Consider the following 56,448-nt stretch of genomic DNA (forward strand, 5'->3'; position numbering starts at 1 on the left):
GTCCACCCGCTTCCAGACGAAAAGCCTTTGCAGCGCCACCCGGGTGCCGAGGCGGCGCCCTTCGGCCAGTGCGGTGATTCGGAAGACGAACGGGTTGTCGGCGTCCGGCGCCTCGGCCGTTCCGAACGGACCGGCAAAGGGCAGCACCTCGATCCAGTACCAGGCCCGCTCGGTCAGCAGTGGATCGTTCGCCGGCGCAGCGCCGCTGAACTGCGCAAACCGCGCCGCGCCTTGCGTGAGGCGGATCAATTCGTCGGACGGTTGCTTCCAGAACCCGTCCGGCAAGGCCCCAGGCAGGCAGATGCCGAGGGTGCATGGCGTGCCGGAAGCGGCGGCCGAAGCCATGATCACCGCGTGCAGCCGCGCATGATCCGCCTTGCCTGCCCTGGGGATCCACGGTTCGCCCAAGGATGGCGCGAGGCCGCGGCAGTTCGGCCCGCCCGGCGCCCCGGCGGCGGAGGCACCCGAGCCGCCGGTGCATGGCGTCCCGTCGGGGCGTTCGCCGCGAATGTCGAACTCAGCGTCGCGCAGCATCGCCTGGGCATTGGCGAAGGCCCGGTGGTGATCGGCCTCGGTCGCACTGAGACGCTGGCTGAACCAGGCAGTCCGGGCCGAGGCCAGCATCAGCAAGGTGGACAGCAGCACCATCACCATGACGACCAGCAGCACCACGCCACGCTGGCGGTTCCGTTCGACGCCGCGCCGGGCTCGCATGTCAGCCGGTCTCCCGGGCGCGCAGGGTGAACAGGCGGCGCACCACCAGATGGCGGCGCGCGGAATCCGAGACGGCGTGGCCGGTGCAATCCACGTAGGGCGCCGATGCGCCGCCGCTGTGCGGCGCGCCGTGCAGGTCGATGCAGACCTCGATCGCGCCGACCTGGTGCCAGCGTCCGGCCTGTTCGACCGCGTCGGCGTCCATTTCGCGTACCTGCGTGCCGTCGCGCAGGCGGTAGCGGGCGCGAAATGCGGCGACGCCGTAGGCCAGCGGCTGGTTCTGTCCGGAACTGCTGCGGCAACTCAGCTTGCCGGAAGTGTCGGCATGGAAGGTGGCGCTGGTGCGGCGGTCGGGCTGGGACGCCTGGCCCAGGCAGTCGACGCGCGCCGTACCCGGCGCCGGCAGCGCCGGCTCCGTGAGGGTGAGGCTGTCATGCCGATCGCCCGAGGTGCCATGGACAACGGCCCCACCGTCTGCGCCGGCCGGCCCGGGCTGTGCGGCATAGCGAAAGCCGCCGGTGTCGCCGACCGACTCCATGTCGAGCGAGCCTGCCGGATGCACTTGCCGTCCGATTGCGCGCATCAGGAAGCCGGCCTGCTGCTGCAACTGGCTCTGGTCCTCGATGGCGCGCTGGGCATCGCGCAGCAGCACCAGCGCGGCAAAGGCGCTCGTGATCACCACGGCGCCGACCGCCAGTCCGACCAGCACCTCGAACAGCATCGCGCCTTGCCTGTGCCGGCGCATGCGGGGCGACGGGCGCGTGCGCATGTCAGGGCTGCACCACGGCGTAGTGACAGGTCCAGCCCTGCGGGCAGTCCGGCCGGCCCGGCTCCTGCATGGGGTTTGGCGCGGCGACCGGCGGTGCGGCGCCAGCGGCACGCCAGCCGATCATCACGCCGAGCCTGGTGCCTGCCTTGCTGCTGTCGCCCTGCAGTCGGTAGACCGCCGCCCCGCCCGAGGGTAACTGCCGGTAGACGGCTTGCCGCCAGCGCGCCAGATCCCAGCGGGCGAGGGCGGTGGCGTCGCACCAACGGGAGGCGCAGTCGACGCTGTCGTCGGCGGTCGTGCCCCAGTCGGAGCGGAAGTTCTCAAGTTGCGCCAGCGGCCCCGGGTTGGCGCGCATGCGCTCGGTCAGGTCGTCGATCAACAGGATGGCCTGGCTTCTGCGCAGGCTGTCGCTGCTGCTCGCCAGCGTCCGCAACTGGCCCCAAAGCATGCCGAGCAGGGCAAGGCCAAGAACGGCGAGGGCGATGAGGGCCTCGAGCAGGGTTGCGCCGCGCAGCGCGTGCCGGCCGGCGGCGGTGTTCAATCGGCGCATCGTGCGGCGTCGGGCCGGGCTCGTATGCGGCCGCCGGCGGATATGCACAGGGCCGCCACGGCCGCGGGAGCGGTCCGCGATTGCAGGCTGAAGCCCAGGGCGCCCAGGCCGTTGAACTGGCCCCAGGCGTTCACGCGGAGCGAGGCCGAGCCGCGGGTCTGAACGATGTCGACGCCGCCCGTCGTGACGACAGCCTGCAGCACTGCTTCGCCCGAGGCTGCGCGTCCGTCCTCGTCGAGATCGGCGACGACTTTCCAGCCGCATCGCCATTGCGCCGCGTTGTCCGAGGTCGCCTGGCAGTCGGCATGCCCGGGGCTGCGCACCACCGCCACGCGGCCGCCGCGCTTGAATGCTTCGGCGCGCGCCAGGTGAAGGCTGCCGCGCAGCGCCTCCGTCGCGGAGCGCACGCGCAAGCGCTCGGTTACTGCTGTGAAACCCGGTGCCGCCAAAGCCGCGAGCAGGCCCAGCAGCGCGACGGCCAGCAGCAGTTCCATGAGCACCAATCCGCCCACCGGTGCACGGCTGCCGCAGGCGCGGCGCGCGCCGGTCCTGGACGCGACCACGTCCTCGCCCCCTGTCGTCGACAACGCCAACTCCCCTCGTTGATTCGCGGCAGATGCTAGGCGTGGCCGGAGTTGGAATGGCAGCCCGCCGCCGTTCGGGCCCGATCAGCGGATGAGCGGCAGAAGCGGTGCCCGTGCAACGAATCGGACCAACTGCTCACCAATGCAGGCAGCCGGGCCGACGCCGGTGCCGCCGCATGCGGGTCAGATGTCGCGCAACAGTTGGCGGAACTCGTCCACGTCTTCGAAGCTGCGGTACACCGACGCGAAGCGGACGTAGGCGACCTTGTCCAGGCGCTTGAGCTCGCGCATGACGATCTCGCCAAGCTTGGTCGACTCGATTTCGCGCAGACCGCTCGACAGGAGTTTCTGCTCGATGCGCAGGATCGCGTTGTCGACCTGCTCGATGCTCACCGGCCGCTTGCGCAGGGCCAGCTGCATCGAGGCGCGCACCTTGCCGGAATCGAATTCGGCACGGCGGCCGTCTTTCTTGACCACGGCAGGGAATGTCACTTCCGGCCGTTCATAGGTGGTGAAGCGCTTGTCGCAGGCGGCGCACTGGCGCCGCCTGCGAACGAATTCGCCATCCTCGGTGACGCGGGTCTCGACGACCTGCGTCTCGGCGTTGCCGCAGAAAGGACACTTCATGCGGCGCGGGCGTCGATCAACGGTAGACCGGGAAGCGCTCGGTCAGCGCGTGTACCTTGGCCCGGACGGCGGCGATGTGGTCGGCGTCGCGCGGGTTGTCGAGCACGTCGGCGATCAGGTGCGCCGTGGCGCGGGCTTCCTCGTCCTTGAAGCCGCGCGTGGTCAGGGCCGGCGTGCCGATGCGCACGCCGCTCGTCACCATCGGCTTTTCCGGGTCGTTCGGGATGGCGTTCTTGTTGATCGTCATGTGGGCCTGGCCCAGCACCGCCTCGGCCTCCTTGCCGGTGATTCCCTTGGCACGCAGGTCCACCAGCATCACGTGGCTTTCGGTGCGCCCGCTGACAATGCGCAGGCCGCGCTCGGTAAGCGTCTCGGCCACGATGCGGGCATTCTTGACCACCTGTTCCTGGTAGGCCTTGAACTCCGGCGCCATGGCTTCCTTGAAGGCGACGGCCTTGGCGGCGATGACGTGCATCAGCGGCCCGCCCTGGAGCCCGGGGAAGACGGCGCTGTTGATCGCCTTCTCGTGCTGCGCCTTCATGAGGATGATGCCACCGCGCGGGCCGCGCAGGCTCTTGTGCGTGGTGGAGGTGACCACGTCGGCATGCGGCACCGGGTTGGGATAGACGCCCGCGGCCACCAGGCCGGCGTAATGGGCGATGTCCACCATGAAGATCGCGCCGACGTCGCGGGCCACCTTGGCGAAGCGCTCGAAGTCGATGCGCAGCGAATACGCCGACGCGCCGGCGATGATCAGCTTGGGCTGGTGCTCGTGGGCCTTGCGCTCCATGGCGTCGTAGTCGATGGCCTCGTTGGCGTCCAGGCCGTAGCTGACCACGTTGAACCACTTGCCGCTCATGTTCAGCGGCATCCCGTGGGTCAGGTGGCCGCCTTCGGCCAGGCTCATGCCCATGATCGTGTCGCCGGGCTTGAGGAAGGCCAGCATGACCGCCTCGTTGGCCGAGGCGCCGCAATGCGGCTGCACGTTGGCGGCATCGGCGCCGAAGATCGTCTTGATGCGCTCTATGGCCAGTTGCTCGACCACGTCGACGTGCTCGCAGCCGCCGTAGTAGCGGCGGCCGGGGTAGCCCTCGGCGTACTTGTTGGTCAGCTGGGTGCCCTGGGCGGCCATGACGGCCGGCGAGGCGTAGTTCTCGCTGGCAATCAGCTCGATGTGGTGTTCCTGGCGGGCATGCTCGGCCTGGATGGCGGCCCACACTTCGGGATCGGTCTGGTCGACCAGAATGCTGCGTTGGTACATGGCAGTCCTTCAATCAAGACGATGAGCCTTGTTCAGTGAAGCAAACAAGGGCTGCCCAGGCGAACGGCAAAACACCCGGCGGCGCGGGCGGTACGCTTCCCAGTGGTGTGCCCCACGTCGGCGCCGGTGCATCCGACGCGGCCCGTGCCGGGCCGGCGGAAACGGGCGCCTATCGCCAGTCGCGTACGCCCCGAGTTTATCCGAGCGCGGCGCCGGCCGGGAGCGCAGTCAGCATGCGCTCAGGGTGCGGGCGAGAGCAGCGCGACCTTGTCTTCGCCCTCCGCGGGGCGCTTCTTGGTCTCGATGGCGTTCGACGGCGAACCGTCGCGCGTCGGGCCGGGCGAGGCGTTGGGGGCCACGGCCTGCCCATGCGCCACCCGGTCCAGGCGGGCACGCTCGGCCATGACCTTGCTGGCGTAGCCGCCATCGCTTTGCAGGTTGGCGGCGCCAACGTAGTAGCGAAGGCCGCCCTCGAGCGAACCGGCGCGGGAAATGCATTCGAGCAGCACCTTCACGCCCACGCGCATGTTGGTCACCGGATCGAAGGCCGTCAGTGTGCCGCCGGCGCTTTCGTATTTGTCGCCATGCACGCGGGTCATGACCTGCATCAGGCCCTGCGCGCCGACGTGGCTTTGCGCGAACGGGTTGAAGCTCGATTCCACGGCCATGATGGCCAGGATGAGCGTCGGCTCGAGCTTGGTACGCTGGCCCAGTTCGTAGGCTTCGGACACCAGCACGCTCAGCGGTTCCGGCGCCACCCTGTACTTGCGGGCGAGCCAGTAGGCAATGGCCGCCTGCTGCTTGGGCAGGTCCAGCGGACTGGCCGCCGTGGTGCGCTCCAGCGCGGTGGGTTCGAGCTCCACCGGGTCGGCGGCAGGCTCGGCCGTGGCCACCTTGAGGGCGTCCCGGCGTGCCTCCAGCCAGCCCATGAGCTGGTCTTCGCCGGATTGGCGCAGGTCGGGGCGCGCCAGCAGGGCCAGCACGGCAAACACCGTGGCCAGGCCCAGGAGGGCAAAGCCATTGTGGGTGATTTCGAAGAAGCCATCCGCCACGTCGGACACGAATGTCCTCAGCCCTTGGGCTGCGGCCGACAACGCCTGTTTCATCGCTCTTTCCTTTCTGTCCTGTCTCGCTCGCCGATGCGGCCCGAAGGCAGCAGGACGAATGGGACAGCGCGTTGGATCGGCATGTATCAGGTTCGCGCAATGGGAGGTGGGCGCGAAACGCCTGACACATAGAAACGCAAAGCAAAGTTCACGTTTCGACGGAATCAGTGGGCCTCGAGGGGTCGGATGTCGAGGCCAGCGGGGGATTCTAGGGAGGTCAAAATACACGGTCAAGCATAAGGGAATCGTTTTTTATTTCCAAATGTCAGCTCAGAGCCGCCGCGAGCGCCTCCGCGAATCGATGTGCCGGGGGCCATTGATATTTCGATTTGCACTTCGCCGGCGCACGGTCTAACCTGCGCTTGCCTGAATGTTTCAGGCGTCCGCCGAGACCCGGCAGACCAAGGGCAGCATCCCCGAGGTCCGACGGTCGAGGCCCCCAACGGTGGCAATCTCTTGCCGCCAGCACCGCCGGAACCATCCTCTTCCGGAGGTGCGAACAGATGGCATGAGCCTTGGGCCCGCCATCGAGCCCGGTGCGAGACTTCACGTCATGCACCGGGCTTTCTCTTTTGTGGGGTGGGAAGGCGTCGGCGAATGCGGCAAACTGCCGCCATGAATGCTGTCTCACTAACTAAGAACAAATGGGTGCGGCGTGCAGCGGGGGCCTTGGGAGCGCTGCTGATCTTGTGGGCCCTTCTGTGGCTGGCCGTGCCGCCCATCCTCAAGAGCCAGTTGCAAAAGCACGCCAGCGAAGCGCTGGGGCGCCAGGTCACGGTCGGCAAGATCGACTTCAAGCCCTGGACGCTGGAGCTTTCCGTCGACGACCTGCGCATTGCCAGCGCCGACGGGGGGCATGCCCAGGTCGAGATCGGGCGCGCGTACGTCGACGCCGAACTGCAATCTCTGGTGCGCCTGGCACCGGTGATCGACGCCGTCGTGATCGAACGACCGGCGGTGCGGGCGGTGCGCAACAAGGACGGCAGCTATGACTTCGACGACATCCTCAAGCGGCTTGCCGCTCCTGGCAAGCCGAAGGAAGAGGGAGCAGAACCCGCGCGGTTCGCCATCTACAACATCGAGCTGACGGGTGGCAGCATCGATTTCGACGACCAGGCGATCGGACCCAAGCACGAGATCCGGGACCTGACGCTGGGTATTCCTTTCCTCAGCAGCCTTCCTTCCCAGCGCGAAGTGAAAGTGCTGCCCAAGCTGGCGTTCACGCTCAACGGCAGCGCCTTCGATTCGACCGCCGAGGCGCTGCCTTTCGCCGAGGCTCGCCAGGCAGGTGCGCGGGTGCATTTCAAGGGGCTGGATCTGCAGCCGTTCCTCGGCTACGCGCCGCGCGACCAGGTCGCCCGGCTGGCGGGGGGGACGCTGGACGCGGACCTGCAGGTGAACTTCCAGCAGGGACCGGAGGAAGGACTGCGCATCGGCGGCACCGTCGAGGTGCACGACGCCAGGCTGCTGGATGCGCATGACAAGGACCTGCTTTCCTTCCAGGGCCTGACGGTGCAACTGGCTGAAGTGCGGCCGCTGGAAGGCAAGGTGCACGTGGCCGAGGTCACGCTGCAAGGCCCGCAGCTGACCGTGTCGCGCAACGCCCAGGGCCGGCTGAACCTGCAGCCACCGCCGGCGCAGGAGCAGGCTGGGCAGCCGCCCGAGGTCTCGCGCCCGATCGCCGAGGCGGCCAAGGGTGCGGCCGAGAAGCTGGTGTGGACGGCGCAGGTCGACAAGATCGGCTTGCACGGGGGAGTCGTGCGCTGGAGCGACGATGCCGTCGCGCCGGCGGGCAAGGTCGAACTGACGGCCCTCGAACTGTTGGCCCAGGATGTGCGGTGGCCGATGGACAAGCCGGCGAAGTTCGAAGGCGGGTTCGGCCTGGGTGGGGGCAGCCTCAAATTTCAGGGCGAGGCGACCGACCGGTCGGCCAAGGTGCAGACCGAGATCGGCAAGCTGCCGCTGTCGATTGCGGCGTCCTACGTGTCTGCCTACCTGGCGCCGACCCTCGACGGCACGCTGGCTGGCCGCATCGGCGTCGAATGGGCGAAGCCAGACCAGCTCCAGGTGCAGGTGCAGGAGCTGTCGGCCGAGGCACTCGCGCTGCGCGAAGGCAAGGACACGCTCGTCGGCGTCGGCAAGCTGGCGCTGGCCGACGCCAGGATCGACCTCGCCCAGCGGAACATTTCGGTGGCCAGCCTGGCGATCGACAAGCCCAAGGCGGATGTCGCCCGGGACGGCCGAGGGCGCTGGATGTACGAGGATTGGCTGAAGGCGCCGCCATCGTCCGGGCCGTCCGCCGACGGGACCGCCGGCAGGGGCGGGGGGGCGCGCAGCGCCGGGACCGAAAAGCCGTGGCAGGTCGGCCTGGCGAAGGTCAGCATTTCCGGCGGGGAAGTGGGTTTTTCGGACAAGTCCGTCAAGGGCAGCAGGCCGGTGGAGGCGAGCTTCAGTTCGCTCGACCTGTCGATGGAGAAGTTCTCGCTGGACGGCAAAGGCGATCTGCCGCTCGAGATCTCGGGGCGTATCGGATCGGGCCGCCGCACCGAGCAAGGGCGCTTTGCCTACAAGGGCACGCTCGCGCTCAAGCCCGTGGCCACGCAGGGGCGCCTGGAGGTGGGCGGCTTTCCGGCGCAGGCGTTCGACGCGTACGTGGCCGATCGGCTGCCCAATCTCGACTTGCGCCGGGCGCTGCTGAACTATCGCGGCACGCTGCGCTTCGCCAGCGAATCCGCCGGCCCCCGCGTGGCGCTGAACGGCGATGCGGCGGTCGACAGCCTGCGCGTGAACAGTTCGGTGCTGGTCGAGGCTGCCGGAGGCGGGTCGCTGAACCGCAATGCCGGCCGGTTGTTGTCCTGGGGGTCGCTCAGCCTGCGCGGCGTCAAGTTCGACATGGTGCCCAACGTACCGTTCAAGCTGGACGTGCGCGAGACCTCGCTGACGGACCTGTTCGCCCGAATCGTCATCGACGAAGGCGGCAAGCTGCATCTGCAGGACCTGGCAAGCAGCAAGCCGGTCGAGGTGGCCACGGCGCCCAAGCCGGGCGCGGCGGCAGCGCCTGCCGGCCAGGCCGGTGCCGGCGCTTCCACGGTGCGCAAGCCGGTCAGCGGCGAAACCGTCACCCGCTCGGATCAGCCGGTGACGCCGCCGGCCGCTGCAGCGCCGACGGCCGCCCCAGCGCGCGCGGCGGCCCCTGTCCCGCCCGCCGAACTCATGGTGGGCGGCGAGGCGCCCGTGGCCACCGCGCCGGCCGCTCCCGCCGCCCCCCCGCAGGACACCGGTCCGCAGCCGGAGATCAACTTCGGCCCGATCTCCCTGGTCAACGGCCGCATCGACTTCACCGACCACTTCGTCAAGCCGAACTACTCGGCCGACCTGAGCGCGCTGACCGGCAAGCTCAGCGCCTTCTCGTCGCAGCCGGTGGACGGCAAGGCAAGGCTGGCGGACCTCGAGTTGCACGGCAAGGCGCAGCAGACCGCCTCGCTGGAGATCGTCGGCAAGCTCAACCCGCTGGCCAAGCCGCTGGAGCTCGACATCGGCGCGAAGGTGCGCGACCTCGAGTTGGCGCCGCTGTCGCCCTACACCACGCGCTACACCGGGCATGGCATCGAGCGCGGCAAGATGAGCGTGGACCTGAACTACAAGGTCGAACCGGATGGGCGGCTGACGGCCACCAACAAGCTGGTGCTCAATCAGCTCGCTTTCGGCGAGGAGGTCCCGGGGGCCGAGCGAACGTTGCCGGTCAAGCTGGCGGTGGCGCTGCTGGCCGACCGCAATGGCGTGATCGACGTCGAGTTGCCGCTGTCCGGCTCCGTCAACGATCCGCAGTTCAGCCTCGCGCCGCTGATCTGGAAGGGCATCGTCAACCTCATCGTGAAGGCCATCACGTCGCCCATCAGCCTGCTCACAGGCGGCGGGGGTGGTGGCGGAAGCGGCGGCCCGTCGGACGTCATCGTCTTCGAGGCCGGCCGCGACACGCTGAACGACGCCGCGCGCCAGAGTCTGGACAAGGTCGCCAAGGCCATGACCGACCGACCCAACCTGCGCATGACGGTGGTGGGCACCGCCAGCCTGGACAAGGAAAAGGACGCCTACCGCAAGGCCCGCCTGCGCGAGATGGCGCAGGCCGAGAAGCGGCGCGCGGCCGTGCGCGCCGGCAAGGACGCCGGCGCCGTCGAGCCGCTGACCGACGCCGAGTATCCGGCGCTGCTCGAGGCGGTCTACAAGCGCGCCGACATCAGCAAGCCGCGCAACCTCATCGGCATGGCCAAGGATCTTCCGCTCGCGGAAATGGAAGACCTTCTCATGAGCAACATGACGGTCGACGAGGAAGCGATCCGGCAGCTGGCGGTACAGCGCGGCGTGGTGGTGCGCGACTACCTTCTGGAGCACAAGGCGCCGGCGGAAAGCCTCTTCCTGGGGGCCGTCCAGACCAAGGCGTCGGGTGCCGACTGGAAGCCCGGCGCCGAGCTCAAAGTGGACGCGCGTTGAGCTTGGCCGGCGTGTCGGTCAAAATGGAGGGCTGCGCCGGGAATTCCGGCGCCTTTGCATTTGACCGACATCTTTCCCCCGATATTCCCCGACAAGCGACCCGACGTGACTTCCACCACCCACAAGCCCCACGACATCCAGGCACTCGACGCTCTCACTGGCGGCGCCTTCACTGCGCCGACGGCGGGCGAACGCGCCCAGCGCGTGCGCGACTGGCTGGCGCGCGGCCCGGCCGCCGAACAGTTGCAGGAAGTGTTCAAGGAGCTCAGCGGCCGTGACAAGGGCGCGGCGCGGCTGGTGCGCGAAAAGCTGGACGAGGCGCGCCGCGCACGCGACCAGGCCGCCATTGCCGCCGAATGGGAGCAGAAGGCGCAGGTCCTGCTCGACCAGCCGCGCATGAACATCGCCGATGCCCTGGCCTGGCAGCGCGACGCCGCCAAGGCCGGCGCGCCGCTGTCGCGCGAGCCGCTGGCCGGCCTGCGCCAGCGCCTGGCCGAGCGGGTCAAGGGCGTCGAAGACCTGCAGCACCGGGTGCAGGTGCACCGCGAGGCGGCCGTGCTCCTGGTGCAGCGCTTCGAAGTGCTGTCCACCAAGGGCTGGCAGGATGCCCAGGCGACCGGCGACGCGCTGGCCGCGGACGTTTCCGCATGGAAGCAGCAGGCTGGCGAGATCGCCGGCGATCCCAACTGGAACAGCCTGGACGTGCGCCTGCCGACGCAGCTCGACGCGTCCCGTGCGCAGTTGCTGGCCGTTTCCGACGCCTTCCAGGCCGCATTGGCCCAGGCGGTTGCCGCGGCCACCGATGCGGCCGCGCCGCTGCCGCCCGTGCCGGTCTGGGCCGACGAACTGCGCGCCGCGCGCGGGCTGCCGCCCGAGGCGGCACCGGCCGCCGCCGCGGAGCGCCCGGCGGCGCCGCGCGGGCCCAAGGTCGATCCGGCGGCACGCAGCGCCGCGATCCAGGCCGTGCAGGCCGCGCTCGACAAGCTCAAGGAAGAAACCGCGCAAGGCCATGGCAAGGGCACTGCCAGCGCCTCGGCCGCCTTGCGCGCCGTCCTCAAGGAACACGGCCGCCTGGTCGAGCAGCCGCTCGAAGGCGAAGTGCATGCCGCCCTGGTGGCCGCTGGCGAGCTCGAGGGCTGGCAGCGCTGGAGCGCGGACAAGGTGCGCGAGGAACTGGTCGCCAAGGCCGAGGCCCTGCTGCACCGTCCCGAGGGACAGGCACTCGGCGGCCGCAAGATGCAGGAAAACCTGCGCGCGCTGCGCGAGCAATGGAAGAAGACCGATCAGGGCGGCATGCCCAACCACGCCTTGTGGAAGCGCTTCGACGAAGCGTGCAACGAGGCGCACAAGGTGGTCGAGGCCTGGCTCGAGAAGGTTCGTGCCGACGCTGCCGAGCACAAGGCCTTGCGCCTGGCGCTGATCGAAGAACTCAAGGCCTGGGGCGCGGCCCACGCTCAGGACACCGACTTCAAGGCCCACAACCGTGCGCTGCACCAGTTCGCTGACCGCTGGCGCGATGGTGGCCATGTGGGCGAAAAGCTTTTCGCCGACCTGCAGGCGCAGTGGAGCGAAGCCTTCGCCGCCGCTCGCGCGCCGCTCGAAGCGGCGCAGAAGGCCAGCATGGAGCGCCGCCAGGCCATGATCGCCGAGGCGGCCGAGTTGGGCGCCGCGCCGCAATTGCGCATCGATGCGGTGCGGGCGCTGCAGCAGCGCTGGCAAGCCGAAGCGCAAGGCGTTCCCATGGACCGCCGCCAGGAACAGAAGTTGTGGGACGCCTTCCGTGCGCCCATCGACGAAGCGTTCAACCGCAAGACTGCCGAACGCGAAAAGGCCGCGGCGGCCACCAGCGGATTCGATCGCCAGGTCCTGATCGCGGCCAAGGCGCTCGAGGCCGCCAACGCCGAGGGCGACGCGCAGAAGATCCGCGCGGCCATGGCGGCGCTCGAAGCCGCCATGCGCGGCGAAGCCCCGGCGGCCGAAGCGCCGGCGGCGCCGCCGGCCGCGGCTGCCGCCGCAGGTGCGCCGGCGGATGCAGCGGCGGCGTCGCCCGCACCGGCCGACGACGCGCCGGCGGCTGACGCGACGCCGGCCGAGGAAGCCCCGGCGACCGAAGGCAGTGAAGAGCCATCGGCCGTTGCGGCCCAACCCGAGACGCCTGCGCCGCCGCCGGCGCCGCGCAAGCCCGTGGTGGCCGTGCGCGGCGACGATCGGCCCGGCGCACGCAAGGCCGACGCTGGCGCGGACGCGCGCGGCGGAAGGGCGGGCGACCGGCGCGACGGCCGTGACAGCCGTGGCGGGCCGCGTGGCGCCGACCGTGGCGGCCGCTCCAACGACCGCTTCGGCGATCGCGAACGTTCGCCACGCCCGGGCGCGGACCGGCCGCGGCTGGGCGACACGGCGTTCCGGGCCCAGCGCGATGCGATCGAGCACGCGCAGGCCGCGCTGCGCAAGCTGGCTTCGCAGGCGCATGGCGAGGCGCTCACCCAACTCATGACGGCCTGGGAAAAGCGCGATGCGGGCCAGTTGCCCAGCGTGCAGGAACTGGGCCGCGCCGTGTCGCCGGCGGTCCGCGGCCAATGGCAGCAGTCGCTCGGCGCGCCGGCCCGGCCGGACGATGCGGCCAGCGAGTCGCTGTTGCGCCTGGAGATGGCGGCCGAAGTCCCGACGCCGGCCGAACAGCTGGAAGCACGCCGTGCCCTGCAGCTGAAGCTGCTGACGCGCCGGGCCGATCCGAGCCCGGCCCAGACCTGGGGCGAGGACGTCGGCAAGGTGCTGGTCTCGCCGCACGACGCAGGCACCGCCCGTCGCCTGCAGGCGGCGCTGAAGGCGCTGCTGCGCCGCTAGGCGCAGCGAGCGGGCGGGCTCGGCGCAAGCCTGGCCCGCCGCTGCCCGCCTTAGCCTGCCTGCACCTGTCCGCCTAGAAAGAACGCGTCGAAAAGGCGCAGCAGCCCAGGATATTCCTGGGCGAAACGGAGCCGGGTCACGAAATACGCTTCGCAGGACACGGCGAAGAACTCGGTGATCGACTGCGCGGCATAGGGGTCGAGCCAGGGCTCCTCGCCGCCGAAGCGTTCGGCCATGATGACCTGTTCGCGCAGGCCGTCGTAGGCCGGCTGCATGGCCTCGTCCCACGCGGCCCTGGCCGCGCGCGCTCCGCGGGTGCCGAGAAAGCCGGGCGGCAGCGGCGGACAACCGTCGGCCAGTCCGTCGCGCATGTCGATCTTGTGGGCGAACTCGTGGATCACCACGTTGTAGCCTTCGTCATGCGTGATGCTGCTGGCCAGAACGTCCTGCCAGCTCAGCATCACGGGACCGTGCTGCATGGCTTCGCCGGCCACGACTTCGTCGTACTCGTGCACCACGCCGGCTTCGTCCGTGACCTGCCGGGTGGCCACGACTTCGGACCGGTGCACGACCACGCCGACGAAATCGTCATACCAGTCCAGACCGCCGGGCAGGTGCAGCACCGGCAGCACGGCCTGCGCCGCGACGGCCAGCGCCACCTCATCGGTAATGGTGAAGCCGTGGGCGCCATGGAAGCGCTTGTCGCGCAGGAACTCGGCCGCCATTCGGCGCAGGCGCTCGAGGTCGGCCGGGGATCGGTCGGCGAGAAAGGGATAGCGGGCCAGCGCTGAGCGCCACGCGCCGTCGGGGATCGCCGGCGCCGCGCGAAGGCCGCGAAGCCAGCGAGTCAGCATGAACGAGTCAGTGGCGCGCCCACGGCCTTCAGCGCAGGTCCACGCGCTTCATGCCGGCGGCCGTCAGGCACAGCACCTGGGCACGCGGCGGGCGGGCGTCCGCATCCCAGTCGCTGAGCACCACGCGACGCAGGCCGTCGCCGAGGTCATGCTCGGCGGGACGATGGGTGTGGCCATGCACGAGCGTGGCCGCACCGGCGCGCACCAACCATTCGTGCGCGGCGGCGGAGTCCACATCGGCCCAGACCATGCCAGGGGCCTGCTGGCGTGCCTCGCTCTGGGCGCGCGCCGAGCGAGCCAGCGTCCGGCGCTGCTCGAGCGGCTGGGCCAGCACGGCCTGTTGCCATTGCGCACTGCGAACCTGCCGGCGCATCTGCTGGTACTCGGTGTCGTCCAGGCACAGGGCGTCGCCGTGGCTGAGCAGCCAGCGCTCGTCCATGAACACGAGCACGGTCGGGTCCTGCAGGAGCGTGAAGCCGGCTTGCGCCGCAAAGCGCTCGCCAAGCAGGAAGTCGCGGTTGCCGTGCATGAAGTAGACGGCGCGCTGCGCGCACGTCTCGCGCAGCCACTGTGCGCACTGCGCCTCGAAGCCGGGCGCGTCGGCCGCGTCGTCACCGACCCACACCTCGAACAGATCGCCCAGGATGAAGATGGCATCGGCCGGCGTGGTCTGCAGATAGCCGCGCCAGGCTTCGACTGTCGCGGGCTGCCCGGGCTGCAGGTGCAGATCCGAGATGATGTCGATCATGCGCCAAGCGGGCGGCGCCAGCAGTTCCGGAAAGGCCTGCGCAGGCGTGTTCATGGCAGCCAGGGCGGGCGCGGGATTGCCTATTCGGCGATGACCACGGCCTTGTCGACCACGACGTCGTCCACCGGCACGTCGTCATGGAAGCCGCGGCGACCGGTCTTGGTGCGCTCGATGCGATCGACGACGTCGGTGCCCGAGACCACCTTGCCGAAGACGGCGTAGCCCCAACCCTGCGCGGTGGGCGCCGTGTGGTTAAGGAAATCGTTGTTGGCAGCGTTGATGAAGAACTGCGCGCTGGCCGAATGCGGCGCGCTGGTACGCGCCATCGCCACCGTGTACTTGTCGTTCTTCAGGCCGTTGTTGGCCTCGTTCTCGATCTGTTCGCCGGTGGGCTTTTGCTGCATGCCGGGCTCAAAGCCGCCGCCTTGCACCATGAAGCCGGGAATGACGCGGTGGAACACGGTGCCGTCGTACTGGCCCTTCTTCACGTAGTCGACGAAGTTGGCCACCGTCTTGGGGGCCTTGGCCGCGTCGAGTTCGAGGACGATGACGCCCAGATCGCGGATGTGCAGTTCGACTTGGGGATTGCTCATGATGTTGACCTCCTGGAAAGATGGATAAGGTTCAGGGTGCCACGAGGGTGGCGGACTGGATGACCACCGGCTGCTGGGGCACGTCCTGCATGCCGCCCTTGCGCCCGGTGGAGACTGCGCGGATCTTGTCGACCACGGCCTGGCCCGAGACCACCTTGCCGAACACGGCGTAGCCGTGCCCGTCGGGCTTCGGCGCATTGAGCATGTCGTTGTTCTTCACGTTGATGAAGAACTGCGAGGTGGCCGAATTGGGGTCGCCGGTGCGGGCCATGGCGATGGTGTAGGCGTCGTTCTTCAAGCCATTGTCGGCCTCGAGGGGGATCGGCGCACGCGTTGCCTTTTCCTTCATGTCGGCGGTGTAGCCGCCGCCCTGGATCATGAAGCCGTCGATCACGCGGTGGAAGATCGTCCCGTCGTAGTGCTTGTCCTTGACGTACTGCAGGAAGTTGGCGACCGTCTTCGGTGCCTTGGCGGGGTCGAGTTCGAGCACGATGTCGCCGGCGGTGGTGGCGAGCTTGACGCGCGGCTGGCCTGCAGCGGCGGTCTGTGCCCAGGCGCTGCTGCCGATCAACAAGGACATGCCGAAGGCGGCAAGAAGGCTGCGGCGCGAGAAAGCAGTGGAATTCAAGGACTTGGCCCTTTGCGAGGAGATGAAGGAAGCCCGGGCCGTCATTTGCGGCCCGGCGTTGGTCAGCGTACGGCGCCGCCGTTGCCGGCCGGGCGGGGCGGCGCCGGTTTCGCAGCCGGCGCCGCCGGTGCGAACACCTGCCGCAGCAGCTCGAGCTTGGGCGCAATGGTGGCGTTGCCCTTTTCCAGTTGCTGGGCCCGCTGATAGGACTGCGCGGCCAGACGCACGTACACGTCGCCCAGGTTCTCGCGCGCCGTGGCGTAGTTGGGGTTGATCTTCAGGGCGGACTGCAGTGCGTCGGCGGCCTTGTCGAACTCTCCCTGGGCGGCATACAGGGCGGCCAGGTTGTTGAAGGGCTCGGCCAGTTCGGGGAATTCTCGCGTCAACGCCGTGAACGCCTCGACGGCCTCGGCCTGCCGGCCCTGGTTGGTGAGGATGACGCCGCGCAGGAAGCGCATCTGGGGATCGCGCGGGTTGCTGGCGATGTACGCCTCGGATTTGATCAGCGCCTCGTGGGCATTGCCCTGGCGCAGCAGCGCGCTGACGTCGTCGTACTGGTCGGCATGGGCGGCGCCGAATGCAGCGAACAGCAGCGCGGCGGCAAGCCGGGCCGCGCACCCCCCGGACAGGGCGGGGCGGATACGGCGGAATGGGCGGAAAAGGCAGTGACGGATACGTGAAAAGTCGACCTGCTGCATGAAGCCTCGGAGATGATGAGGGCGCACGGCCGAGGCCGTTATACTCGCTGGCCCATTGTAGCCGAGGCACTGGCGCCCGAAGGCCACGCGCCAGCGCGGCAGGCAGCCGCAGCGGGGCCGATGCGGCGACAGCGCTGCGTCGGCACGGCATCAACGCGACCCACTTGCCAGGGCCTCACTTTCCTGAAATAAAGCGTCGCTTGCCCGTACGCGAATTCCATCCTTCGGGCACCGAACCGGCGTCTTTGTCGAATCCCATGAGTCTGCGCATCTACAACACGCTCTCGCGTGAGTTGGAGGAGTTTTCCCCGTTGCGGCCCGGTACGGTCCGCATGTACGTCTGCGGCATGACGGTGTACGACTACTGTCACCTCGGGCACGCCCGCTCGATGCTGGCCTTCGATGCCGTCCAGCGCTGGCTCAAGTGCAGCGGCTTCGACGTCACCTACGTGCGCAACATCACCGACGTGGACGACAAGATCATCCGGCGCGCCGTCGAGAACGGCGAGTCGATTCGCAGCCTGACCGATCGCATGATCGACGCGCTGCACCAGGATGCAGATGCACTGGGCATCGAGCGCCCGACGCACGAGCCGCGCGCGACCGAGTACGTGCCGCAGATGCTCGCCATGATCGGAACCCTCGAGCGCAAGGGCCTGGCCTATCGCGCCGCCAACGGCGACGTGAACTACGCGGTGCGCAAGTTCCCGGGCTACGGCAAGCTGTCGGGCAAGTCGCTCGACGAGTTGCACGCCGGAGAACGCGTTGCCGTGCTCGAGGGCAAGGACGATCCGCTCGATCCGGTGCTGTGGAAGCGCGCCAAGGCCGAGGAACCGGCCGAGGTGAAGTGGCCGAGCGACTTCGGCGCCGGCCGTCCCGGCTGGCACATCGAGTGCTCGGCCATGGCGTGCGACCTGCTGGGCGAGAGCTTCGACATCCATGGCGGCGGGGCCGACCTGCAGTTTCCGCACCACGAGAACGAGATCGCGCAAAGCGAAGGCGCCACCGGCAAGCCGTTCGCGCAGGTGTGGATGCACAACGGCTTCATCAACATCGACAACGAGAAGATGTCCAAGAGCCTGGGCAACTTCTTCCTGATCCGCGATGTACTCAAGGTCTTCGACCCGGAGACGGTGCGCTTCTTCGTGTTGCGCGCGCACTACCGCAGCCCGCTGAACTACAGCGATGCGCACCTGCAGGATGCGCGCGCCGCGCTCAGGCGCCTGTACACCGCGTTGCAGCGCTCGGCGGCGCCGGCAATGCCGGCCATCGACTGGCGCGACCCGTACGCCGCGCGCTTCAAGGCCGCGATGGACGAGGATTTCGGCACACCCGAGGCGGTGGCCGTCTTGTTCGACTTGGCCGGCGCGATCAACCGCGCCGCCACGGACGCGGAAGCGGACCGCCTGGCCGGCCTGCTGCGCGCGCTGGGCAAGTGCCTTGGCCTGCTGCAGGGCGAGCCCGACGACTTTCTGCGCGCCGGCACGACGCTGGACGAAGCGGAGATCGAGCGGCTGATCGCACTGCGCGCCGCCGCCAAGGCTGCCAGGGACTTCGCCGAGGCGGACCGGATCCGGCAGGAGTTGCTGCAGCAGGGCATCGTCCTGAAGGACTCCGCCGCCGGCACCACCTGGGCAGCGGCTCAGTGAGCCGGCAGGAGAACGACCCGGTGGCCACCAGCGACATGCCCGTTCAGGTCTTCACGCCCGACTACTGGGAAGATGCGTGCAAGCACCTGGCCAGGAAGGACCGCGTGATGCGCCGGCTGATCCCGCAGTTCGGCGACGCCTGCCTGGAGTCGCGCGGCGACGCGTTCACCACGCTGGCCCGCAGCATCGTCGGCCAGCAGATCTCGGTGAAGTCGGCGCAGGCCGTCTGGGACCGCTTCGCCAGGTTGCCGCGCCGCATGACGCCGGCCACCGTGCTCAAGCTCAAGGTGGACGACATGCGCGCCGCCGGGTTGTCGGCCCGCAAGGTCGAATACCTGGTGGACCTGGCGCTGCACTTCGCCAACGGCACGGTGCACGTCGACGCCTGGAAGAACATGGACGACGAGGACATCATCGCCGAGCTGGTGGCCATCCGCGGCATCGGCCGCTGGACGGCCGAGATGTTCCTCATGTTCCACCTCCTGCGTCCGAACGTGCTGCCGCTCGACGACGCGGGCCTCATCGCCGGCATCAGCCACAACTATTTCTCCGGCGAGTCGGTCAGCCGCAGCGATGCGCGCGAGGTGGCGGCCGCCTGGAGCCCCTACTGCAGCGTGGCGACTTGGTATATTTGGCGATCACTCGAGCCTGTGCCGGTTGCCTATTAGTGCCAAAGATTCAATAGACCGGACAACTGGAGCAATTGGAGTTAGCCGTGGCCAAAAGAACATTCCTCGACTTTGAGCAGCCCATCGCCGAGCTCGAGTCCAAGATCGAGGAGCTGCGCTATGTGCAGAGCGAATCCGCCGTCGACATCTCCGAGGAGATCGACCAGCTCAGCAAGAAAAGCCTGCAGCTCACCAAGGACATCTACAGCGAGCTGACGCCCTGGCGCATCACCAAGATCGCCCGTCACCCCGAACGCCCGTACACGCTGGACTACGTGGGCGAGATCTTCACCGACTTCGTCGAACTGCACGGCGACCGCCACTTCTCGGACGACCTGTCCATCGTCGGCGGCCTGGCGCGTTTCAACGGCACGCCCTGCATGGTGCTGGGTCACCAGAAGGGGCGCGACACCAAGGAACGCACCGCGCGCAACTTCGGCATGAGCAAGCCCGAGGGTTATCGCAAGGCGCTGCGCCTCATGAAGACGGCCGAGAAGTTCAAGCTTCCGGTGTTCACCTTCGTGGACACCCCCGGCGCCTATCCGGGCATCGACGCCGAGGAGCGCGGGCAGTCCGAGGCGATCGGGCGCAACATCTTCGAGATGGCGCAACTCGAGGTGCCGATCATCGTCACCATCATCGGCGAGGGCGGCTCCGGCGGCGCACTGGCCATCTCGGTGGGCGACCAGGTGCTGATGCTGCAGTATTCGGTGTATTCGGTCATCAGTCCCGAAGGCTGTGCTTCCATTCTGTGGAAGACCGGCGAGAAGGCGCAGGAGGCGGCCGATGCCCTGGGCATCACGGCGCACCGGCTCAAGGCCCTGGGCCTGGTCGACAAGATCGTCAGCGAACCGGTCGGCGGCGCACATCGCGACCACCGGCAGATGGCGGTCTTCCTCAAGCGCGCACTGGGCGACGCGTTCCGCCAGGTCAGCGACCTCAAGCCGCGCGAACTGCTCGATCGCCGCTACGAGCGGCTCCAGAGCTACGGCCGCTTCTCCGACACGCGCGCCGACTCGCGCTGATTCCGCTCCACGCCAGCCGGTGACCGCGCGCCTCAGGGGTCGCGACGGGCAGAAGCCTGGCGGCCGGCGCGCGACTTGAGCGCGGCGTACAACTCCGGCGGCATCCAGCGGGCAGCCAGCCGCAGCAGGATCACGGCCACGACCCCGTCGTCGAGCCAACCGAGGACCGGCAACAGGTCGGACACCAGGTCCACCGGGCTCAGCACGTAGGCGGCGGCCGCCAGAATCGCAATCCGTGACGCCAGGGGCGTGGCCGGATTGCGCAGCATGGCCCAGGCCAGGGCAAGTTCGCGGCGCAGGCCGAACCACAGGGTACCGAGCTTCCACATCGACGCGTCCTCCTTGACGGTGGCGGGCGGTTGTCGCCCACCACTGCAGCTGGGGGCAATGCGTCGGCCTGCAATCCCCGCCGTGCCCGGCCAAAGCACAATCGCTCCATGGATTGTGCGACCGATGAAACCCCTGCCGTCGAGAAGGCTGTTGCCGCCTTTTCCCCCGGTCTGCCGCTGGCGGTGGCTTTCAGCGGCGGAGCCGATTCGAGTGCGCTGTTGCTGGCCTGCGCCCGCCGCTGGCCCGGCCAGGTGGTGGCCTGGCACGTCCACCACGGCTTGCAGGCCGCCGCCGATGACTTCGAGACGCACTGCCGGGCCGCCTGCGCGCGCTGGCACGTGCCCCTGGCAGTGCGCCGAGTCGATGCCACGCACGCCAGGGGAGAAAGCCCGGAGGATGCCGCGCGCCGGGCACGCCGGGGCGCGTTTGTCGCGCTCGCGCAGGAGGCCGCCGAAGTGGCCGACGTGGCGCTGGCGCACCATGCGGACGACCAGGCCGAAACGCTTCTGCTGGCCTTGTCGCGTGGCGCCGGGCTGGGCGGACTGGCCGGCATGCCCGCGCTGGCGCATTGGGGCAGCCTGCGTGTGCATCGGCCCTTGCTCGGCCTGAGCGGCGCGGGCATCCGCGACTGGCTGCGCACGCAGGGCGAGACCTGGATCGAGGATCCGACCAACCAGGACGGGCGGTTCACCCGCAACCGCATCCGCAGCCAGGTGCTGCCGGCGCTGGAAGCGGCGTTTCCGCAGTTCCGCGCCACGTTCGCGCGCTCTGCGCGACATGCCGCGCAGGCGCAGTCATTGCTGGCCGGGCTCGCCCGGCAGGACCTGGAGGCGACCGGCGAGCCGCCGCGCATCGCCGACCTCCAGCGGTTGCCGCGCGAGCGACAGGCCAATCTTCTGCGCCATTGGCTGCAGGGTGCACATGGCTGCCTGCCCAGCGCGGCGCAACTGGAGGAACTGCTCGACCAGGTGCAAGCCTGCCGTACCCGCGGGCACCGCCTGCACCTCAAGGCAGGCCGCGGCTTCGTGCGCCGGCAGGGCGACGTGCTCGATTGGTACAATACTGCGCCCTTGCCGCCCGAGGGGCGTGGCTGAGTTCCGGATTCCATCTTGCCCTTGTCCGCCGGCGCGAGCTTGCGACTTCGCAGCGTGCCCGTGCGGACGGAAAGCCAACCAGCCTTCGGTCAGGCGATCGACGTTCGGCAAGCGGCGGCATCCTCACATCTAGACAATTACCCATGGCATTGATCGTTCACAAATACGGCGGTACGTCGATGGGCTCGACCGAGCGCATCCGCAACGTGGCAAAGCGCGTGGCCAAATGGGTGCGGGCCGGCCACCAGATGGTCGTCGTGCCCAGTGCCATGAGCGGCGAAACCAACCGCCTGCTGGGCCTGGCCAAGGAACTGGCGCCCGGACGCACCGACACTGCCTACGGCCGCGAACTGGACATGCTGGCTGCCACCGGCGAGCAGGCGTCGTCGGCGCTGCTGGCGCTCGCGCTGCAGGCCGAGGGCATTCCCTCGGTCAGCTATGCCGGCTGGCAGGTGCAGGTGCTGACCGACAGCAGCTACACCAAGGCACGCATCGAGCGCATCGACGACGAGCGCGTGCGCGCCGACCTCGAAGCCGGCAGGGTGGTCGTCATCACCGGTTTCCAGGGCGTGGACGACAGCGGCAACATCACCACGCTGGGCCGCGGCGGCAGCGATACCTCGGCGGTGGCCGTGGCTGCGGCGATGAAGGCGGCCGAGTGCCTCATCTTCACCGACGTGGACGGCGTCTACACCACCGACCCGCGGGTCGAGCCCGACGCGCGCCGGCTCAAGACCGTGAGCTTCGAGGAAATGCTGGAGATGGCCAGCCTGGGCTCGAAGGTGCTGCAGATCCGCTCGGTCGAATTCGCCGGCAAGTACAAGGTGCCACTGCGCGTGCTGTCGAGCTTCACGCCCTGGGACATCGACATCGAGGAAGAAGCCAACTCCGGCACGCTGATCACTTTCGAGGAAGACGAGAACATGGAACAAGCCGTCGTTTCGGGCATTGCGTTCAACCGCGACGAAGCCAAGATTTCGGTGCTGGGCGTGCCGGACAAGCCGGGCATCGCCTATCACATCGTGGGCGCGGTGGCCGACGCCAACATCGAGGTCGATGTGATCATCCAGAACCTGAGCAAGAACGGCATGACCGACTTCTCGTTCACGGTGCATCGCAACGACTACAACAAGACGCTCGAATTGCTCAAGAACCAGGTGCTGCCGGCACTGGGCGCCTCGACCGTCGAGGGCGACGCCAAGATCTGCAAGGTCAGTATCGTCGGCATCGGCATGCGCAGCCACGTGGGCGTGGCCAGCAAGATGTTCCGCGTGCTCAGCGAAGAGGGCATCAACATCCAGATGATTTCCACCAGCGAGATCAAGACTTCCGTGGTGATCGACGAGAAGTACATGGAACTGGCCGTGCGCGCGCTGCACAAGGCGTTCGATCTGGACCAACCCGCCGCATAAGATGGCATAATCATGCCTTCAGCGGAAACGTGACCGAGTGGCCGAAGGTGCTCCCCTGCTAAGGGAGTATGGGGTGTAGAGCCTCATCGAGGGTTCGAATCCCTCCGTTTCCGCCAAAGACCCAAGCAAAACGCCCCTCACGGGGCGTTTTTGCTTTCCGGCCTTCAACCGGGCCTACGCCAATGTGGCAGCCGCCTCCCGCGCGAGAGAAGCGTCATCCAGCGCCAGCGCGGCGAGCGTGTCCAGATGCTTCCCTTCACCGCCGAAGAGCGTTGCAGCCGCGGCCAGTCGGCGCACGTACTGTCCCAATTCGTATTCCTGTGTCATGCCGATGGCGCCGTGCAGTTGCACGCATTCCTTCCAGGCATGCCGCGCGGCACCTGCGGCCTGCGCCACCGCGGCTGCGGCGCGACGGGCGGCCAGCGACGGCGCAGCCGAATCGTCGTCCAGCGTGCGGGCGGCGGCGCGTACCAGGGCGCGTGTCTCTTCCACTTCCACCAGCAGGTCCACCAGGCGGTGCTGTACCACCTGGTTGTCGCCGATGCTGCGGCCGAACTGTCGGCGCGTCTTCGCGTAGTCGAGCGTGATGTCGAAGGCGCGCTGGATGCTGCCGACGAGCTCGGCGGCATGGACCACGCCGGCGCGGCGCTCGGCCGCCTGAACGGCGAGCAGGGCGGCATCGCCTTCGGCCAGCAGCTGGACCGGCGCGTCCACGAAATGCAGGCGCGCGGCGCTGCGCCCGTCGTAGCAGGTCACGGCCTCCACCCGGATGGCGGACGGATCGGCCTGCGCGAGCAGCAGGGCCGTGCCGCCGTCCGGCCTGTGGGCTTCCACGAGCCAGGCATCGGCGCCGGCTGCACCGACGACCAGGCCGCTGCGACCGTCCAGGCGCGGGGCATTCGCGTCTGCGCGCAGCACCAGCGCGGCCTGCCGAGGCACGAAGGCGATTCGCCGGGCGCCCTGCGCCAGCGCCGGCAGCCATGCGTCCTGCACCGCCGGCGCGGCCGCACGCGCCATCAGGTCGGTGGCCAGTACGCCGCTGGCCAGCCAGGGCTCGTTGATCAGGCCACGGCCCTGTTCCTCGGCCAGCAGGCAAAGGTCGAGCGTGGACGCCGACAGGCCGTCCTGGCTTTCCGGCACGGCCATGGCCAGCCAGCCCATCTCGGCGAATGCCGACCAGTGCTGAGGCAGGCAACCGTCTTCGCGTGCCATGGCCTGCGCGCGCTGCGCCGCGGTGTAGCCGCGTTCGATGTAGCGCCGGGCGCTGTCGACCAGCATGCGCTGGTCATCGTTCAAGGTGATGTCGCTCATAGTCCGAGTACCTGCCTGGCCAGGATGTTGTGCTGGATCTCGCTGGAGCCCCCGGCGATGGTGTAGCCGCGCGAGAGGAAGCGGCGCGATGACGCCGTGCCGGCGATGGCGGCCAGACCTTCCGGCGCATCGCCGCCGCCTTCGAGCCGCTGCGCGTCCAGGGGCAGGGCGTCCTCGCCGAGCGCGTCCACGGTGAGTTCTTCCCATAACTGGATGAGCTGGCTGCCGCGCAGCTTGAGCATGGAGACGTCCGCACCGATGCGCTCGCCGGCCTGGGCGCGGGCGATGAAGCGCTCGGCGTTCGCCTCGAGCGCCAGCAGGCGCGCGTCCAGCTGCGCGAAGCGCGTGCGAAACCACTCGTGCTCGGCGATGCGGCGGCCGTTGACCTGGCGCTCCATGGCGACCGTGCGGCAGCGTGCGCGTCGGCGCTTGTTCTCGCCCACCCGTGCCAGCTTCAGTCGTTCGAACTCCAGCAGCGACTTCGCAATCGTCCAGCCCTGGTTTTCCTCGCCCACCAGGTTGTCCACCGGAACCTCGACGTTGTCGAGGAACACCTCGTTGAACACCACCCAGCCGTGGATGCCGACGATCGGCCGCACGGTGATGCCCGGGCTCTTCATGTCGATCAGCAGGAACGAAATGCCGGCCTGCTGCTTGACCTGCGTGTCGGTGCGCACCAGGCAGAACATCCAGTCGGCGTACTGGGCGTAGGACGTCCAGATCTTCGATCCGGTCACGACGTAGTGGTCGCCGCGGCGCTCGGCGCGCGTGGCCAGCGAAGCCAGGTCTGACCCGGCGTTCGGCTCCGAGTAGCCCTGGCACCACCACTGCTGTCCCGAAGCGATGGCCGGCAGGAAGCGCTGGCGTTGTGCATCGCTGCCGTAGCGCACCAGCACCGGGCCGATCATGTCCAGCGTGATGGCGTTGAGTTCGGGCGCGTCGTGGGTGCACATCTCCTCGTCGAACGCCAGCTGCTGGTTCACGGTCCAGCCGAGGCCGCCCCATTCCTTCGGCCAGTGAGGCACCAGGTAGCCATGTGCGGCGAGGATGCCATTCCAGGCGATGGTGCGCTCGCGGGACAGGGGTTGGCCGCGGCGCACCGAGTCGCGAATGTCGGTGGGCAGATGCTGGCGCAGGAAGTCGCGCAGCGCTTGTCGAAACGGTTCGAGGTCTTGGGTCGGGTCGGGCATGGTCGGGAACAGGAAAGGAATGCGTGGCTAGCGGCGGATCAGGTTCACCGCGTCGGTCCAGTGCTTGGCGTCCTCCTTGACGAAGGCATCGAAGGCGGCGTGGTCGAGATAGGCTTCCTCGCCGCCGGCGTTGGCCATCCGCTCCTTCGTGTCGGCGGCGTCGGTGGAGCGCCTGAGCGCATCCGACAGCCGCGCGATCACCTGCGGCGGCGTGCCGGCCGGCGCGTGCAAGCCGTACCAAGACAGGGCCGTGGCTTGCGGGAACCCGGCCTCGGCGATGGTCGGCACGTCCGGCAGGCGGGGCGAGCGGCGGTCGCTCATGTTGGCAAGCGCGCGGATGGCGCCCGACTGCACGTGCGGATAGGCCACGCTCGACGGCAGCACCGCGAACGCGAACGATCCGTTGATCAGGTCCGGCACCATCGGCGGCGCGCCCTTGTAGGCCACGGCCTCCAGCTTGACGCCGGTGCTGGCACGGAGCAGCTCGGTTGCCATGGTCTGGGTGGTGCCGGTGCCGCCGTCGCCGTATTGCATCGGGGGCGACGCCTTGCGCGCCATGGCGACGACGTCCTTCACGCTCTTTGCCGACGACTTCGCGGACACGACGAGATAGCTGGGCGACAGGCTGAAACGGCCCACGGCCGCGAAGTCCTGGGGCTTCCAGCGCAGCTTGTCTTCCAGCAGCGGCGCCGTCACCAGGAAAGGCGCGGAGACCAGCAGGGTGTAGCCGTCTGCCGGGGCACGCGCGACGTACTCGGCGGCGATGCTTCCGGAAGCTCCCGGCTTGGCCTCGACCACGATGGGCTGGCCGAGTTCGGTGGCCATGCGCTGGGTCGCCGCGCGCGTCTGGACGTCGACCACGCCGCCGGCCGCGTAGGGAACGATCACGCGAATCGGCCTGGACGGAAAGGCGTCCTGGCTCCAGGCGAAGCCGGCGGGCAGGGTGGTGGCGAGCGCGCAGGCGGCCGCGGCGATGGTCCTGATCATGATGGCGATGTCTCCGAAAGGTGGGCTCGGTGGCAGGCGGGCGAGCCGCGCGAAACGCGGCCCGGGACGCGCATGATGCCGCATCCTGTCATGACAGGTTTAGGGATTTTCACCTAAGCTATCATGACAGGTTGGCGGCATCGTTGCCGCGCAACACCTGAGCCGATGCAAGACACGACGCGCGCCACCCCGCTTCCGCTGTTCGCCCGGATCGAGGCGACGCTGCGCCAGCGCATCCTCGACCGGCAACTCGCCGCGGGCGACAAGCTGCCCTCGGAGGCAGAACTGGAGCAGGAGTTCGGCGTCAGCCGAATCACCGTGCGCCAGGCCTTGTCGGCGTTGCATGCCAACGGCTTCATCCGCAAGGTCAACGGCAAGGGCAGCTTTGTCACCCGCCCGCATGAACTGCCGCAGCTGGGTGGGCTGACGGGCTTCTACGAGCACATGCGAGCCAAGGGCCGCGCGGCCCACGGCCGGACGCTCTCGTTCCGCCGCGACGCCACCGCCCCGCCGCATGCAATCCGTGCCCTGCGCATGGCGCCCGGGGAACGGGTGAGCGCGCTCACCACGCTGCGGCTGGTGGATGGCCGGCCGCTGGCCGTCGGTACGTCATGGGGCGCGCCCGACCTCATGGAGGCACTGCGCCGGCAGGACACCGAGTCCAACGACATCATGACGCTGCTCGAAGGCACCCTGGGCCACCGCCTGAGCAGCACACACATCGAGACCGGCGCGACGCGCGCGGGCAAACGCCGCGGCGCGCTGCTCGAAGTGCCGGAAGACGAGCCGTTGCTGCGGATCTGCTTCACGCCGCACGACATGAACGACCAGCCGCTGACCCATTCGGAAATGTTCTTTCGCGGCGACCAGTTCAGCTATCGCGCCATCATCCGGCGCTGAGTGGAGCCGGCCCGGTCCTGTCCGGCCCGGGCGCCGGGCACGCATGCGATCGTCAGCAGGTCAGGGCAAGACTCATTGACACATGAATATTTGAAAAGTAATGTACTTGGGCCGGCGTCACCGCATGCGGCGGCCGCGCCCCTGTCGGGCGTGCCAGCTCAACCAATCGGATGTTCATTGATGAAAATCGCAATCCTGGGCGGGGGCCACGGCTGCTACGCCGCCGCCGCCGACCTGTCCGAGGCCGGCCACGAGGTGCGCCTCTGGCGCCGCGACGCAACCGCACTCGCTGCCGTGCGGCAGGCCGGTTCGACCATCCGGCTCAAGGACGCCGAGGGCGAGCGCGACGTGCGCATCGCCATGGCCAGCGGCGACATTGGTGAGGCCATGCGCGGCGCCGAACTCATCGTCATTCCGTCGCCGGCGATCGCGCAGGCGGACATCGCGCGGGCCATGGCGCCCCACCTGGCCGACGGGCAGGTCGTGTTCCTGCCGCCGGGCACGTTCGGCAGCTACGTGATGGCGCGGATCGCGCGCGACGCCGGCAGCCGCGCCGACGTGGCATGGGCCGAGACCGGCACGCTGCCCTACCTTGCACGCAAGCATGGCGAGCGCGAGGTGAACGTCACCATTCGCGCCATCCACCTGCCGACCGGCGTGTATCCGGCGCGCAAGGAGATGGAGGCCATCGAGCGCATTCGCATGGCCTATCCTGCGGTGCACGGCTGCGGCGACGCGCTGTCGGGCGCGCTGATGAACGCGGGCCCGGTCATCCATCCGCCGCTCATGGTCATGAACGCCGCGCCGCTGCAGCATTTCGAGCGCTGGGACATCCACAACGAGGGCACCCAGCCCGCCGTGCGCGCGGTCACCGACCGGCTCGACGCCGAGCGGGTGGCGGTGCGCGAGGCGCTGGGCCACGCGGGCCCGCACTATCCGCTGGCCGATCACTACAACAACGACAAGTGGATGTACGGCGACGCGCACAAGAAGCTCGTGAAGTCGGGCGACTGGCGCGAGCACATCGACCTGCACGGCCATCGCTACATCACCGAGGACACCGAGCTCGGCCTGGCGTTCCTGGCTTCCGCGGCGCGCTACGCCGGGGTGGACGCGCCGGTCGCGCATGGCTTGCTGGCCATCGTCGGCGGCTTCCTCGGGCGCGACCTGCGGCATGGCCCGCGCACGCTCGACGCACTGGGTCTTGCGGCGCTGTCGCCCGAGGCACTGAAAGAGCGGCTGCATGACGGCGCCTGAAGCCGCGGCTGCGCGCGTCGCGGCGGTGGGCGCCGGCCGAATGGGGCGCGGCATCGCCATTGCCTTTGCGTATGCCGGCCATCGCGTGTCGCTGATCGACCTGCGCCAGCGCACCGACCAGGCCTGGGACCGCCTCGCGGACGAGGCCCGTGGCGAGATCGAGGCGAGCCTGTCCGGCCTCGCGGCACTGGGCATGTTCGCGCCGGCACTGGTGCCCGCCATCGCGGCGCGGGTGGAGCTGGTGCGCGCCGATGCGGCGCCCCGCGCGCTGGCCGCCGCCGAGCTGGTGTTCGAAGGCGTGCCGGAGACGCTCGAGGCCAAGCGGGAGGCGTTCGCGGTCATCAATGCGCATTGCCCTGAACACGCGATCCTCACCAGCACCACCAGCAGCATCCTGGTCACGCAGATTGCGCAGTTCGTGCATCGGCCCGAGCGCTTTCTCAACATCCACTGGCTCAATCCGGCCTACGTCATCCCGGTGGTGGAACTGAGCCGGCATCCGGGCACCGATCCGGCCGTGCTGGAACGCGCCAAGACCCTGATGGAGGAGATCGGCAAGCTGCCGGTGGTCTGCGGCCCCACGCCGGGCTACATCGTGCCGCGCTTGCAGGCACTGGTGATGAACGAGGCGGCACGCATGATCGAGGAGGGCGCCGCCACCGCGGAGGAGATCGACAAGGCGACGCGGTATGGCCTCGGCCTGCGCTTCGCCGCGCTGGGGGTGGTGGAGTTCATCGATTTCGGCGGCGCCGACATCCTGCACCACGCCAGCCGCGAGATGTCCGCCAGCATCGACGCGGCCCGCTACCAGGCGCCTGCAATCCTCGAGCGGATGATCGGCGATGGCCGGCTGGGGCTGAAGTCCGGCGGCGGCTTCTACGACTATGCCGGGCGCGACGTGCGGGCCTACCGCGACGACGTGCTCATGCGCACGCTGGGCATGCTGCGGCACGCCGGCCTGTGGCGCCCGCCGGCCGATAGCGCGGCAGGCTCGCAACCCGCGCCCTGAGCACGGTACCGCCATGAACGCGCCCGCGATCCGCCGTGCCTTCGCTGATCTGCCGGTGGGGCAGATCCATTACGCCAGCAGCGGCGCGCCGTCGGCGCCGGCCGTGCTGCTGCTGCACCAGAGTCCGCGCAGCTGGGCCGAGTACCGGGAGGTGCTGCCCATCCTGGGCCAGCATTTCCATGCGATCGCGATGGATACCGTCGGCTTCGGAGATTCCGCCCCGCCGCCGTGGCCGGCCAGCATCGAGCGCTGGGCCGGCGTGGCCGCGGATCTGCTCGAGGCGTTGGGCATCGGGCGCGCCCACGTGGTGGGCCATCACACCGGCGGCGTGATCGCCGTGGAGCTGGCCGCGGCCTTCCCGGGCCGCGTCGCCTCGCTCGTGCTGTCGTCCACGCCGTATACCGACGCGCAGTTCCGGCTGGCGCGCGCGCAACGTCCGCCGATCGACGCCGTCGAGCGCCAGGACGATGGGTCGCACCTGCTGCAGATGTGGCGCAACCGCCAGGGCTTCTATCCCGAAGGACAGCCGCGCTTGCTCGAGGCATTCGTGCTGGACGCGCTCAAGGCCGCCGGCGACATCGAGGGCGGCCATCGCGCGGTGGCCGGCTACCGGATGGAGGAACGCATCGGTCGCGTCGTGCAGCCCGCGCTCATCGTGCGCGCGCCGCTCGATCCGTTTGCGTCGCCGCACGCGCAGGAACTGGCGGCCCGATTGCCGCAGGCGCGTATCGTCGACGTCGAAGGCGCCATGGTGCCGCTGCCGGACCAGTTGCCGCAGGCATTCGCCCGGGTAGTGCTCGACTTCCTGCTGGCGCAGCCGGTGGCCTGAAGGCTCAGGCCGCGCTGCCAGGCTCGTCGTCTTCGCCGTCGCTGCCGCCGCCGGCGTCGGGCGCATGCTGGTGCAGTTCGATCATGCGCCGCAGCGTGTCTTTCAGGGCCTCGGCCGACTGCAGGCCGAACGGCTCCAGCACGCGGCGCTCGTGCTCGCGCGCCAACTCCATCAGGTGCCCCACGGTGCGTTCGCCGGCGTCGGTGATGCGCACCAGGGTGATGCGCCGGTCACTCTCGTGGGGCAGGCGTTCGACGTGTCCCTTGGCCGCCATCCGGTCGAGCATGCGCGTGACGGTCGGCTGCTTCATCACCGACACCTGCGCCAGCTGTCCGATGCTGATGGCCGCGCCGCCCGCGAGCGAGGCCATCACCCGCCATTCGGAGACCGAGAAGCCGTGCCGCCGCGCCACCTCGTGGAACTCGGACGAGATCAGATGGCTCGCCTGCGCCAGCAATGCGGCCAGGTAGTCCTCGACGAAGCGCCGCGGCGGCGCCTCCGTCCCCGTGCTGCCCCGCCGTACCGGCGCATCGGGCACGCTGCTTGCGTGTCTAGGGTTATTCATGATTGTGGATAGATTCAGGACTAAAGAATATACGGGTCCCGGGCCGATGCGTCCGAGGGTTTTCAAGGAGCACCATGGCTGAGCGGTCCTTTGTCGAGGAAGTCAAGAAGCTGAAGCTGGGCGCCGGCGACGTCTTCAGCGGTGAAGGCATTCTGGCCGTGACCAAGGCCCTGCTGGAGTCGGGCGTGGCCTACGTGGCCGGCTACCAGGGTGCGCCCATCTCGCACCTGATGGACGTGCTGGCCGACGCGCAGGACATCCTGGCCGAGCAGGGCATCCGTTTCGAGAACAGCGCCAGCGAGGCCACGGCTGCTGCCACGCTGGCGGCATCGGTCAACTACCCGCTGCGCGGCGCGGTCACCTTCAAGGCGACGGTGGGCACCAACGTGGCGTCGGACGCGTTGGCCAACCTGGCCTCGGGCGGCGTCACCGGCGGGGCGCTCGTGATCGTCGGCGAGGACTACGGCGAGGGCTCGTCGATCATGCAGGAGCGCAGCCACGCCTTCGCCATGAAGTCGCAGATCTGGTTGCTCGACCCACGGCCCAACCTGCCTTCCATCGTCGAGGCAGTCAAGGCCGGCTTCGAATTGTCCGAGGCCAGCCGCACGCCGGTGATGCTGCAACTGCGCATTCGCGCCTGCCACGTGCACGGCCAGTTCGTGGCCGGCGACAACCGGCCGCCCGCCTTCACCCTGAAGGACGCGCTGGAGAATCCGCGGCGCGACGTCGGGCGCATCGTGCTGCCGCCCGCCAGCTTCGTGCACGAGCAGGAAAAAGTGCGCGAGCGCTGGCCCGCGGCAGTGAAGTTCATCGAGGAGCGCGGCCTCAACGAGTTCTTCGCCGACGGCACCGACGACCTGGGCGTGATCGTGCAAGGCGGCAGCTACAACACCGCGCTGCGCGTGCTCGAGCGCCTGGGCCTGGCCGACGTCTACGGCAACTCCAAGGTGCCGCTGTACGTGATGAACGTGGCCTATCCGGTCATCGACAGCGAGGTGCTGCGCTTCTGCAGCGGCAAGCGGGCAGTGCTGATGGTCGAGGAGGGGCAGCCGAACTTCGTCGAGCAGAACGTGGCCACCATCCTGCGCCAGGCCGGCGTGGCGACGGCGCTGCATGGCAAGGACCTGCTGCCGGTGGCCGGCGAATACACGGCGGCCGTGGTGCTGGCCGGCGCGCGCGCCTTCTTCGAGAAGTACGGCCGCCTGCAGCCGCAGCCCAGGCCCGAGCCGGTGCGCAAGGTGATTCCGGTCAAGGCCGTCGCGGCCGACCCGGCGCCGGTGCCGACGGCGCAGGCCGCGATGCCCGAACTGCCGGAGCCGGCGCAGCCGATCGAGGCGGTGGTGCATGCGCGCCCGCCGGGCTTCTGCACCGGCTGCCCCGAACGACCCATCTTCAGCGCGATGAAGCTGGTCGAGCGCGAGCTCGGGCCGCACCACATCAGCGCGGACATCGGCTGCCACCTGTTCTCCATCCTGCCGCCGTTCCACCTGGGCAACACCACCATGGGCTACGGCCTTGGCGCGGCCGGTGCGGCGGCGCTGAACGTGCCTTCGGGCAAACGCGCCATCTCGGTGATGGGCGACGGCGGCTTCTGGCACAACGGCCTGACCAGCGGCATCGCCAACGCGGTGTTCAACCGAAGCGACAACCTCACCGTCGTGGTGGACAACAACTACACCTCGGCCACCGGCGGGCAGGACATCCTGTCGTCGAACGCGCACAACGCCACGCGCAGCACCGGTCACGAGATCGAGCGGGCCGTGCGCGGCGTTGGCGTCAAATGGGTGAAGACGCTGCGCCGCACCTACGACGTGGCCGGCATGCGCGACGCACTGCGCGAGGCACTGACCACCCGGGAAAAAGGCCCGAAGGTGCTGGTGGCCCAGTCCGAATGCATGCTCAACCGCCAGCGGCGCGAGAAGCCGCTGGTGCGCAAGGCGCTTGCCAATGGCGAGCGCGTGGTGCGAGAGAAGTTCGGCGTCGATGCCGACACCTGCACCGGCGACCACTCCTGCATCCGGCTGTCGGGCTGCCCGTCGCTGTCGATCAAGCCCAACCCCGACCCGCTGCGCACCGACCCGGTGGCCACCGTGCTCGACAGCTGCGTGGGGTGCGGCAACTGCGGCGAAGTCTCGCACGCAGCCGTGCTGTGTCCGTCCTTCTACAAGGCGCAGGTCATCAGCAACCCGAATGCCTTCGAGCGCTGGCGCGCTCGCCTGCGCACTCGCCTCATCGCCTGGATGCAGCGCGGCGAGGCCAGGCGGCGCGCCCGCCTCGCGTTCTGAGCGCGGCACCACCGGAAAGCAAGACCACGATGAATGCCGCACAACCCATCAAGATCGCGATCCTCGCCATGGGCGGCGAGGGCGGCGGCGTGCTGGCCGACTGGATCGTCGACCTCGGCGAGCACAACGGCTACTTCGCGCAGACCACCTCGGTGCCCGGCGTGGCGCAGCGCACCGGCGCCACCATCTACTACGTCGAGCTGTTTGCGCGCGCGCGTGCCGAAGCGGACGGCGGCCGGCCGGTGCTGGCCCTGATGCCGCTGCCCGGCGACGTGGACGTGGTGCTGTGCTCCGAGCTGATGGAAGCCGGCCGCGCGGTACAGCGCGGACTGGTCACGTCGGACCGCACCACGCTGCTGGCCTCCACCCACCGCGTCTATTCGATCGCCGAGAAGGCCGCCATGGGCGACGGCCGAGTCGACAGCGAGCAACTGCTTGCGCATGCGCGGCGCGCCGCCAAGCGCTTCATCCGTTTCGACATGGCACGTGCGGCCGAGGAAGCCGGCAGCGTGATCAGCGCGGTGATGTTCGGCGCGCTGGCAGGCTCGGGCGTGCTGCCCTTCGGCCGCGCGCAGTTCGAGGCGACCGTCGAGCGCGGCGGCGTGGGCGTCAAGCCCAGCCTGCGCGCCTTCGGACAGGCCTTCGAGCGTGCGCAGCGCGATGGAGACGGCGCCGATGCCGATGCCGTGGCCGGCCTGCAGCCCGGCCTGGCGGCCGAGGCTCCGAAGCCGGCCCACCCCGGGGTGCGCGCGCTGGTCGAACGGGTGCAGCGGGAATTTCCGGCCGAGCCGCGGGGCCTGATGCTCGAAGGCGTGCGCCGGCTGATCGACTACCAGGACCCGGCCTACGCCGGCGTCTACCTCGACCGCCTCGCGGCCGTCGCCGCGCTGGGAGTGGAGGACGGCCAGCGGCTGCTTTGCGCCACTGCGCGCCACCTGGCGCTGTGGATGGCCTATGAAGACACCGCCCGCGTGGCCGATCTCAAGACCCGCGGGACCCGCTTCGAGCGCGTGCGCGGCGAAGCCGGCGTGCAGGACGACCAGCTCGTGGCGATCAGCGAGTACATGCATCCGCGGCTGCAGGAGATCTGCGAGACGCTACCCGGCGGCGTCGGCCGCTGGCTGATGGATTCGGGCGCGCCGCGCCGGCTGGTCGAACGCATGACGCGCAAGGGCCGGGTGGTCAAGACCAGCACCGTGCGCGGCTACATGCTCCTGCGCTGCGTGGCAGCCGCGCGCCGCTGGCGCCGCAGCACCACGCGCTTCGCCCAGGAGAACGCCCGCATCGAAGACTGGCTGGCGCGCATTGCCCAGGCTGCCGGCACCAACCCCGCGCTGGCGCTGGAAATTGCGCAGTGCCAGCGCCTGGTCAAGGGCTACAGCGACACGCACGAACGCGGGGTGCTGAACTACGAACTGCTGATGGCAGCCGCGCTGCGGGCCGGCCCGAGCCTGGCGCCGGCGACCCTGCGCGAGCTGCGCGATGCCGCGCTGGCCGACGAGCACGGCCATCAGCTGCGTGCCAAGCTGGCGCAGTATGCGCTGGATTGAACGCCAACCGGAACACGAAGCACCATGCCGAACGAATCCGCCGCTCCGCTGCAACTGCGCGTGAGCGAGGCGCGCAGCCTCAATCCGTTGATCCGCCTGCTGCGCCTGGCCGCGCCCGACGCAGCCGCGCTGCCGGGATTCTCCGCCGGCGCGCACATCCGCGTGCAGGTTACGCTGCCGGATGGTCGGGCCGACTGGCGCCACTACTCGCTCATCAACCCGGTCGCCGCCGCTGGCGCGACCGATGCGCCCACCGAATACGTGATCGCCGTGCGGCGCGAGGATGAAGGACGCGGCGGCTCGCGCTTCATGCACGAGAACGTGCAGCCAGGCGACATGCTGACGATCGAGCCGCCCCGGAACGACTTCGGGCTGCACGAGGGCGGCGCGCGCGCCGTGCTGGTCGCCGGCGGAATCGGCGTCACGCCCATGCTGAGCATGGCGGCCCAGCGTTGCGCACAGGGCGCGCCGGTGCGCATGCACTATGCCGGCCGCAGCCGCGCGCTGATGGCTTTCCTGCCCGAACTGCAGTCGCTGCTCGGCGACCAGCTGGTGGTGCACGCGGACGACGAGGCCGGCGCGCCGCTGGACATCGCGGCGCTGCTGGATGCCTGCGCGCCCGACGACCGCCTGTACGTCTGCGGCCCCAAGGTGATGCTCGACGCCGTGCTCGCGGCTGCCCGGGCCCGCGACTGGAACACGCACGAGCGTGTGCACTTCGAGCTGTTCACCACGCCCGAGGTCGAGGAGGGCGACCAGCCGATCGAGCTGGTGCTGGCGCAATCCGGCCAGACCTTCACCGTGCCGGCCGACCAGACCATCCTGGACTGCCTGATCGAGCACGGCTGCGACCCGATGTTCGACTGCAAGCGCGGCGAATGCGGCGTGTGCGCCACGCCGGTGATGGAGGGCGAGATCGACCACCGCGACTACGTGCTCACCGCCCGCGAGAAGGCCGAGGGCAACGTCATGCAGATCTGCATCTCGCGCTGCAAGGGCAAGCGGCTCGTGCTCGACCTGTGAGCCACGCATGAAACGAGAGTGCCGGAAGGACCCAACACGATGACCACCTACCGAGACAACCCCGACGCCATCCGCGCGCTGGTGCAGCCCGACCGGGTGCACCGCGACCTGTACATCAGTCCCGAGCTGTTCGAGCTGGAGCAGGAGCACTTCTTCGCCAACACGTGGAACTTCGTGGGCCACGACAGCCAGTTGCCCAAGCCCGGGGACTACATCCAGGCCGACATTGCGGGGCGGCCGCTGATCGTGGTGCGCCACACCGACAACTCGGTGCGGGTGATGATGAACCGCTGCGCCCACAAGGGCTCGCGGCTGGTGAGCGCCCCATGCGGCAACACCGGCAAGTTCTTCCGCTGTCCCTACCACGCATGGACCTTCCGGACGGACGGGTCGCTGCTGTCGATCCCGCTGAAGAACGGCTACGAAGGCACGCAGCTGCACGAATGCGAATCGGCCAAGGGCCTGGTGGCGCTCAAGAACGTGCGGCTGTACCGCGGCTTCATCTTCGTCAAGATCAACGACGTGGGCCCGGACTTCGAGGAGTACTTCGGCGAATCGCTGACCTCCATCGACAACATGGCCGACCGCTCGCCCGAGGGCGAACTGGAGATCGCCGGCGGGTGCCTGCGCTTCATGCACCAGTGCAACTGGAAGATGTTCGTCGAGAACCTCAACGACACCATGCACCCGATGGTGGCGCACGAGTCGTCGGCAGGCACCGCCAAGACCATGTGGGCCGGCCAGCCCGCCGAGGCGCCCAAGCCGATGGCCATCGAACAGTTCGTGCCGTTCATGTCGGACTACAAGTTCTTCGAGGACATGGGCGTGCGCGTGTTCGACAACGGCCACAGCTTCTCGGGCGTGCATTTCTCCATCCACAGCAAGTACTCGGCGATTCCCGGGTACGACGCGGCCATGGAGGCGGCCTACGGGCCCGAGCGCAAGGCGCAGATCCTCGGGCTGGCGCGCCACAACACGGTGTACTACCCCAACCTGACGATCAAGGGCGCGATCCAGTCGATCCGTGTGCTGCGCCCGATCGCCGTGGACAAGACGCTGGTCGAGAGCTGGACGTTCCGCCTCAAGGGCGCGCCACCCGAACTGCTTCACCGCACCACCATGTACAACCGGTTGATCAACTCCCCGTTCTCCGTGGTCGGCCACGACGACCTGCAGGCCTACCGCGGCATCCAGGCCGGCCTGCACGCCAGCGGCAACGACTGGATCAGCCTGCACCGCAACTTCGACGCGTCCGAGGCCGCGCAGAAGGACGTGACCGCCATCGGCACCAGCGAGATATCCATGCGCAACCAGTACCGCGCCTGGGAGCGCTACATGACAGCAAGCATGCAAGGGGGTGCGCGATGAACGGCACGGCCGGCGGCGTGACGCGCCAGGACCTCATCGACTTCGTGGTGCGAGAGTGCCGCCTGCTCGACGACAAGCGCTACGAGGACTGGAATGCGCTGTTCACCGACGACGCCTACTACTGGCTGCCGCTGGTGCCGGGCCAGGAAGACCCGATCGAGCACACCTCGCACCTGTACGAAGACAAGCTCCTGCGCGAACTGCGCATCGAGCGCCTGAAGAGCCCGCGCGCGTTCTCGCAGCAGCCGCCCAGCCGCTGCCACCACCTGCTGCAATTGCCGACGGTCGAGGAATTCGACGACGCCGCCGGCCGCTACCTGGTGCGCACCGAGTTCCATTACACCGAATCCCAGGGCGACGAGCTGCAGTTCTACGTGGGCACCTTCTTTCACCACCTGGCCCGAGTGGACGGTGCACTGCGCTTGACGCTCAAGCGCGTGAACCTCCTCAACTGCGACGCGGCGCTGCCTGCCGTGCAGCTGTTCATCTGAAAGACGACATGCACGCCACTGTCCATGACGTCTTTGCCGCCACCGCGGCGCGCACTCCGCAGGCCGATTTTCTCTACACCGAGCCGGTCACCGCGCAGACCTACGGCATCGCCGCCGGCGCGCTGGCCTGGGGCACCGCGGCGGCCGAGGTCGCGCGCCTGCGCCAGGCGTATGCCGCGGCGGGTTGGGGCCATGGCCACCGCGTCGGCCTGCTGCTGGAGAACCGGCCGGCATTCCTGCTGCACTGGTTCGCCCTCAATGGCCTGGGTGTGAGCGTGGTGCCCATCAATGCCGAGATGCGGTCGGCCGAGCTGGTCTACCTGATCGGCCACAGCGAGATCGGCCTGGCCGTGACGCTGCCCGGGCGCGCCGACGACCTGAAATCCGCCGCCGAACAGGCCGGCCTCCCATTCGCCACGATGGGCGCCGACGATGCGAGCGTGCCTGCGGCGCGCACCCCTGCGCCGCGCGCCGCGGAGCCGGTCGGCGCGGACAGCGAATGCGCGCTGCTCTACACCTCCGGCACCACCGGCCGACCCAAGGGCTGCATGCTGTCGAACGCCTACTTCCTGCGTGCAGGCCAGTGGTATGCGCAGCTCGACGGCGCCTGCAGCATCCGCCCCGACGCGGAACGGGTGATGACGCCGCTGCCGCTCAACCACATGAACGCGATGGCCTTCTCCACCATGGTGGTGCTGGTCGCCGGCGGCTGCCTGGTGCAGCTGGACCGGTTCCATCCGAAGACCTGGCTGTCGAGCGCGCGCGAGAGCGGCGCCACCATCGTCCACTACCTGGGCGTGATGCCGGCCATGCTGCTGGGCGCCACGGCGGCCCCGGGCGACCGCAACCACGCCATCCGCTGGGGCTTCGGCGCCGGGGTCGACCGCAAGAACCACGCGCCGTTCGAAGAGCGCTTCGGATTTCCCCTGGTCGAGGCCTGGGCCATGACCGAGACCGGCGCCGGCGCCTGCGTGATGGCGCACCGCGAGCCGCGCGGCGTGGGCACCGCCTGCTTCGGCCGACAGCCCGATTTTCTGGAGATCAGGCTGATCGACGAAGAGGGGCGCGACGTGACCGTCGACATGCCCGGCGAGCTGCTCGTGCGCTCGGCCGGCGGCGATCCGCGCCGCTATTTCTTCTCCGGCTACCTCAAGGACGAGGCGGCGACCAGCGAGGCCTGGGCCGGCGGCTGGTTCCACACGGGCGACCTCGTCAGGCGCGACGCGCAAGGCAACTTCTACTTCGTGGACCGCAAGAAGAACGTGATCCGCCGCAGCGGCGAGAACATCTCCGCGGTGGAGGTGGAGAGCGTGCTCAACCAGCATCCGGCGGTGCAGGCCTCGGCCGTCGCCGCCACGCCCGACGAGGTGCGCGGCGACGAGGTGCTGGCCTGCATCGTGCTGCGCGACGGCGTGAAAGCGGCCGACCAGGCGGCGCTGGCGGCCGACATCGTGCAGCTTGCGCTCGATCAACTGGCCTACTACAAGGCCCCGGGCTGGGTAGCCTTCGTGGATGCGCTGCCACTGACGCCGTCGCAGAAGATCCAGCGCGGGCAACTGCGCGACATGGCGCGCCAGCTGCCCGGCAACGCCACCTGCGTGGACACCCGCGCGATGAAGCGGAGGCAGGGATGACCCGCCGCCAGTCCTACGAAGGGGTCGCGGTCGCGGTGCCCGTCACGGTGCCCTACGTACGCTATTCCACGCACAGTGCCCACTGGTTCATCGGCCACGCGCTCGATGCGCTGGTCAAGGCCAGCGGCATCCGCAAGGACGACATCGACGGCCTGTGCCTGTCGAGCTTCTCGCTGGTGCCGGACACGGCGGTGGGCGTGACGCAGCACATGGGCCTGTCGCCGCGCTGGCTGGACCACGTGCCCACGGGCGGGGCCTCCGGCGTGATGTGCCTGCGGCGCGCCGCCCGCGCGGTCCAGTCGGGCGATGCCGACGTGGTGGCCTGCGTGGCCGCCGACACCAACCATGTCGATTCGTTCCGCCAGACGCTGGGAAGCTTCTCCAACTTCGCGCGCGACGCCACCTACCCGTACGGCTCGGGTGGGCCCAATTCGATCTTTGCCTTCATCACCGCCAACTACATGCGCACGTACGGCGCGAAGCGCGAAGACTTCGGGCGCATTGCCGTGGCGCAGCGGCACAACGCGCTGGCCAACGCCAATGCGCTGTTCAAGAAGCCGCTGACGCTCGACGAATACATGGGCGCGCGGCCCATCGCGGACCCGATCCACCTGTTCGATTGCGTCATGCCCTGCGCCGGGGCCGAGGCGTTCCTGGTGATGACCGAGCAGCGCGCGCGCGACCTCGGCCTGGCGCACGTGGTCATTCGCGGCGCCATCGAGCGCCACAACGCCTACGCCGAAGACCCGGTGATGGTGCGCGGCGGCTGGGGCGTGGACCGCGCCGACCTGTACGCGCAGGCCGGCATCGCACCGGCCGACCTGGACTTCATCCAGACCTACGACGACTACCCGGTGATCGTGATGATGCAATTCGAGGACCTGGGCCTGTGCGAGAAGGGCGAGGGCCCGGCCTTCGTGCAAACGCGCGGCCTGACCTACGACGGCGACATGCCGAACAACACCAGCGGCGGGCAACTGTCCGGCGGCCAGGCGGGCGCGGCCGGCGGCTTCCTGGGCATGACCGAGGCCATCCGCCAGCTCACCGGACAGGCCGGGGCGCGCGCCGTCAAGGATGCCGCGGTAGGCCTGGTGGCTGGCTTCGGCATGGTGACCTATGACCGCTGCCTGTGCACCGGCGCCGTGATCCTGGGGAAACCGCAATGACCATGCCCCTGATGCGCCCCAAGCGCAAGAACCCGGTGCTGCGCACGCGGCAGATGAACCTGCCGCCGTGGCAGCGCACCCGCATTGCCCTTGGCATCACCGCCGCGGCGGCGCAGGGCCGCTTCGAACTGCAGGTGTGCGACGACTGCGGCGCGGTGCAGTACCCGCCGCGCGAGGCCTGCCACAAGTGCCTGTCGCCGCGCCTGCACTGGCGCGAGCAGACCGGCGATGGCGAACTGCTGGCGGTCAGCACGCTGCACCACAGCAACGACCTTTTCTTCCGCGAGCGCCTGCCCTGGCGCCTGGGCCTGGTGCACCTGGACGCTGGCCCGACGCTGATGGTGCACCTGCACGGCGAGGTGCCGGGCGAGGCGCCGGCGCGCGTGCGCGTGGGTGCCCGCCTGGACCGGGCGGGACAGGCGGTATTGATTGGATTTCCTCAGGACGGGAGTGCCCACATGGCCGACGACAAGATGCTGCGCGAGATGACCAGCGACCCCAAGTTCCGCAAGGTGCTGGTGACCGACGGCAAGACCGCCGTCGGCCAGGCCGTTGTGCGCGCCCTCGTGGCCGCCGGCGCGGACATCGTCTGGGTCGGCCATGCCGAGCCGTGGAAGAACTTCGGCGGGCTCGAAGACATCACCGCGCTGGCGCAGGTTTCGCTCGTGCCGCTCGACCTGACCAACGAACGCTCGGTCAGCCAGCTGGCCGGGGCCATCGGCGGCAAGGTGGACATCGTGGTCAACACCGCGGAGGTGCACCGTACCTTCGGCATCGGGGCGCGGCGCGGCACCGACGTGGCGCGCGCCGAGATGGACATCAACTACTTCGGCCTGCTGCGCCTGGCGCAGGAGTTCGGCCCCGCGCTCAAGGGCCGCTCGGCCGACGGCGCGACGAGCGCCACGGCGTGGGTGAACCTGCTGTCGGTCTACGCGCTGTCCAACTTCCCGCCGCACGGCACGTTCAGCGCCAGCAAAGCGGCGGCGCATTCGCTCGCGCAGTGCCTGCGCGCCGAGATGCGGCCGGCAGGCATCCGGGTGATCAACGTCTACCCGGGCCCGATCGACGACGAATGGAACCAGCACATGCCGCCGCCCAAGGTGGCGCCGTCGGCACTGGCGAATGCCATCGTCAAGGCGCTGCGCGATGGCGTCGAAGACGTCTACCCCGGCGACGTGGCCCAGGAATGGCTCGAGCGCTGGCGCGACGACCCGAAGGTGCTCGAGCGCGAACTGGCCACCAACGGCGGATGAACAAGCAAGGACACAAGCCATGACCACAAGCACCACGACGAGGCCCGCCGGCCTGCTCGGCCAGCTGGCCGGCGCACTGGCGAGCGGCGGCATCCGCGTGATCGACCTCACGCAGACGCTCACGCCGGAGTTTCCGCAGATCGCGCTGCCGCCCGAGATGGGCCAGTGCTGGCCGTTCCGCATCGAGGAGGTTTCGAAGTACGACGACCGCGGCCCGGGCTGGTACTGGAACAACTTTTCCTGCGGCGAGCACACCGGCACCCACTTCGACGCGCCGATCCACTGGATCTCGGGGCGCGACCTGCCCAACAACTCGGTGGACACCATCCCGGTGCAGAACTTCGTCGCGCCGGCGCACGTGATCGACTGCTCGGCGCAGGTCAAGGGCGACCCCGACTACCTGATGACCGTGGAAGACATCGAGCGGCACGAGGCAGCGCATGGCCGCATCCAGCCCCGTCAGTGGGTGCTGATGCGAACCGACTGGTCCAAGCGCCAGGACCCGGCCGCCTACCAGAACTTCGACGAAACCGGCCAGCACACGCCGGGCCCGTCGAGCGAGGCAGTGCGCTTCCTGGTCGAGCAGCGCGACGTGCTCGGATTCGGCTCCGAGGCCATCGGCACCGACGCGGGGCAGGGCTATCACCTGCGCCCGCCGTATCCATGCCACTACCTGATGCACGGCACCGGGCGCTTCGGCCTGCAGTGCCTGTCCAACCTGGACTTGCTGCCGCCCGTGGGGGCGGTGCTGATCTGTCCGCCGCTGAAGATCGAGAAGGGCAGCGGCAGCCCGCTGCGCGTGCTGGCCATGGTGGAGGGCTGAACCGATGACTGATTCGAAGACGATCGAGCGCGTGGCATTGGTGACCGGCGGCAGCGCCGGCATCGGCAAGGTGATCTGCGAGCACCTGCTGGCCAGTGGCTGCGAGGTGATCTCGCTGGCGCGCCGCAAGACGGAGATCGCGCATCCGCGCCTGCACAGCATGGAGGTGGACCTGATGGACCGGGCCGCCACGGTGCAGGCGGCCGGCGAGGTGGCCGCCCGCTTCGCGGTGAACACGCTGGTGCACAACGCCGGCGTGATCCGTGGTGCGCTGGTGTCCGACGTGAAGCTCGAGGACCTGGACGCGCTGGTCGACCTGCACCTGGGTTCGGCCATCGCGCTCACGCAGGCGGTGCTGCCCACCATGCGTGCGCAGCGCTTCGGGCGCATCGTGCTGCTGTCCTCGCGCGCGGCCGTCGGTGCGGTCACGCGCACCAGCTATTCGGCCACCAAGGCCGGGATGATGGGCATGGCGCGCACCTGGGCGCTGGAGCTCGCCCCCGAGGGCATCACCGTCAACGTGGTGGCGCCCGGGCCGGTGCGCACCGACATGTTCTACGACGTGATCGAGGCGGGCAGCGACCGGGAACGGGCCTTGCAAGCGTCCATTCCCGTGCGCCGACTGGGCGAATCCGCCGACGTGGCGCGCGCCGTGGATTTCTTCGCCGATCCGGCCAACAGCTATGTGACCGGGCAGGTGCTGTACGTGTGCGGCGGCACCAGCGTCGGCAGCCTGGTGCTGTAGGCCGTAGGTAGTTCCCCTTTCTCGTCAGCGCCGCATTGCGTTGATATGCTTTAGTCGTAAACAATTGAGAATTCATGTTTGTGATCGCCGCAGCAGGGCGGCGCCAACCAGGAGCACCCGCACCATGAGAATCGCTTCACGTTCCTTCTGTCTGCGTACCGGGCTGGCCCTGGGCCTGGGCGCCCTGGCGGTCGCCAACGCGTGGGCCGCCGACCTCAAGGTCGGCTTCATCACGTCGCTGTCCGGCCCGGTGTCGTCGCTGGGCATTCCGTACGAGAAGGGCATCAAGGCGGCACAAGCCTACAAGTCGGAAGTGGCGGGGCACAAGATCCAGATGATCTCGCTCGACGATGCGTCCGACCCGAGCACGGCGGCGCGCAATGCCCGAAAGCTGATCGATGAGGACAAGGTCGACGTCATCATCGGCACGGCGGGCTCGCCGGGCGCACTGGCCATCGCCGCCGTGGCGCGCGAGACGAAGACCCCGCTGATCTCCATCGCCAACGCCAACCTGCCGGGCGAGGCCGGCGCGTGGATGGTCACGCTGCCGCAGCCTGCGCCCCTGATGGTCAGCGCGGTGGTCGAGCGCATGAAGCAGTCGGGCGTCAAGACGGTGGGCTACATCGGCTTCTCCGACGCGTGGGGCGACCTGGTCTACGACGCGCTGCAAAAGAGCGCCGGGCCGGCCGGCATCCAGGTGGTGAGCAACGAGCGCTACGCCCGGGGCGACAGCTCCGTGGCCGGCCAGGTGCTCAAGATCGTGGCGCTGCGTCCCGATGCGGTGATCACCGGAACCTCCGGCACGCCGGGTGCGCTGCCGTACATCGCGCTGGCCGAGCGCGGCTACAAGGGCCAGATCTACGGCATGCACGCGTTGATCAACCCGGACTTCGTGCGGGTGGGCGGCGCCGCCGTCGAGGGACTGCTGGCACCCACGGGACCGGTGATCGTCGCCGAGCAGCTGCCCGACAGCAACCCGATCAAGAAGGTGTCGCTGGCGTTCCGCGACGCCTACCAGAAGGCCAACGGCTCCGCGCCGACGGACGCCTTCTCGGCCTACTCGTTCGATGCGTGGCTGGTCATGCTCGACGCGGCTTCGCGCGTCAAGGGCGAGCCCGGCACGCCCGACTACCGCGTCGCGCTGCGTGATGCCATCGTCAGCACCAAGGAGCTGGTCGGCACGCACAGCGTCTACAACTTCAAGCCGGACGACCGCTACGGCTCGGACGAGCGCTCGCGCGTCGTGGTCCGCCTCGAAAAGGGCAAGTGGGTGCTGGTGAAGTGAACGAGATGACGAACCGAACCCTGCGTACCCTGGCGCTGGCCGCCGTCGCGCTGGCCGCTGTCCAGGCCTTTGCTGCCGACCTGAAGGTCGGCGTCGTCAGCTCGCTGTCGGGCCCGATCGCGGCGCTGGGCATTCCCTACGAGAAGGGCATGCGGGCGGCGCTGGCCCAGTACCCGACGATCGCCGGCCACAAGGTCCAGCTGATCGTGCTCGACGATGCGTCCGACCCGACCACCGCCGGGCGCAATGCGCGCAAGCTGGCGGTCGACGACAAGGTGGACGTGCTGATCGGCACCTCCGGCGTGCCCGGCGCCATGGCCATTGCAGCGGTGGCGCGCGAAACGAACACGCCGCTGATCTCGCCCACGCCGGTGGTCATTCCGGGCGACGAGGGCGCCTGGACAGTGACCGTGTCGCAGCCGTTCGGCCTGATGGTCAGCGCGGTGGTCGACCAGATGAAGAAGTCGGGCGTCAAGACGGTGGCCTACATCGGCTTCTCCGACGCGCTGGGCGACCTGGCCTACGACTCGCTCGTCCAGGCGGCCAAGCCTGCCGGCATCGAGGTGGTGGCCAACGAGCGCTATGCGCGCAGCGATTCGTCCGTGGCCGGGCAGGTGCTCAAGATCGTGGCCAAGCGGCCGGATGCGGTGTTTGCCGGCAACTCGGGCACGCCCGGCGCGTTGCCCTATCTGGCGTTGGCCGAGCGCGGCTACAAGGGCCGCATCTACGGCACGCACGGGCTGATCAACGCGGACTTCGTGCGCGTGGGCGGCAGCGCCATTGAGGGCCTGCAGGTGCCCAGCGGGCCGGTGCTGGTGGCCGACCAGCTGCCGGACAGCAACCCCATCAAGAAGGTCTCGCTGGCGTTCCGCGACGCCTACCAGAAGGCCAATGGCGCGGCGCCTGTGGATGCCTTCTCGGCCTACACCTACGACGCGTACCTGGTGCTGATGGATGCGGCGGCGCGGGCCAAGGGCGAGCCCGGCACGCCGGAGTTCCGCAAGTCGCTGCGCGATGCCATCGTCACCACCAGGGAGCTGGTGGGCACGCACGGGGTCTACAACTTCAAGCCGGACGACCGCTATGGCTCGGACCAGCGCGCCGTGGTGATCGTGCGCATGGAAAAAGGCCAGTGGAAGCTGGTGCCCTGACGTCGCGCGACCGACCACGATGTACCGCGATCATCCCGAGCGCATTCGTGCCCTGGTGCAGGAAGACCGGGTACACCGCGACCTGTACCTGAGCGAGGAACTGTTCGGCCTGGAGCAGGAGCAGTTCTTTGCGAACACCTGGCAGTTCATGGGCCACGCCAGCCAGGTGCCCGGCGCCGGCGACTACGTGGCGCAGGAAATTGCCGGCCGGCCGCTGGTGATGGTGCGACAGGCCGACGGCAGCATTCGCGTGCTGGCCAATCGCTGCGCGCACAAGGGCACGCAACTGGTGAGCGACCCTTGCGGCAACACCGGCAAGTTCTTCCGCTGCCCCTATCACGCCTGGACCTACCGGCTCGACGGCTCGCCTCTGGCGGTGCCGATCAAGGCGGGATACGAGGGCACGCGCATGGCGCAGTGCGAATCGGGGCAGGGCATGGCGCCGGTGCGCCACGTGGCGGTGCACCGCGACTTCGTGTTCGTGCGGCTGGCCGACGAGGGGCCGGCCTTCGAGGACTATTTCGGGGAGGTGCTGCGCGCCATCGACAACATGGTCGACCGCTCGCCGCAGGGGCGCCTGGCCGTCGCCGGCGGGGTGCTGCGCAACGTGATCCAGTGCAACTGGAAGATGTACCTGGAGAACATCAACGACACCGTGCATCCGCTGTCGACCCACGAGTCGGCCACGCGCGCGGCGCAGGCGCTGTGGGCCGGGCACGCGCCGGACGAGCCCAAGCCGATGGCGATGGAGCAGATCCTGCCATTCGGCGCCGGCTACGAGTTCTTCGACCAGATGGGCGCGCGCGTGCTGCCCCACGGCCACAGCGTGCTGGGCACGCGCTTCTCGATCCATTCCGGCTACGCCCAGGTGCCGGAGTACGAGGCCGCCATGCGTGAGGCGCACGGCGACGAGCGTGCCGCAGAGATCCTGCAGCGCTCGCCGCAGAACGCGGTGTTGTTTCCGAGCCTTTCGGTCAAGGGCTCGCCCCAGGCCATCCGTGTGATCCGCCCGCTGGCGGCCGACCGCACGCTGGTCGAGGCCTGGGCCTTCCGCGCCGAGGGCGCGCCCGAACTGCTGGCGCAGCGCTCGATGAACTACAACCGGCTGGTGTTCTCGCCCATGTCGGTAGTGGCGCATGACGACGTCCACCTGTTCGAGAGCATCCAGCGGGGCCTGCGCGCACCGGGCAACGAATGGGTCAGCCTGCATCGCGGCCATCGCAGCGGCGAGTTCGGTGGAGATCAACCGCAGCAGGCGCAGGACACGAACGGCACCAACGAGTTGCTGATGCGCAACCAGTTCCGGGCCTGGGCGCAGTTCATGACATTGCACATGGAGGCGGCCGCATGAACGAGTTCACCGAGATCGGCCTGTGCGATTTCGTCGCACGCGAGGCCGCCCTGCTCGACGACGGGCGCTGGGACGACTGGCTGGCACTGTTCGCCGACGACGGTCACTACTGGGTGCCGCTGCTCGGACGCGCCCAGCACGACCCGCATTCGCACAATTCGATTGCCTACGAGGATCGGCTGATGCTGCAGCTGCGCGTCGACCGCCTGAAGGATCCGCGCGCCCATTCGCAGCACCCGGCCAGCCGCTGCCAGCATGTGCTGCAGAACTCGCGGGTGGAGCAGCTCGACACGCAGGCCGGCAGCGCCACCTTGCGCACGCCGTTCCTGTACATCGAGGCGCGCGGCGAGCAGCAGATCCTGCTGGCCGGCAGCTACCACCACGTGCTGGCGCGCACGCCCGACGGTCCGCGCATCCAGCTCAAGCGGATCGACCTGCTGGGCGCCGAGCGCGCGCTGCCGGCGGTGCAACTGTTCATTTGACCGATCAACACTCCAGGAGCCCGCGATGAAACGCTTGATGAAGTCCATGACCCGCTACGCGCTTGCCGCGGGCTTGACTGCCGCGATGTCGGCCGGTGCGCTTGCGGCCGACCTCAAGGTCGGCCTCAGCGTATCGCTGTCGGGGCCGAACTCCTCGCTCGGCGTGCCGTACTCCAAGGGCATGCAGGCGGCGCAGAGCTACAAGGGCGAGGTGGGCGGACACAAGATCCAGCTGATCGTGCTCGACGATGGCAGCGACCCGACCACTGCGGGCCGGAACGCGCGCAAGCTGATCGAGGAGGACAAGGTCGACGTGATCATGGGCACCTCCGGCGTGCCGGCGGCCATCGCCATGGCACAGGTGGCCAAGGAAACCAAGACGCCGATGATCGGCCTGACGCCGATCGCGCTGGACCCGGCCGACAACGACTGGGTGGTGACGGTCGCCCAGCCCACGCAACTGATGGTGGACGCGGTGGTCGAGCGCATGAAGCGCAACGGCGTCAAGACGGTGGGCTACATCGGCTTCTCCGACGCCTGGGGCGACCTGGTCTATGCCGCGCTGAACAAGGCGGCCGACAAGGCGGGCATCAAGGTGGTGAGCAACGAGCGCTACGCGCGCGCCGATGCGTCCGTCACCGGCCAGGTGCTGAAGATCATCGCCCTCAAGCCGGATGCGGTGATGACCGGCGGCGCCGGCACGCCCGGCGCGCTGCCGTTCCTGGCGCTGGCCGAGCGCGGCTACAAGGGCGGCATCTACGGCCAGCACGGGCTCATCAATCCGGACTTCGTGCGCGTGGCCGGCAGTTCCGCGCAGGGCGCGCTGATGCCCACCGGCCCGATCATCGTGGCCGAGCAATTGCCCGAGGGCAGCCCGACGAAGAAGCTCGGCCTGGACTTCCGCGCCGTGTTCCAGAAGGTCAACGGTACGCCCACGACGGACGCGTTCTCGGCCTATTCGTTCGACGGCTGGATGGTGTTCGCCGACGCCGCGGCCCGGGCCAAGGGCGAGCCGGGCACGCCGGCATTCCGCCAGTCGCTGCGCGACGCCATCTTCTCCACCAAGGAGGTGGTGGGCACGCACGGCGTCTACAACTTCAAGCCGGGCGACCTGTCCGGCGTTGACGAGCGCGCCCGCGTGATCGTCAAGCTGGACAACGGCAAATGGGTGCTGGCACCTTGAGCGGCCGGTCGATCGGGATGCGGGGAGGATCTTTCACATGACGTGGGACGTGGCGCTCATCCTGGGCATCGATGGCCTGGCGAATGGCGCCGTCTATCTGCTCGCCGGGCTCGGCCTGGTGCTCATCTTCTCGGTCACGAGAGTGGTGTTCGTGCCGTTCGGCGACGTGGCGGCCTTCGCCGCGCTGTCGCTGGCGGCTTTCGAGACGGGCCGCACGCCGGCGACCATCGGCATGGTGCTGACACTGGCGCTGCTGGCCACACTGACCGAGGTCGGCTCGCTGGTGCGGCGCGGAGAGGCGGCGCGCATTCCCAAGGCCATCGCCCTGTGGGGCCTGCTGCCGGCGGTGCCCTGCGCGCTGGCCTGGGCCACGGCGCAGTTCGCGGCGCCGCAGGCGGTGCAGATCGCCGCCAGCGTGCTGCTGGTGGTGCCGATCGCGCCGCTGCTGGCGCGGGTGGTGTTCCAGCCGATCGCGGACGCCTCGGTGCTGGTGCTGCTGATCGTGTCGCTGGCCTTGCACTTCCTGCTGTCCGGCCTGGGCCTGCTGTTCTTCGGGCCGGAAGGCTCGCGCACCAGCGCGCTGGCAGGCGGCTCGCTGCAGCTGGGCGACGCCTTCTCGGTGAGCGGCCAGGTGGTGCTGATGGTGGCTTCGGCGATCGTCCTGTCGGCGTTGTTCTTTCTGGTGTTCGAGCGCACGGTCGCCGGCAAGGCGCTGCGCGCCACCGCCGTCAACCGCGTGGGCGCGCGCCTGGTCGGCATCCGCCCGGCGCGCACCGCGATGCTGGCCTACGGCTGCGCCTCCCTGCTGGCCGGCCTGATCGGCGTACTCATCGCGCCGGTCACCACCATGTACTACGACTCGGGCTTCATCATCGGCCTGAAGGCCTTCGTGGCGGCCATCATCGGCGGGCTGGTCAGCTATCCGCTGACGGCCGTCGGCGCCATCGCCGTGGGGGTGGTGGAGAGCTTCGCCTCGTTCTGGAGCGGAGCCATGAAGGACGCCATCGTGTTCTCGCTCCTGATACCCGTGCTGCTGCTGCGCTCGTACATGACGACGCATGCGGATGAAGACGAAGAGGAGCTGGATCAATGAGCCATGTCTTGCGCTTTCGCCTGGTCGTGGCGCTGCTGGTGGCGGCGATCGCGCTGGCGCCGCTGGTGCTGGGCAATTTCGCCGTTTCGCTGATGAACGACATCGGCATCGGCGCGCTGGTGGCGCTGGGCCTGGTGCTGCTGACCGGCGTGGGCGGGGCCACGTCCTTCGGCCAGGCGGCATTCGTGGGCATTGCCGCCTACGCCAGCGCCTGGCTGACGACGGCGCAGGGGCTCTCGCCCTGGCTCGGCCTGCCGTTCGCGCTGCTGCTGACGGGGGTGTCGGCGCTGGCCATCGGCATGCTGACGCTGCGCCTGGGAGGCCACTTCCTGCCGCTGTCGACCATCGCCTGGGGCCTGTCGATCGCGATGCTGTTCGGCAACATGGATGCGCTGGGCCGCCACACCGGCCTGTCGAACATTCCGCCGATCCGGCTCGGTCCCTGGTCGCTGGTGGACGCGCAGGCGATCTACTACCTGATCTGGCTGATCGTCGGCCTGGCGTTCCTGTTCAGCTACAACCTGCTGGCCTCACGGCCGGGGCGCGCCATCCGCGGGTTGCGCGGCGGGGCGGTGCTGCTGGCCAGCGTGGGCGCGGACGCCTACCGCGTGCGGCTGTCGCTGTTCGTGCTGGCGGCGCTGTTCGCGGGGCTGGCGGGCTGGCTGTATGCGCACACCAACCGCTTCGTCAGCCCGGCGCCGTTCGACCTGCGCGCGAGCATCGAGTACCTGCTGATGGCCGTGGCCGGCGGCCTGGGCAACCTGGCCGGCGCGCTGGTCGGCGCGGCGCTGGTGCTGCTGATGAAGAACGGGCTGCAGGACGTGCTGCCGCTCATCACCGAACGTGCAGGCCAACTCGAGGCGATCGCGTTCGCGGCGCTGTTCATCGCGCTGCTGCACTTCGCGCGCGGCGGGCTGATGGGCTTCGTGCGCAAGCTCACGCGCGGGCGCTTCAAGGCACCGCAGTCGGACGAGCGGCTGCGCGGCGAAGTGGCGCCGCTGGCGCACCGGGAACTGCCGGCACGCGGCACGCCGATCCTGGCGGTCGAGGGTGCCGTCAAGCGATTCGGCGGGTTGGTGGCGGTCAACGAGGTGAGCTTCGGCGTCAACGCCGGCGAGATCATCGGCCTGATCGGCCCCAACGGCGCTGGCAAGTCGACCATGTTCAACCTGCTGACCTGCACCCTGCCGATGACCTCGGGCAAGGTCACCTTCCTGGGGCGGGACATCACGCGCATGTCGCAGCGCGACGTGGCGCGCCTGGGCCTGGCGCGCACCTTCCAGCACGTGAAGCTGCGGCCGCACATGAGCCTGCTGGACAACGTGGCCCTGGGCGCGCATGCGCGCACCCGCGCCGGCGTGCTGCGCGCGGGCCTGCGCCTGGACCGCGAGGAGGAGCAGCAGATACTGCAGGAAGCCCGGCGCCAGCTCGACCGGATCGGCCTGGGCGAGCGCGCCCACGAGCTGGCCGGAAGCCTGCCGCTGGGGACGCAGCGCATCCTGGAGATTGCCCGCGCGCTGGCGGCCGACCCGGTTCTGCTGGTGCTCGACGAGCCGGCCGCGGGGTTGCGCCGCAAGGAAAAGGAAGCGCTGGGCGACCTGCTGCGCAAGCTGCGGGGCGAGGGCGTGACCATCCTGATCGTGGAACACGACATGGACTTCGTGATGAAACTGGTGGATCGCCTGGTGGTGATGAACTTCGGCTCCAAGCTGGTCGAGGGCGTGCCCGCGGCGGTGCGCGCCGACGAGCGCGTCCAGGCGGCGTACCTGGGGAGCGTGGCATGAGCGAGGCGATGCTCGAGATCGGCGACCTGCATGTCTCCTACGGGCAGGTGGACGCCGTGCGCGGCGTGTCGCTGTCGCTGGCCAAGGGACAGATCATCTCGGTGATTGGGCCCAATGGCGCCGGCAAGACGACGCTGCTGGCGGCCGCGATGGGGCTGCTGCCGTCCAAGGGCGTGCTGCGTTTCGAAGGGCAGGACCTGCACGGGCTGGACGTGGAGTCGCGTGTCGAGCGCGGCTTGTGCCTGGTCCCGGAAAAGCGCGAGCTGTTCGGCGAATTGACGGTGCTGGACAACCTCATGCTCGGCGCCTACAGCCGGCGCTTGCGCGGCGACGCGCTGAAGAAGCAGCTGGACTTCGTCTACCAGCGCTTCGGGCGGCTGGCCGAGCGCCGGTCCCAGCGTGCCAACACGCTGTCCGGCGGCGAGCGGCAGATGCTGGCTGTGGGCCGCGCGCTCATGTCGCAGCCGCGCCTGCTGATGCTCGACGAGCCGAGCCTGGGCCTGGCGCCGCTGATCGTGCGCGACATCCTCACCATCGTGCGCAAGCTGCGCGATGACGGCGTGTCGATCCTGCTGGTCGAGCAGAACGCCCGGGCGGCGCTGGAAAGCTCGGACGAGGGCTACGTTCTGGAGACCGGCGAGATCGCGCTGCACGGCGATTCCGCCCAGCTCGCGCACGACCCGCGGGTGCAGGCCACCTACCTGGGTGGCGCCGCCGACGAATGAACGCCGAAGCCGGGCCCCTGCCGCCGGCGCAGCGCACGCTGCCGGCCATGCTGGCGTACCAGGCGCAGGCCTTCGGCGATCGTGCCGCGCTCAGCGTCAGCCCCGTGCGCTGGACCCACGAAGAAGTGCGCGGCGTGGTGGCGCGCCGCGCCGCCGCCCTGCAGCGCGCCGGCGTGCGCCGCGGGGACCGCGTCGCGCTCATGTGCGGCAACCGGATCGAGTGCCTCGAGACCTTTCTGGCCTGCGGCTGGATGGGGGCGGTGGCGGTGCCGGTCAATACCGCAGCGATGGGACCGCAGATCGAGTACTACTTGGCCAACAGCGGCGCCAGCCTCCTGGTGATCGAGGCGGCCTTTGCCGGGCGCCTGCAGACGGCGGACCTGTCGCGATGCGCGCTCAAGGCCATCTGGGTGGTCGGCGAGGCGGCGTCGCTGCCGGCCGCGGGCTTGCCGTGCGCGCCGTGGCCGGAGGCCGGCGACGACGCGGCGCCGCCCGCCGAGATGGCGCCGGGCGACACGCTCGCCATTCTGTATACGTCGGGCACGACCGGGCCGTCCAAGGGCGTACTGTGTCCGCATGCGCAGTACTACTGGTGGGGCGTGCACTCGATGCGCATCCTCGGCGTGCGCAGCGACGACGTGCTGGCCACCACACTGCCGCTGTTCCACATCAACGCCCTGAACACCTACGCGCAGGCCGCGCTCAGCGGGGCTGCGATGGTGGTGCTGCCGCGCTTCTCGGCATCGGGCTTCTGGCCGGCGATGCAGGCCGCGCGCGCCACGGTGGTCTACCTGCTCGGGGCGATGGTGCCGATTCTGCTGGCGCAGCCGCCCGGCGAGGGCGAGCGGGCGCACAGCGTGCGCCTCGGGCTGGGCCCGGGCGTGCCGGCGGCGGCCGGGGCCGAGTTCCGCGCACGCACCGGCGTGCAATTGCTGGAGGGCTACGGGTCGACCGAGGCCAATTTCGTCATCGCCTCGCGGCCCGATGCACCGCGCACCGGTGTGATGGGATGGCTGCAGCCGGGCTTCGAGGCGCGCGTGGCCGACGCCGAGGACAACCCGCTGCTTGACGGCCAGGCCGGCGAACTGCTGCTGCGCGCGCAAGAGCCCTTTGCCTTCGCCACCGGCTATTTCGGCATGCCGGACAAGACGGTGGAAGCCTGGCGCAACCTCTGGTTCCACACCGGCGACCACGTGGTGCGCGACGCGGACGGGGCCTACCGGTTCATCGACCGCATGAAGGACGCCATCCGACGGCGCGGCGAGAACATCTCGTCGTTCGAGGTCGAGCAGGTGCTGCTGTCGCACGCGGCGGTGGCCACGGTGGCGGTGTACCCGGTGCAGTCCGAGTTGGCAGAGGACGAAGTGATGGCCGCCGTGATCGTCCAGCCCGGCGCGGCGGCGCCGGCGCCGCACGACCTGGCGCGAGAGTTGGCGGCGTGGTGCGAAGCGCGCCTGCCGTACTTTGCCATCCCGCGCTACATCGACATCGTCGGCGACCTGCCGCGCACCGAGAATGGCAAGGTACAGAAGTTCAAGCTGCGCGAGCGCGGCATCACACCCGGCTGCTGGGACCGGCAGCCGCAAGGAAGACGCACATGAATGATCGAGCACGGCTGCAGGGCCGGCATGCGCTGGTGACCGGCGCGGCCCGGGGCATCGGCGCCGAGATCGCCCGCACCCTGGCGGCCGACGGCGCGCGCGTCACGTTGCTGGGCCGCGGGCGCGAGGCGCTGCAGGCGGTGGCCGACGGCCTGCCTGGCCAAGGCCATGCGGTCGTGACGGCGGACGTGGCCGACGCCGGATCGGTGGCGGCCGCCTTCGACGCCGCGCGCGCCGCCAACGGCCCCCTCGCCATCCTGGTGAACAACGCCGGCCAGGCCGAAAGCGCGCCGTTCCACAAGACCAGCCTGGACCTGTGGCAGCGCATGCTGGCGGTCAACCTGACCGGCACCTTCCTGTGCACCCAGGAGGCGCTGCCCGACATGCTCGGCGCCGGCTGGGGTCGCATCGTCAACGTAGCCAGCACGGCGGGGCAGAAGGGCTATGCCTACGTCAGCGCCTACGTGGCGGCCAAGCACGGCGTGGTGGGCCTGACGCGGTCGCTGGCGCTCGAGGTGGCCAGGAAGGGCGTCACCGTCAACGCGGTGTGCCCTGGCTATACCGACACCGACATCCTGCGCGCGAGCGTTGCCAACGTGGTCGCCAAGACCGGCCGCAGTGCCGAGGCGGCACTGGCCGAGTTCGTCGCCGGCAACCCGCAGCAGCGCGCCATCGCGCCGGCCGAGGTGGCCGACGCGGTGCACTGGCTGTGCGGCGAGGCCGCGTCGTCCATCAACGGGCAGTCGATCTCGGTCTCGGGCGGGGAGGTGATGTGAACGCGGTCGGCACCGGCGTGTTCCAGCGCGAGCGGATGATCCGCTTTTCCGACTGCGACCCGGCCGGCATCGTCTTCTATCCGCAGTACTTCGTCATGTTCAACGGCCTGGTCGAAGACTGGGTGGAAGAGGGCCTGGGCGTGGGCTTTCGCCGGATGGTGCTGGAGCGGCGCGTCGGTCTGCCCACCGTGCGGCTGGAGGCCGACTTTCGCGCCGTCAGCCGCATGGGCGACCGGGTGCTGCTGTCGCTGCAGGTGGCGCGGCTGGGCGGCAGGTCGATCCGGCTGGCCACCCAATGCACCAGCGCCGACGACGGCGAGCTGCGCATGCAGATGCGCCAGGTGCTGGTCACCACCTCGCTCGACACGCATCAGGCGATCGACGTGCCACCGGACATGCGCGAGGCGATCGAGACGCTGATGGGCGTGACGACGTCGACGCAGCCGCCTGCGCCAGTTCAGCCGTCCAGCTCGGCGTAGCGGCGGAAGATGCCGTCCTCGTTGAAGGCGATACGCCGCGGGCTGTCGAGATAGGCGCGCACGCGCTGTCGGCGTGCCACGTTGTCATGCAGCTTCTTGACCGCGGGCGTGTCGACCAGCGCGCGCGAGGCGGCCTTGGGAAAGGCATAGCGCAGGCCGTCGACGAGCTGGAAGAGCGACAGGTCGGCATAGCTCAGCGCGTCGCCGACCAGGTGCGCATCGCCTTGAGGATTGAGCCGCAGCACGCGCTCGAACCAGTTCAGGAACTTGGGAATGCGCTCGTCGCGGAAGGCTCGGGCGCGCTCGAGCGCGGCGCTCTTCTGGTCGTCGTAGTACTGCGAGACCGACAACGGGTGGTGCGTGTCATGCGCCTCGGCCACCGCGTCGGCCACCGTCAGCTGGAGCTGATGCGTCCACAGTGCGTCCGCCTCGCTCTTGCCGGCGAGGCCCAGGCGCGGCCCGAGGTAGAGCAGGATGGCGGCCGTCTGGCCGACGATCAGGTCGCCGTGCACCAGGAATGGCGGAGCGAAGGAAGCCCGGGGCTGGCGCGGGTCGTCGAGCCGGCGCGCGAGCGCGGCTTCGCCGCCGCTGGCCGCGGCGCCCTGGCGCGCCACGTCCACGTAGTCCGCGCCGGCCGCTTCCAGCGCCAGGCGCACGAATTCGCCGCGACCCTGGATGGAGGGCCAGTAATGCAGTTCGTATCGAGGGGAGGTCAAGATCGGCTCCGTCGGATCGGGTCAACGGGCCGTTATAGCGCCACGCCGTGGCCGGCGGGCGTCGGCGCAGACGCCGAGAAGCTACAGGGCGGGGAAGGCGGCCCTCAGCTCAGGCTGCCTGGAGCATGTCGGAATCGCGCAGGCGCTGCAGGCCATCCTCGCGGCCGCTGATGCGCTGGAGCATGCCGTAGCCGTCGGTCAGCGCCTGGACGTAGGACTCGCGCGGTTGGGCGGCGTTGCTCATCTTCTCGTAGCGGCCGCTGCCGAGCACGTCTTCGTGCAGCACCCAGAAGTAGCTGCCGGCGCGAGGTTGTTCGACGGTCAGGGCGATGCGGCGAGGGAACATGATGGCGTCTCCGGGCGGTCTTGGGCTTCGATGAGTACGAAGGTTATAGAAACACCTGGAAAAGCGGGCGTACAAAGTTCACATTTGAGTGCCTTTGTTTCGGTTTTTTAAACCGGGTCGGATTGAGGCGGATCTTTTGGCCATGAGAGCCATGCGGCGTGCATGCGAGCCAGGGTTCGGCTATGGTGCGGCCGACGGCCCCGACGCCCATCCATCGCCATGAACTTCACTACGCTCACCGTGTTCGCCCTTGTCGCCCTGGTGGCGATCGCAACACCTGGCCCGACGGTATTGCTGGCACTGGCCAATGGGTCGCGCTACGGCGTGCGCCGGTCGCTGCCCGGCATGTTCGGCGCGGTCCTGTCGGACCTCGTGCTGGTCGGCGCTGTCGCGCTGGGCCTGGGCGCCTTGCTCGCCGCATCGGAGTTCTGGTTCTCCGTCGTGA

Annotated in this window: 52 protein-coding genes, 1 tRNA gene and 1 riboswitch (2 of these 54 cut by a window edge); of the genes, 34 read left to right on the forward strand and 19 right to left on the reverse strand. The window is 69.3% G+C overall.

Annotated features, from left to right (window positions below; genetic code table 11):
- The 7 genes from VES41_RS10415 to VES41_RS10445 all read right to left on the reverse strand — a co-directional run.
- On the reverse strand, positions 1-672 hold the 5' portion of the coding sequence (locus tag VES41_RS10415; protein WP_324816374.1) for a hypothetical protein. It extends 6 nt beyond the left edge of the window; only the first 672 of its 678 coding nucleotides appear in the window; its start codon is at positions 670-672; its stop codon lies beyond the left edge, outside the window.
- A 43-nt stretch (positions 673-715) separates the two neighbouring features.
- The gene (locus tag VES41_RS10420) at positions 716-1,483 is read right to left on the reverse strand and encodes a hypothetical protein (RefSeq protein ID WP_324816375.1); all 768 of its coding nucleotides are present in this window, start codon (positions 1,481-1,483) and stop codon (positions 716-718) included.
- A gap of 1 nt (position 1,484) precedes the next feature.
- The gene (pilV, locus tag VES41_RS10425; RefSeq protein WP_324816377.1) at positions 1,485-2,024 is read right to left on the reverse strand and encodes a type IV pilus modification protein PilV; all 540 of its coding nucleotides are present in this window, start codon (positions 2,022-2,024) and stop codon (positions 1,485-1,487) included.
- The gene (locus VES41_RS10430) at positions 2,021-2,527 is read right to left on the reverse strand and encodes a GspH/FimT family protein (RefSeq protein ID WP_324816378.1); all 507 of its coding nucleotides are present in this window, start codon (positions 2,525-2,527) and stop codon (positions 2,021-2,023) included. The genes pilV and VES41_RS10430 overlap by 4 nt, the downstream gene beginning before the upstream one ends.
- 273 nt (positions 2,528-2,800) lie before the next feature.
- Positions 2,801-3,244 (reverse strand): transcriptional regulator NrdR, encoded by a 444-nt coding sequence (nrdR, locus tag VES41_RS10435; RefSeq protein WP_324816379.1) that lies wholly within the window; start codon positions 3,242-3,244, stop codon positions 2,801-2,803.
- A gap of 16 nt (positions 3,245-3,260) precedes the next feature.
- The gene (gene glyA / locus VES41_RS10440) at positions 3,261-4,505 is read right to left on the reverse strand and encodes a serine hydroxymethyltransferase (RefSeq protein ID WP_324816381.1); all 1,245 of its coding nucleotides are present in this window, start codon (positions 4,503-4,505) and stop codon (positions 3,261-3,263) included.
- A 46-nt stretch (positions 4,506-4,551) separates the two neighbouring features.
- Positions 4,552-4,645: riboswitch (ZMP/ZTP riboswitch) on the reverse strand.
- 99 nt (positions 4,646-4,744) lie between these two features.
- Complete coding sequence (locus tag VES41_RS10445) at positions 4,745-5,611, reverse strand: lytic transglycosylase domain-containing protein (protein WP_324816383.1); 867 nt, start codon at positions 5,609-5,611, stop codon at positions 4,745-4,747.
- A gap of 687 nt (positions 5,612-6,298) precedes the next feature.
- Here VES41_RS10445 and VES41_RS10450 point away from each other — a divergent pair.
- Positions 6,299-10,102, forward strand: a complete 3,804-nt coding sequence (locus tag VES41_RS10450; RefSeq protein ID WP_324816384.1) for a DUF748 domain-containing protein — start codon at positions 6,299-6,301, stop codon at positions 10,100-10,102.
- A 105-nt stretch (positions 10,103-10,207) separates the two neighbouring features.
- Entirely contained in the window at positions 10,208-12,946 is a 2,739-nt protein-coding gene (locus tag VES41_RS10455; RefSeq protein WP_324816386.1) for a DUF349 domain-containing protein, read from the forward strand.
- A gap of 50 nt (positions 12,947-12,996) precedes the next feature.
- Here VES41_RS10455 and VES41_RS10460 read toward each other — a convergent pair whose 3' ends face one another.
- The 5 genes from VES41_RS10460 to VES41_RS10480 all read right to left on the reverse strand — a co-directional run bounded on the left by VES41_RS10460 (position 12,997) and on the right by VES41_RS10480 (position 16,467).
- Positions 12,997-13,797, reverse strand: coding sequence for a M90 family metallopeptidase (locus VES41_RS10460; protein ID WP_324816479.1), 801 nt, complete (start codon positions 13,795-13,797; stop codon positions 12,997-12,999).
- Positions 13,798-13,828: 31 nt separating this feature from the next.
- The gene (locus VES41_RS10465; RefSeq protein WP_324816387.1) at positions 13,829-14,602 is read right to left on the reverse strand and encodes a UDP-2,3-diacylglucosamine diphosphatase; all 774 of its coding nucleotides are present in this window, start codon (positions 14,600-14,602) and stop codon (positions 13,829-13,831) included.
- Positions 14,603-14,628: 26 nt separating this feature from the next.
- Positions 14,629-15,141 carry a peptidylprolyl isomerase gene (locus VES41_RS10470; protein ID WP_324816388.1) on the reverse strand — a complete coding sequence of 171 codons (513 nt, stop codon included), beginning with the start codon at positions 15,139-15,141 and terminating at the stop codon, positions 14,629-14,631.
- 31 nt (positions 15,142-15,172) lie between these two features.
- The gene (locus tag VES41_RS10475) at positions 15,173-15,721 is read right to left on the reverse strand and encodes a peptidylprolyl isomerase (protein WP_324816481.1); all 549 of its coding nucleotides are present in this window, start codon (positions 15,719-15,721) and stop codon (positions 15,173-15,175) included.
- Positions 15,722-15,831: 110 nt separating this feature from the next.
- A complete protein-coding gene (locus VES41_RS10480) occupies positions 15,832-16,467 on the reverse strand; it encodes a tetratricopeptide repeat protein (protein ID WP_324816389.1) in 636 nt (211 codons plus the stop codon).
- Between the two features lie 257 nt (positions 16,468-16,724).
- On the opposite strand from VES41_RS10480, the gene cysS reads away from it, so the two are divergent.
- From cysS to VES41_RS10495, 3 genes are read left to right on the forward strand one after another with little or no spacing between them, the layout of a single operon-like run.
- On the forward strand, positions 16,725-18,116 hold the full coding sequence (cysS, locus tag VES41_RS10485; protein WP_324816391.1) for a cysteine--tRNA ligase: 1,392 nt from the start codon (positions 16,725-16,727) through the stop codon (positions 18,114-18,116).
- A 35-nt stretch (positions 18,117-18,151) separates the two neighbouring features.
- On the forward strand, positions 18,152-18,784 hold the full coding sequence (locus tag VES41_RS10490) for a DNA-3-methyladenine glycosylase 2 family protein (protein ID WP_324816482.1): 633 nt from the start codon (positions 18,152-18,154) through the stop codon (positions 18,782-18,784).
- Positions 18,785-18,831: 47 nt separating this feature from the next.
- Entirely contained in the window at positions 18,832-19,809 is a 978-nt protein-coding gene (locus VES41_RS10495) for an acetyl-CoA carboxylase carboxyltransferase subunit alpha (protein ID WP_324816392.1), read from the forward strand.
- Positions 19,810-19,841: 32 nt separating this feature from the next.
- On the opposite strand, the gene VES41_RS10500 is transcribed toward VES41_RS10495, so the two are convergent.
- On the reverse strand, positions 19,842-20,138 hold the full coding sequence (locus VES41_RS10500; protein WP_324816394.1) for a YkvA family protein: 297 nt from the start codon (positions 20,136-20,138) through the stop codon (positions 19,842-19,844).
- 108 nt (positions 20,139-20,246) lie between these two features.
- On the opposite strand from VES41_RS10500, the gene tilS reads away from it, so the two are divergent.
- From tilS to VES41_RS10515, 3 genes are all read left to right on the forward strand, one after another.
- Positions 20,247-21,233, forward strand: a complete 987-nt coding sequence (gene tilS, locus VES41_RS10505; RefSeq protein ID WP_324816396.1) for a tRNA lysidine(34) synthetase TilS — start codon at positions 20,247-20,249, stop codon at positions 21,231-21,233.
- Between the two features lie 143 nt (positions 21,234-21,376).
- Entirely contained in the window at positions 21,377-22,645 is a 1,269-nt protein-coding gene (locus tag VES41_RS10510) for an aspartate kinase (protein ID WP_324816397.1), read from the forward strand.
- A gap of 23 nt (positions 22,646-22,668) precedes the next feature.
- A tRNA-Ser gene (locus tag VES41_RS10515) sits at positions 22,669-22,761 on the forward strand.
- A 58-nt stretch (positions 22,762-22,819) separates the two neighbouring features.
- Here VES41_RS10515 and VES41_RS10520 read toward each other — a convergent pair.
- From VES41_RS10520 to VES41_RS10530, 3 genes are read right to left on the reverse strand one after another with little or no spacing between them, the layout of a single operon-like run.
- A complete protein-coding gene (locus VES41_RS10520) occupies positions 22,820-23,956 on the reverse strand; it encodes an acyl-CoA dehydrogenase family protein (protein WP_324816398.1) in 1,137 nt (378 codons plus the stop codon).
- Positions 23,953-25,146, reverse strand: coding sequence for an acyl-CoA dehydrogenase family protein (locus tag VES41_RS10525; RefSeq protein ID WP_324816399.1), 1,194 nt, complete (start codon positions 25,144-25,146; stop codon positions 23,953-23,955). The genes VES41_RS10520 and VES41_RS10525 overlap by 4 nt, the downstream gene beginning before the upstream one ends.
- Before the next feature lie 27 nt (positions 25,147-25,173).
- Positions 25,174-26,133, reverse strand: coding sequence for a tripartite tricarboxylate transporter substrate binding protein (locus VES41_RS10530; RefSeq protein ID WP_324816400.1), 960 nt, complete (start codon positions 26,131-26,133; stop codon positions 25,174-25,176).
- A gap of 165 nt (positions 26,134-26,298) precedes the next feature.
- On the opposite strand from VES41_RS10530, the gene VES41_RS10535 reads away from it, so the two are divergent.
- The 4 genes from VES41_RS10535 (at position 26,299) to VES41_RS10550 (ending at position 30,128) form a co-directional block, all read left to right on the forward strand.
- On the forward strand, positions 26,299-27,033 hold the full coding sequence (locus tag VES41_RS10535) for a GntR family transcriptional regulator (protein ID WP_324816402.1): 735 nt from the start codon (positions 26,299-26,301) through the stop codon (positions 27,031-27,033).
- A 180-nt stretch (positions 27,034-27,213) separates the two neighbouring features.
- Positions 27,214-28,290 carry an NAD/NADP-dependent octopine/nopaline dehydrogenase family protein gene (locus VES41_RS10540; RefSeq protein ID WP_324816403.1) on the forward strand — a complete coding sequence of 359 codons (1,077 nt, stop codon included), beginning with the start codon at positions 27,214-27,216 and terminating at the stop codon, positions 28,288-28,290.
- A complete protein-coding gene (locus VES41_RS10545; RefSeq protein ID WP_324816405.1) occupies positions 28,277-29,299 on the forward strand; it encodes a 3-hydroxybutyryl-CoA dehydrogenase in 1,023 nt (340 codons plus the stop codon). The genes VES41_RS10540 and VES41_RS10545 overlap by 14 nt, the downstream gene beginning before the upstream one ends.
- Positions 29,300-29,312: 13 nt before the next feature.
- On the forward strand, positions 29,313-30,128 hold the full coding sequence (locus tag VES41_RS10550) for an alpha/beta hydrolase (protein ID WP_324816406.1): 816 nt from the start codon (positions 29,313-29,315) through the stop codon (positions 30,126-30,128).
- Positions 30,129-30,132: 4 nt separating this feature from the next.
- Here the strand turns inward: VES41_RS10550 and VES41_RS10555 are convergent, their stop codons facing one another.
- Positions 30,133-30,693: a MarR family winged helix-turn-helix transcriptional regulator gene (locus VES41_RS10555; RefSeq protein ID WP_324816408.1), complete on the reverse strand. Its 561-nt coding sequence runs from the start codon at positions 30,691-30,693 to the stop codon at positions 30,133-30,135.
- Between the two features lie 74 nt (positions 30,694-30,767).
- Here VES41_RS10555 and VES41_RS10560 point away from each other — a divergent pair, with 74 nt between their 5' ends.
- From VES41_RS10560 to VES41_RS10660, 21 genes are all read left to right on the forward strand, one after another.
- Entirely contained in the window at positions 30,768-32,978 is a 2,211-nt protein-coding gene (locus tag VES41_RS10560) for an indolepyruvate ferredoxin oxidoreductase subunit alpha (protein WP_324816410.1), read from the forward strand.
- 29 nt (positions 32,979-33,007) lie between these two features.
- On the forward strand, positions 33,008-34,528 hold the full coding sequence (locus VES41_RS10565) for an indolepyruvate oxidoreductase subunit beta family protein (RefSeq protein WP_324816411.1): 1,521 nt from the start codon (positions 33,008-33,010) through the stop codon (positions 34,526-34,528).
- A 24-nt stretch (positions 34,529-34,552) separates the two neighbouring features.
- A complete protein-coding gene (locus VES41_RS10570; protein WP_324816412.1) occupies positions 34,553-35,551 on the forward strand; it encodes a PDR/VanB family oxidoreductase in 999 nt (332 codons plus the stop codon).
- Between the two features lie 39 nt (positions 35,552-35,590).
- The gene (locus VES41_RS10575; RefSeq protein ID WP_324816413.1) at positions 35,591-36,919 is read left to right on the forward strand and encodes an aromatic ring-hydroxylating dioxygenase subunit alpha; all 1,329 of its coding nucleotides are present in this window, start codon (positions 35,591-35,593) and stop codon (positions 36,917-36,919) included.
- Positions 36,916-37,410 (forward strand): aromatic-ring-hydroxylating dioxygenase subunit beta, encoded by a 495-nt coding sequence (locus tag VES41_RS10580; protein ID WP_324816414.1) that lies wholly within the window; start codon positions 36,916-36,918, stop codon positions 37,408-37,410. Before VES41_RS10575 ends, VES41_RS10580 begins: the two co-directional genes overlap by 4 nt.
- An 8-nt stretch (positions 37,411-37,418) precedes the next feature.
- Positions 37,419-39,044, forward strand: a complete 1,626-nt coding sequence (locus tag VES41_RS10585; RefSeq protein WP_324816415.1) for an AMP-binding protein — start codon at positions 37,419-37,421, stop codon at positions 39,042-39,044.
- Positions 39,041-40,210 (forward strand): thiolase family protein, encoded by a 1,170-nt coding sequence (locus VES41_RS10590; protein WP_324816416.1) that lies wholly within the window; start codon positions 39,041-39,043, stop codon positions 40,208-40,210. The genes VES41_RS10585 and VES41_RS10590 overlap by 4 nt, the downstream gene beginning before the upstream one ends.
- The gene (locus VES41_RS10595; RefSeq protein ID WP_324816417.1) at positions 40,207-41,463 is read left to right on the forward strand and encodes an SDR family NAD(P)-dependent oxidoreductase; all 1,257 of its coding nucleotides are present in this window, start codon (positions 40,207-40,209) and stop codon (positions 41,461-41,463) included. Before VES41_RS10590 ends, VES41_RS10595 begins: the two co-directional genes overlap by 4 nt.
- 19 nt (positions 41,464-41,482) lie before the next feature.
- On the forward strand, positions 41,483-42,286 hold the full coding sequence (locus tag VES41_RS10600; RefSeq protein ID WP_324816419.1) for a cyclase family protein: 804 nt from the start codon (positions 41,483-41,485) through the stop codon (positions 42,284-42,286).
- Positions 42,287-42,290: 4 nt separating this feature from the next.
- Positions 42,291-43,031: an SDR family NAD(P)-dependent oxidoreductase gene (locus VES41_RS10605; protein ID WP_324816421.1), complete on the forward strand. Its 741-nt coding sequence runs from the start codon at positions 42,291-42,293 to the stop codon at positions 43,029-43,031.
- Positions 43,032-43,155: 124 nt separating this feature from the next.
- Positions 43,156-44,316: an ABC transporter substrate-binding protein gene (locus VES41_RS10610; protein ID WP_324816423.1), complete on the forward strand. Its 1,161-nt coding sequence runs from the start codon at positions 43,156-43,158 to the stop codon at positions 44,314-44,316.
- Between the two features lie 5 nt (positions 44,317-44,321).
- Complete coding sequence (locus VES41_RS10615) at positions 44,322-45,467, forward strand: ABC transporter substrate-binding protein (protein WP_324816424.1); 1,146 nt, start codon at positions 44,322-44,324, stop codon at positions 45,465-45,467.
- A 19-nt stretch (positions 45,468-45,486) separates the two neighbouring features.
- A complete protein-coding gene (locus VES41_RS10620) occupies positions 45,487-46,818 on the forward strand; it encodes an aromatic ring-hydroxylating dioxygenase subunit alpha (RefSeq protein ID WP_324816425.1) in 1,332 nt (443 codons plus the stop codon).
- Entirely contained in the window at positions 46,815-47,300 is a 486-nt protein-coding gene (locus VES41_RS10625) for an aromatic-ring-hydroxylating dioxygenase subunit beta (RefSeq protein WP_324816426.1), read from the forward strand. The genes VES41_RS10620 and VES41_RS10625 overlap by 4 nt, the downstream gene beginning before the upstream one ends.
- A 25-nt stretch (positions 47,301-47,325) precedes the next feature.
- Entirely contained in the window at positions 47,326-48,483 is a 1,158-nt protein-coding gene (locus tag VES41_RS10630) for an ABC transporter substrate-binding protein (protein WP_324816428.1), read from the forward strand.
- Positions 48,484-48,520: 37 nt separating this feature from the next.
- Positions 48,521-49,576, forward strand: coding sequence for a branched-chain amino acid ABC transporter permease (locus VES41_RS10635; protein ID WP_324816429.1), 1,056 nt, complete (start codon positions 48,521-48,523; stop codon positions 49,574-49,576).
- Positions 49,573-51,360 carry a branched-chain amino acid ABC transporter ATP-binding protein/permease gene (locus VES41_RS10640; RefSeq protein ID WP_324816430.1) on the forward strand — a complete coding sequence of 596 codons (1,788 nt, stop codon included), beginning with the start codon at positions 49,573-49,575 and terminating at the stop codon, positions 51,358-51,360. Before VES41_RS10635 ends, VES41_RS10640 begins: the two co-directional genes overlap by 4 nt.
- The gene (locus VES41_RS10645) at positions 51,357-52,085 is read left to right on the forward strand and encodes an ABC transporter ATP-binding protein (protein WP_324816432.1); all 729 of its coding nucleotides are present in this window, start codon (positions 51,357-51,359) and stop codon (positions 52,083-52,085) included. Before VES41_RS10640 ends, VES41_RS10645 begins: the two co-directional genes overlap by 4 nt.
- Entirely contained in the window at positions 52,082-53,686 is a 1,605-nt protein-coding gene (locus tag VES41_RS10650) for an ATP-dependent acyl-CoA ligase (RefSeq protein WP_324816434.1), read from the forward strand. The genes VES41_RS10645 and VES41_RS10650 overlap by 4 nt, the downstream gene beginning before the upstream one ends.
- Entirely contained in the window at positions 53,683-54,462 is a 780-nt protein-coding gene (locus VES41_RS10655; RefSeq protein ID WP_324816436.1) for an SDR family NAD(P)-dependent oxidoreductase, read from the forward strand. Before VES41_RS10650 ends, VES41_RS10655 begins: the two co-directional genes overlap by 4 nt.
- 35 nt (positions 54,463-54,497) lie before the next feature.
- Positions 54,498-54,941 (forward strand): thioesterase family protein, encoded by a 444-nt coding sequence (locus tag VES41_RS10660; RefSeq protein ID WP_324816484.1) that lies wholly within the window; start codon positions 54,498-54,500, stop codon positions 54,939-54,941.
- Here the strand turns inward: VES41_RS10660 and VES41_RS10665 are convergent.
- Both VES41_RS10665 and VES41_RS10670 read right to left on the reverse strand, forming a co-directional pair.
- The gene (locus VES41_RS10665) at positions 54,920-55,657 is read right to left on the reverse strand and encodes a glutathione S-transferase (protein ID WP_324816438.1); all 738 of its coding nucleotides are present in this window, start codon (positions 55,655-55,657) and stop codon (positions 54,920-54,922) included. The genes VES41_RS10660 and VES41_RS10665 overlap by 22 nt on opposite strands.
- A gap of 109 nt (positions 55,658-55,766) precedes the next feature.
- Positions 55,767-56,003, reverse strand: a complete 237-nt coding sequence (locus VES41_RS10670) for a hypothetical protein (RefSeq protein ID WP_324816439.1) — start codon at positions 56,001-56,003, stop codon at positions 55,767-55,769.
- Positions 56,004-56,222: 219 nt separating this feature from the next.
- Here VES41_RS10670 and VES41_RS10675 point away from each other — a divergent pair, with 219 nt between their 5' ends.
- Positions 56,223-56,448, forward strand: partial view of a LysE family translocator gene (locus tag VES41_RS10675; RefSeq protein ID WP_324816440.1) — the start only. It continues 407 nt past the right edge of the window; the window shows 226 of its 633 coding nt (coding positions 1-226); the start codon lies at positions 56,223-56,225; its stop codon lies off the right edge, out of view.

The organism is Variovorax sp., from assembly GCF_035634955.1.
Taxonomy (GTDB): domain Bacteria; phylum Pseudomonadota; class Gammaproteobacteria; order Burkholderiales; family Burkholderiaceae_C; genus Variovorax.

Excerpts from the sequence above, each read along its gene's own strand:
- VES41_RS10420 (WP_324816375.1), bottom strand. The coding sequence starts at position 1,483 with ATGCGCACGCGCCCGTCGCCCCGCATGCGCCGGCACAGGCAAGGCGCG.
- VES41_RS10430 (WP_324816378.1), bottom strand. The coding sequence starts at position 2,527 with ATGGAACTGCTGCTGGCCGTCGCGCTGCTGGGCCTGCTCGCGGCTTTG.
- nrdR (WP_324816379.1), bottom strand. The coding sequence starts at position 3,244 with ATGAAGTGTCCTTTCTGCGGCAACGCCGAGACGCAGGTCGTCGAGACC.
- glyA (WP_324816381.1), bottom strand. The coding sequence starts at position 4,505 with ATGTACCAACGCAGCATTCTGGTCGACCAGACCGATCCCGAAGTGTGG.
- VES41_RS10445 (WP_324816383.1), bottom strand. The coding sequence starts at position 5,611 with ATGAAACAGGCGTTGTCGGCCGCAGCCCAAGGGCTGAGGACATTCGTG.
- VES41_RS10465 (WP_324816387.1), bottom strand. The coding sequence starts at position 14,602 with ATGAACACGCCTGCGCAGGCCTTTCCGGAACTGCTGGCGCCGCCCGCT.
- VES41_RS10470 (WP_324816388.1), bottom strand. The coding sequence starts at position 15,141 with ATGAGCAATCCCCAAGTCGAACTGCACATCCGCGATCTGGGCGTCATC.
- VES41_RS10475 (WP_324816481.1), bottom strand. The coding sequence starts at position 15,721 with ATGTCCTTGTTGATCGGCAGCAGCGCCTGGGCACAGACCGCCGCTGCA.
- VES41_RS10480 (WP_324816389.1), bottom strand. The coding sequence starts at position 16,467 with ATGCAGCAGGTCGACTTTTCACGTATCCGTCACTGCCTTTTCCGCCCA.
- cysS (WP_324816391.1), top strand. The coding sequence starts at position 16,725 with ATGAGTCTGCGCATCTACAACACGCTCTCGCGTGAGTTGGAGGAGTTT.
- VES41_RS10490 (WP_324816482.1), top strand. The coding sequence starts at position 18,152 with ATGCCCGTTCAGGTCTTCACGCCCGACTACTGGGAAGATGCGTGCAAG.
- VES41_RS10500 (WP_324816394.1), bottom strand. The coding sequence starts at position 20,138 with ATGTGGAAGCTCGGTACCCTGTGGTTCGGCCTGCGCCGCGAACTTGCC.
- tilS (WP_324816396.1), top strand. The coding sequence starts at position 20,247 with ATGGATTGTGCGACCGATGAAACCCCTGCCGTCGAGAAGGCTGTTGCC.
- VES41_RS10510 (WP_324816397.1), top strand. The coding sequence starts at position 21,377 with ATGGCATTGATCGTTCACAAATACGGCGGTACGTCGATGGGCTCGACC.
- VES41_RS10520 (WP_324816398.1), bottom strand. The coding sequence starts at position 23,956 with ATGAGCGACATCACCTTGAACGATGACCAGCGCATGCTGGTCGACAGC.
- VES41_RS10525 (WP_324816399.1), bottom strand. The coding sequence starts at position 25,146 with ATGCCCGACCCGACCCAAGACCTCGAACCGTTTCGACAAGCGCTGCGC.
- VES41_RS10530 (WP_324816400.1), bottom strand. The coding sequence starts at position 26,133 with ATGATCAGGACCATCGCCGCGGCCGCCTGCGCGCTCGCCACCACCCTG.
- VES41_RS10535 (WP_324816402.1), top strand. The coding sequence starts at position 26,299 with ATGCAAGACACGACGCGCGCCACCCCGCTTCCGCTGTTCGCCCGGATC.
- VES41_RS10540 (WP_324816403.1), top strand. The coding sequence starts at position 27,214 with ATGAAAATCGCAATCCTGGGCGGGGGCCACGGCTGCTACGCCGCCGCC.
- VES41_RS10545 (WP_324816405.1), top strand. The coding sequence starts at position 28,277 with ATGACGGCGCCTGAAGCCGCGGCTGCGCGCGTCGCGGCGGTGGGCGCC.
- VES41_RS10550 (WP_324816406.1), top strand. The coding sequence starts at position 29,313 with ATGAACGCGCCCGCGATCCGCCGTGCCTTCGCTGATCTGCCGGTGGGG.
- VES41_RS10555 (WP_324816408.1), bottom strand. The coding sequence starts at position 30,693 with ATGAATAACCCTAGACACGCAAGCAGCGTGCCCGATGCGCCGGTACGG.
- VES41_RS10560 (WP_324816410.1), top strand. The coding sequence starts at position 30,768 with ATGGCTGAGCGGTCCTTTGTCGAGGAAGTCAAGAAGCTGAAGCTGGGC.
- VES41_RS10565 (WP_324816411.1), top strand. The coding sequence starts at position 33,008 with ATGAATGCCGCACAACCCATCAAGATCGCGATCCTCGCCATGGGCGGC.
- VES41_RS10570 (WP_324816412.1), top strand. The coding sequence starts at position 34,553 with ATGCCGAACGAATCCGCCGCTCCGCTGCAACTGCGCGTGAGCGAGGCG.
- VES41_RS10575 (WP_324816413.1), top strand. The coding sequence starts at position 35,591 with ATGACCACCTACCGAGACAACCCCGACGCCATCCGCGCGCTGGTGCAG.
- VES41_RS10580 (WP_324816414.1), top strand. The coding sequence starts at position 36,916 with ATGAACGGCACGGCCGGCGGCGTGACGCGCCAGGACCTCATCGACTTC.
- VES41_RS10585 (WP_324816415.1), top strand. The coding sequence starts at position 37,419 with ATGCACGCCACTGTCCATGACGTCTTTGCCGCCACCGCGGCGCGCACT.
- VES41_RS10590 (WP_324816416.1), top strand. The coding sequence starts at position 39,041 with ATGACCCGCCGCCAGTCCTACGAAGGGGTCGCGGTCGCGGTGCCCGTC.
- VES41_RS10595 (WP_324816417.1), top strand. The coding sequence starts at position 40,207 with ATGACCATGCCCCTGATGCGCCCCAAGCGCAAGAACCCGGTGCTGCGC.
- VES41_RS10600 (WP_324816419.1), top strand. The coding sequence starts at position 41,483 with ATGACCACAAGCACCACGACGAGGCCCGCCGGCCTGCTCGGCCAGCTG.
- VES41_RS10605 (WP_324816421.1), top strand. The coding sequence starts at position 42,291 with ATGACTGATTCGAAGACGATCGAGCGCGTGGCATTGGTGACCGGCGGC.
- VES41_RS10610 (WP_324816423.1), top strand. The coding sequence starts at position 43,156 with ATGAGAATCGCTTCACGTTCCTTCTGTCTGCGTACCGGGCTGGCCCTG.
- VES41_RS10615 (WP_324816424.1), top strand. The coding sequence starts at position 44,322 with ATGACGAACCGAACCCTGCGTACCCTGGCGCTGGCCGCCGTCGCGCTG.
- VES41_RS10620 (WP_324816425.1), top strand. The coding sequence starts at position 45,487 with ATGTACCGCGATCATCCCGAGCGCATTCGTGCCCTGGTGCAGGAAGAC.
- VES41_RS10625 (WP_324816426.1), top strand. The coding sequence starts at position 46,815 with ATGAACGAGTTCACCGAGATCGGCCTGTGCGATTTCGTCGCACGCGAG.
- VES41_RS10630 (WP_324816428.1), top strand. The coding sequence starts at position 47,326 with ATGAAACGCTTGATGAAGTCCATGACCCGCTACGCGCTTGCCGCGGGC.
- VES41_RS10635 (WP_324816429.1), top strand. The coding sequence starts at position 48,521 with ATGACGTGGGACGTGGCGCTCATCCTGGGCATCGATGGCCTGGCGAAT.
- VES41_RS10640 (WP_324816430.1), top strand. The coding sequence starts at position 49,573 with ATGAGCCATGTCTTGCGCTTTCGCCTGGTCGTGGCGCTGCTGGTGGCG.
- VES41_RS10645 (WP_324816432.1), top strand. The coding sequence starts at position 51,357 with ATGAGCGAGGCGATGCTCGAGATCGGCGACCTGCATGTCTCCTACGGG.
- VES41_RS10650 (WP_324816434.1), top strand. The coding sequence starts at position 52,082 with ATGAACGCCGAAGCCGGGCCCCTGCCGCCGGCGCAGCGCACGCTGCCG.
- VES41_RS10655 (WP_324816436.1), top strand. The coding sequence starts at position 53,683 with ATGAATGATCGAGCACGGCTGCAGGGCCGGCATGCGCTGGTGACCGGC.
- VES41_RS10660 (WP_324816484.1), top strand. The coding sequence starts at position 54,498 with ATGATCCGCTTTTCCGACTGCGACCCGGCCGGCATCGTCTTCTATCCG.
- VES41_RS10670 (WP_324816439.1), bottom strand. The coding sequence starts at position 56,003 with ATGTTCCCTCGCCGCATCGCCCTGACCGTCGAACAACCTCGCGCCGGC.